Here is a 55,463-nt window from a genome sequence, read left to right as displayed (position 1 = left end):
GCCAATCGCAATTGCACGGAATTGATCACCGTTTCCGGGATGCATGAGCGCAAGCAGCGCTTCACGGATCTTTCGGACGGTTTCCTGACCATTCCCGGCGGGGTCGGCACGATGGACGAATTGTGGGAAGCCATGAGCTGGGCCCAGCTTGGCTATCATTCCGATCCGGTTGGCCTGCTCAATGCGTTCGGCTTCTTCGACCATCTGATTGCCTTCAATGAAAAGATGATCGAGGTCGGGTTCGTGCGCGCGGCGCACCAGAACATCCTGATTCATTCGGATAGCCTTGGCGATTTGCTCGACAAGATGGCATCTTATCAGCCGCACATCCCGATCTTCCGCATGAAGGCCGAGGATTTGTGAGCGAGCCCAATATGTTCGCCCCGGCAAACACGCTGCGGCATACGCCGCGCGAACCGGGCGGCGGGCGGCACCGCGCACCGCTGGTCGAAAAAAGCCGTTTGGCGATCAAGCAGGGCTCAAGGAGCTTCTCTGCCGCGTCGCGCCTGTTTGATCGCATCACGCGCGAGCGGGTGTGGATGCTCTATGCCTGGTGCCGCCGCTGCGACGACCTGACCGACGCGCAGGATATGGGCGGTGCACTGGGCGAGCAGTCCGACATCGGCGAGCGGGTCAAGCATATCCGTGTGCTGACGCAGGCCGCGCTCGATGGCCAGCCGACTGCCGATCCCGCCTTCGACGCTTTCGGCCAGGTCGCCAGCGAATGCGGGCTGACGATGGAGGATGCCGAAGCGGTGATCGCAGGGTTCCAGCTTGACGCGGATGATTGGCGCCCGCGCAGCGAAGCGGATCTGATGCGCTATTGCTGGCACGTGGCGGGCGCGGTGGGCGTGATGATGGCGCTGGTTATGGGTGTAAGGCGCGAGGATGCCGACACGCTGGATCGCGCCTGCGACCTTGGCCTGGCCTTCCAGCTCGCCAATATCGCGCGCGACCTGGTGGAGGATGACGCTGCGGATCGCTGCTACCTGCCGATCGAATGGCTGGTCGAGGAAGATATCGAGCCGGGCCAGCACACCAAGCCGCATCACCGGCAGGAACTGGCTGACATGGCCGCGCGGCTGGTGCGGCGGATGGAAGTGCACGCCGCATCCTCGCGCATTGGCGCAGCGCGCCTGCCGTTTCGCAGCCGCTGGGCGGTGCTTTCCGCCGCGCGCATCTACACCGCGATCGGGCGCAAGGTGCTTGCGCGGGGCACTGCGGCGTGGGATCGCCGCGTCTATACGTCAAAGGCGCAGAAGATCGGCCATGCGGCGATCGCTTTTGTCGAGGCGCTGGTGAACCGCCCGCCCAAGCTTGGTGACCAGCCGCACTGGCGGCGCAGCGATCTTGCGGATGGCTAGCACATCGTCGCCCCGGACTTGATCCGGGGTCCCGCTTCTTGCGCCAGGAAGGAAGTAAGCGGGATCCCGGCTCGGAGGCCGGGATGACGTTGAAGGAACGGTTTTCTTTTTGGCGCAGTGGTTCTAACTCGCTCCCATGATCACCAAGCTCCTCATTGCCAATCGCGGCGAGATTGCCTGCCGCATTATCCGCACCGCGCGTGCCATGGGGATCGCCACAGTGGCGGTCTATTCGGATGCCGATGCCAAGGCGCTGCATGTGCGCCAGGCGGACGAGGCCGTGCATATCGGCCCCTCGCCCGCTGCGGAGAGCTATCTGGTCGGCGCGAAGATCATCGCCGCTGCGCAGCAGACCGGGGCAGACGCGATCCATCCGGGTTACGGCTTTCTTAGCGAGAACGCCGACTTCGCGCAGGCAGTGATCGACGCAGGCCTGATCTGGGTCGGCCCCAAGCCCGCCAGCATCCGCGCCATGGGTCTGAAGGACGCGGCCAAGCAGCTGATGCGCAGCGCGGGCGTGCCGGTGACGCCGGGCTATGACGGCGCGGATCAATCGGTCGAGCGCCTGACCAAGGAAGCCGAGGCGATCGGATATCCCGTGCTGATCAAGGCGGTCGCGGGTGGCGGCGGCAAGGGGATGCGCAAGGTCGATGCGGCGGCGGATTTCGCAGCCGCGCTGGAGAGCTGCCGCCGCGAGGCCAAGGCGAGTTTCGGCAATGACGAGGTGCTGCTGGAAAAGTGGATCACCTCGCCCCGCCATATCGAAGTGCAGGTGTTCGGCGATGCCCACGGCAACGTCGTCCACCTGTTTGAGCGCGACTGCTCGCTCCAGCGCCGCCACCAGAAGGTGATCGAGGAAGCCCCCGCCCCCGGCATGGACGAGGCGACGCGCGAGGCGATCTGCGCCGCCGCCGTGCGTGCGGCGAAAGCGGTCGATTACGAGGGCGCGGGCACGGTGGAATTCATCGCCGATGCTTCAGAGGGCCTGCGCGCCGACCGCATCTTCTTCATGGAGATGAACACGCGCCTTCAGGTCGAGCACCCCGTCACCGAGGAGATCACCGGGGTCGATCTGGTCGAATGGCAATTGCGCGTAGCGAGCGGCGAGCCGCTGCCGCTCGGCCAAGAGGAGCTTTCGATCAACGGCCACGCGATTGAGGCGCGGCTCTATGCGGAAGACCCGGCAAGGGGGTTTTTGCCGAGCACGGGGCGGTTGGCTTATCTCAAATTACCTCTTGGTCTCAGTCGAACTTTTACCACGCGCGTCGACACCGGTGTGGAGGAAGGCGATTCAGTTTCTCCGTTTTACGATCCAATGATTGCCAAGCTCATCGTGCATGCAAGGGACCGCGAGTTCGCCATCGATGCCCTACGGGTTACAACAGGCGGCACAAAATGTTGGCCCGTAAAGTCGAACGCCGGATTTCTAAATCGCCTTCTCAACGACAAGGTCTTTGAGGACGGATCAATGGATACGGGGCTGATCGGCAATCGTATCGAGAAATTCATTCCGGAATCCGAAGCATCGCAAAAGGTCTTGCAGTCGGTTGCACACATGGCGGTCGATCATGCGCTGGGCGGACGAGCAAGCACCATTCGTGAAACCTATCTGGAGACCGACGCAGGGCCTTGGTCGAATGTCGGCTTTCGTCTGAATCGTGACGCTGAGCCAGTTTGGCTCCGACTAAGCGACGGCGCACAGGAGTATGACGTCGAGTTTGCTGACCAGTCGATTGACGATAGCCTATGGGTCGAAGCTACTCCTTTTGGCTATGCAGTTGGCGAAAACGGCGTCACTCGCCTGTTTACTGTTGCGCGCGAAGAGGGAGATGGAAACCACCACGCCCACGACGGCGATATCCTCGCCCCTATGCCGGGCAAGGTCATCGCGGTCGATGTCGCGGAAGGCGAGGTCGTCACCGCCGGGCAGCGGCTCATGGTGCTGGAAGCGATGAAGATGGAACACGCCCTCACCGCGCCCTTCGACGGGGTGATCGAGGGGCTTTCGGTTAGCGCCGGCTCGCAGGTGCAGGTCGAGGCGGTGTTGTGCCAGGTGGTGCCGGTGGAGGAGGGCGAAGCCTAACCCCCCTTCCCTGGAGGGAAGGGGCTGGGGGATGGGTGTGCAACGCCCGTGAATGCCGAACCCCCACCCCCGGCCCCTCCCCAACGGGAGGGGAGAAGATGCCGACACCTATTTTCGTCATTGCGAGCGTAAGCGGATACGCAGTAGGCCAGAGGCCAACCAATGCAGAGCGGTTCGCAATACGCTCTGGATTGCCGCGGCGACTACGTCGCCTCGCAATGACGAGGTGGGGGAGGATTTATGACCTGGGCAAAAGAACTCGAAGAACTGCGCCGCCGGGAAGCGCTCGCCGAGGAAATGGGCGGGCCGGAAAAGCTCGCGCGGCAGCATGGCCGGGGCAAGATGGACGCCCGCGCGCGGCTTGCGGCGCTGTGCGACGAAGGCTCCTTCCGCGAAATCGGCAAGATCGCCGGGCACGGCCACTATGACGAGAATGGCGAGCTGACCGGCGTCACCCCCGCCCCGTTCCTGTTCGGCAGAGCCATGATCAATGGCCGCCCGGTTGTCGCCACTGCGGACGATTTCACCATTCGCGGCGGCGCAGCCGATGCCGGGATCAGCCGCAAGATGGTGCAGGCGGAAAAGATGGCGCACGAGCTGCGCCTGCCGCTCATCCGCATGATCGACGGCACGGGCGGCGGCGGCTCGGTCAAGACGCTGGAGCAGATCGGCGCGACCTATATCCCCGCCGTGCCCGGCTGGGGCGATGTGGTGCAGAACCTCGACACCGTGCCGGTGGTCGCGCTGGCGCTGGGGCCGACAGCAGGGCTGGGCGCGGCCCGCACCGTTGCCAGCCACTACTCAATCATGGTGCGCGGCCTCAGCCAGATCTTCGCCGCCGGGCCCGCTGTCGTTGACGGCCTAGGCGAAAGCTACAGGGGCGCAGCCGATCACAGCCAAGCCAAGGAAGAGCTTGGCGGTAGCGACATCCACACCCGCAACGGCGTGGTCGATGACGAGGTGGCATCGGAGGCCGAGGCCTTCGCCCGCGCGCGGCATTTCCTCAGCTTCATGCCCGAGCATGTCGGCCAGCTCGCGCGCCGATCGAACTGCACCGATCCGGTCCACCGCCGCGAGGAAGCGCTGCTGAGCCTGGTGCCGCGCGATCCCAAACAGGTCTATTCGATGCGCCGCTGCCTCGACATGGTGTTCGACACCGGCACCGTGTTCGAGATCGGCAAGATGTGGGGCCGCGCCGCGATCACCGCGCTTGCGCGGCTCGACGGCTGGCCAGTGGCGGTGGTGGCGAGCGATCCCAGCTTCCTTGGCGGCAGTTGGGAGGCCAAGACATCGGAAAAGGTCGAGCGCTTCGTCAAGCTGGCCGACCAGTTCCGACTGCCGGTGGTCCACCTGGTGGACAACCCCGGCTTCATGATCGGGCGCGAGGCGGAAATGGCGGGCACGATCCGCTACGGCGTCAATGCGATGAACGCGATCTACAAGGCCAGTGTGCCGCTCGCCTCCATTGTCCTGCGCCGCGCCTATGGCATCGCGGGCAGCGCAATGAGCAATGCGGAGAAATTCCAGTATCGTTATTGCTGGCCCTCAGGCGATTGGGGCTCGCTCCCCATCGCGGGCGGGCTGGAGGTTGCCTACAAGTCCGAGATCGAAGCAAGCGAAGACCCGGCGGCCACGCTGGCGGAAATCCGCGCGCGGCTGGACAAGGTCACTTCGCCTTTCCGCAGCGCCGAGCGCTTCAATGCCGAGGATATCATCGACCCGCGCGATACCCGCCCGCTGCTGTGCGAATTCGCGCAGCTGGCTTGGCGCAAGTTAGGCAGTGATTGACACGATTTGATAGCAGGCCCGTTAACTCCCCTCCCCTTGGGGAGGGGTTGGGGTGGGGGTTCGGCATTCGCTGGCGTGGAACACCCATCCCCCGCCCCTTCCCTCAAGGGAAGGGGTGATAGAAGTGGCTCCCTACCCTAATGCCGCAGAATATCGTGCAATTCCATATAGCGCCGCGCCTGGTTGGGGCGGCGGAACAGCTTGCCCCGCTCGCTATAGAGCACCAGCACCAGAGCGATCAGCGCGCACAGCGTCATCGCCACGCCCAGCGGAAACGCCGTGCCGTCATAAGCCTGGCCGATTGCCGCGCCCAGCACGGCACCGGTTACCATCCGCAAGCTGGTTTGCGCCGAGGATGCCGCGCCTGCAATATGCTGGAACGGTTGCATCGCAATCGAGCTGAAATTGGCGCCGACAAAACCCAGCATGGTCATGTTGAGCGCCAGCAGCGGCACGAATTCCCACAGCGTCTGCCCGCCGCGCCCGGCGGAAATCATTTGCAGAATGCTGGCCACCAGGAAGCCGATCAGCGCGGCGTGGCTCACCCGCCTTGCTCCGAATCTCTCGACAATGCGCGAATTGGTGAAACTGGCGATTACCATGCCGATGATGGAGGCGCCGAAGATCAGCGCGAAATAATCGCCTGCGCCAAAGCTTTCCGCGATCAGCTGCTGGCTGGAATTGAGGAAGCCGAACAGCGATCCGAACACCAGCGCGCTGCCAACCACATATCCCACCGAGATGCGGTTCGACAGTGCCTGGCCCATGTTCTTCAGGATCGTAACCGGATCGATCTGCTGCACATTATCTTCAGACAGCGATTCGGGCAGGCGCAACCATACCCAGATGCCCACGATCGTGCCCATCACCGCCATGGCATCGAAGATCGCGCGCCAATCGAAGAACATCAGGATCAACTGACCAATCGCCGGGGCAAAAACCGGCACCGCCAGAAAGATCATGATGATCAGGCTCATCATGCTCGCCATGCGATCACCCCCCACCCGGTCGCGCACGATCGCGGTGGGCACTACGCTAAGGCCTGCGCAGGCGATCCCCTGCACCAGCCGCAGTGCCAGCAGGGTCTCGAAGTCCTGCACGATCGAACAGGCGAGCGACAAGCCGACATAGGCGATGATGCCGACGAACAGCACCGGTCGCCGCCCGAAACGATCGGCAAAGGCGCCGGGGAAGAAGGCGCCGATCCCTGCCCCCAGGAAATAGGCGCTGATGACATATTGCCGGTCATTCCCGTTTGCACCCAGATCGTCCGCCATCAGGCCCAGCGCCGGCAGCATCGAATCGATGCCGAAAGCCTGCAGGCTCATCAAAGAAGCCATCAGCACGATAAGTTCGCGCTCACCGAAGGGGCGAGAGGATTGGGACGCCGGAGAGGACATGTCCCCGTTCTTGCGCGCTGACCGCCAATAAGGAAAGCCGCTTTTTGATCCTGCGCGGGTTTCGGCGCGGGCGTGCTTTCGCTGCATCGCGGCTGCGCGTAAGATGCTGCGATGGCGGATCACGGCAGCGAAGATGGCGATGGCGATGGCGCGGAAGGCCCCAATGATTCCATGGGCCTGCGGAAGATCATCCATGTCGACATGGATGCCTTCTTCGCCAGCGTGGAGCAGCGCGACAATCCTGAACTGCGCGGCAAGCCGGTGGCCGTGGGCGGCGCGGGCGGGCGCGGCGTGGTCGCCGCCGCCAGCTATGAAGCGCGCGAATTCGGCGTACGCAGCGCCATGCCTTCAGTCACTGCGAAACGCCTGTGCCCCGATCTCATCTTCGTGCGCCACCGCTTCGATGCCTATAAGGAAGCGAGCCGCACAATCCGCCGCATCTTCGAGCATTACACGCCGCATGTGGAGCCGCTGAGCCTGGACGAGGCCTATCTCGACGTCACCGACGATCTTCTCGGCATTGGCTCTGCCACCCGCATTGCGCAGCTGATCCGGCAAGAGATCAAGGCCAGGACAAGGCTCACCGCCAGCGCGGGCGTGAGCTACAACAAGTTCCTCGCCAAGCTCGCCAGCGATCAGAACAAGCCCGACGGAATGTGCGTGATCCGGCCCGGCGAAGGGGCGGATTTCGTCGCCGGATTGCCGGTGCGGCGCTTCCACGGGGTTGGGCCCAAGGGCGCAGAAAAAATGGCGAAGCTGGGCATCGTGACCGGCGCGGACCTGGCGGCGAGAGACATCGCCTTCCTGCGCCAGCATTTCGGCAGCCAGGCGGATTATCTTTATCGTGCCGCGCGCGGGATCGACCTTCGCCCGGTGCGTGCCCACCGCATCCGCAAGTCTGTGGGCGGTGAGCGTACTTTCAGCGAGGATATCTCGTCCGGCCCCGCGCTGCGCGAAACGCTCGACAATATCATCGAGATTGTGTGGGACAGCATCGAAAAGACTGAGGCCAAGGGCCGCACCGTCACGCTGAAAATGAAATACACCGACTTCCAGAACGTGACGCGGGCCAAGACGGTCGACCATCCAGTTGCGGACAAGGCCGAATTCGCGCGGATTTCGCGGGCTCTGCTCGATGAGCTGCTGCCGCTGCCGATGCCGATCCGGCTGATGGGGCTGACACTGTCGAAGCTTGAGGGCGACGAGGCCGGGCAGGATCGCCCGCGCGACGAAGCCCAGCTTTCGCTGCTCTAGCTGCTCTAGCTGCTTTGGCTGCCACGCTCGGCGCGCCAATGCTCGAGCGCGCGGCGAGTCCCTGCACCAAGCGGCATCGGCAGCGAATGGCCCGGGAAGAAGCGCGCTTCCACCACTTCGCGCAAATCCGGCTTCGGATGGCGGTCAATCGTCGCGGCAAACAGATGCATCCTATGCGGCGAAGCGGAAATCTCGCCTTCGATCGAACCCAGCGACCGAGCACGCGCCAGATCCAACCCCAGTTCCTCGCGCAGTTCGCGCTGCGCGGCAGCAAGTGGATCCTCGCCGCGGCCCACGCCCCCGCCGGGAAGGCACCAATGATCGGGCCCATAGCTGTGCCTGAGCAGGAGGATCGAGCCTTGCAGGTCGGTCACGATCACATTGCAGCCCACGATCGGCGCCTTGCGCCAGCGCCGCCAGCGGTGCCGCAGCCGGTAGGCAACCGGCAGGATCGCCCGGTGCACCGGCGCGGGTATCAGGCGGATGATCAGGTGAAGCATGTGACATCCTGGCTTGCCGCGCCCAGAAGCCGCGCGACCGGTAGATCATGCGCACCGGCCAGCGCGGCATCGAACACCGCGCGCTTGTCAGCCGAGCCGCCAAGCGTGAACAGGATCGCATCCGCGCGCAGCAGCGCAGGGATGGTCAGCGTGATCCGGTCAAACGGCGCTTCGGGCGGTAGCGGGTCGGGCGTCAGGCGGCGCACGGCCTGCGGATCGTCCACTTTGGGATCGGTATTGGGGAACAGCGAGGCAATGTGCCCGTCGCCCCCCATGCCGAGCCAGGCGAGCGCGAAATGCGGTGACGCCGCATCTTCTGACAAACTCGCAACGCTGGCACCAACCGGCTCGAACAGCGCGCGGATCTTGCCGGTGTTCGACGCTGCATGTTCTTCCGGCACGATCCGGTCATCACCCGGCCACACCACCAGCCGCGACCAGTCAAGATCGCGTGTGACGAGCTGCTCCATGATCGGAAACGGGGTCGAACCGCCCGGCACGGTGATCGCTACCGGGCCTTCGGTCGCCGCCATTGCCGCAGCAATCCGCGCCTCAAGCCAGTCGGCAATCGCGCCCGTATCGGCACCTTCCACAATCGTCACATCAGCCATTCGGCGCTTGTAGCAAACGGGCCGCTCCCGACCAGTGCGGAAACGGCCCCGGAGCATAAAATTCGTATGCGGTGAATTACTTGATCCAATCTCAGAGCATCATTGCGATCAATAGCGCAGCCAGCAGGCAGCCGGTTCCGATTGCCCAGCGCAGCGCGCGCAGTGTCGCCGCTTCGCTGACGCGCGCGGGCACAAGCCAGCCGAGCAGCATGGCCAGCCCCGCACCGATTGCCGCGCCCCCTGCCGCCGGAGTGCCCGCCGGAGTGCCCTCCGCCAGCGCAGCCCCGCCGGCAAATGCGAGCCAGCGCGGCGCATCGAACAGCTGGCGTCCCGCCAGCACCAGCGTGATCGCACCCAGCGAGCGCGTCGGCTCTGCGGGAGCGGCAATCCGCACCGGCCAGGCGAGGTCGGCCGCCGCCAGCACCAGCGCCCCGCATACCAGCAGCAGTTGCGAGCCAGCGCTGGCCTGGCCTCCCAGCCATGCCCCCGCAGCGGCCATGGCAATTGCCGTGAGAGCAGCTGTTGCCAGGCCTGCCAACAACAGCCCGCCGCTGCGCCCCAGCCCGATCGCCATGTGCGCAAGGGTCAACTGCGCCCGCCCGCCAAGCGCGGCGGCGAAACTTGCCATCAGCATGATCAGTGCCAGCACCATGGCCTTCGCCTAGCAGTGCTGTGCGCCTGCCGCCATTGCCCTTGCCATTCACCAATTGGGCAGGCGATATGGTTCGCATGGCGGCTTAGTATGCCGCCTGGCACGGAAATCGGCAGGAGCAGGCAATGAAACTCGAAGCAGGTATGGCAGCGGTGGTGACAGGCGGGGCGTCGGGCCTGGGCCGGGCGAGCGCGCAGGCGCTGGCGGATGCCGGATTGAAAGTCGCGATCTTCGATATCAATGACGCGGAAGGCGAAGCCCACGCCAGGGCCATTGGCGGCAGCTTCCACCATGTCGACATCATGGACGAGCAATCGGCCGAGGATGGCTTTGCCGCCGCGCGCGCGGCCAACGGGCAGGAACGTGTGACGGTGCACTGCGCCATGGCCAGCCGCCGCGGCAAGACGCTGGCCTGGGACAAGGAAAAGGGCGGCTACAAGCGCCTGCCGACCGAGGATTACGAATTCGGCGCGCAGGGCATTCTGGTCGCCAGTTACCGTATCGCCAGCATCTCAGCGCTGGGCATGGCCAATGCCGAGCCGCTGAACGAGGATGGCGAGCGCGGCTGCATCACGCTGACCGCCAGTGTCGCCGCGCAGGACGGGCAGATCGGCCAGGTGATCTACGGCTCCTGCAAATCGGGCGTGAACGGGCTGGTGCTGCCGATGGCGCGCGATTTGATGGATATCGGCATCCGCGTGAATTCTGTCATGCCCGGCATCTTCGCGACGCCGCTGATGCTGGGGATGAAGGACCGCAATCCGGCGATGTGGGCGCAGCTCAATGCCAGCGTACCCTTCCCCAAGCGGCTCGGCCATCCAGAGGAATTCGCTTCGCTGATCCTGGAGATTGCGCGCAACAGCTATATCAACGGGCACCAGTTCCGGCTCGACGGGGCGATCCGCATGCCGCCGAAGTAACGACCACCCCACGCGCCATCATTGCGAGGAGCCGCAGGCGACGCGGCGATCCTTGGCGCAGCGCACCGCCGCCGTAATTAATTATAACGTCCGCGGAATTTCCTGAGGACCACACGGAGCCTTCAAAGGAAAACACCCTATGAAGCGCTTCGCGAATGGTTATAGCCGTATGCGGTGAATGTCTCGCCAGTCACTCGACGTTACATTGCCAGCTGGTCGCAATCAGCATTGGTCAAGAGAATGGGCGCCTTTGGCGAATGGAGGATTATTGCATGAAAAATAAAGTGAAATTCCGCACCTGGTTGGCCGGAACAACGGCAGCCGTTGCTTTGGGTGCCATTCCAAATGGCCTTTCGGCCCAGGAGGCGCCGGTCGATGCCGACCAAGGCGCATCAGGCAATTTCGACACAATTATCGTGACCGCGAAACGTATCGAGCAGAACGTCTATGAGGCGCCTGTTGCGGTAACGGTTTTTGGTCCGGAAGCCCTCGAACAGCGCAACGCCGACAATATCATCGATATTGGCAAATATGTTCCCAATCTGACGGTCACAAATTTCGGGGCCGGTAATCCCAGTTCGCAATTTCCCAGCATCCGCGGGATCGGTTTCCAGGATCACCTGATCGTGATCGACCCGACAGTGGGCGTGTATGTGGACGGCGTATATCTCGGCCGTCAGATCGGCCAGAACCTGAGCCTGTCGAACATCGAGCGTTTGGAAGTCTTGCGCGGTCCGCAAGGCACTCTGTTTGGCCGCAACTCGATTGGCGGTGCAATCAACATAATCACACAGCAGCCCGGGGATGAGGAACTTGCGACGATCAACTTGCAAGCCGGCACACGTGGCCGACTGGCTGGTGACGTCTATGCCAACACAAGACTGACCGATACGCTGGCAGTTTCCGTCAGTTTCGGGATCGACAAGCGCAATGGAGTTGGTGATTTCCTCAACATTCCAAATCCCGAAGCGCGGGTTGGCGAACTTCAGGATATTTCAGGCCGCGTGGCGCTGAAATGGACCCCCAGTGACCGGCTGTCGATCAGGCTTACTGCAGACGGAAATGACGGAAAGAACGGCCAAAGCCCGTTCACCACTACGATCAAAGTGCCGCCCGGTGGTTGCACGGCGGAAGATATAGCTGATCTTTTCGGCCCGTTTGCTCTCGCTTGTGCAGGCGGGTTGGACCCGGTTACCAGCCAAGCCGAAGACCCGTACGACTCAAACTCGGGGCAGGCCGATTTGGCGCAGGCCACAAATTCCGCCTACGGGTTCAGCGGCATTATCGAATATGCGCTGGCCGATAATCTCGATCTGAAGCTGATCGGCAGCTATCGCCATTCCGAGTATGAGGGCGGCCTCGATGATGACGGCGCCGAACTGGATTTTCTCTCGTTTCCCGAAGTCGGCGAGGCTGAGCAATATTCGTTCGAGCTCCAGCTAAGCGGGCAATCCGGCATTTTCGACTATGTCGGTGGTTTATACTATTTCGACGAGGAAGGGTTCAATTTCCAGCAGCCCACAACGTTCAACAGCTTTGGTGGCGGACTTTTCGAACAGACCCAGGAAACGCGGAGCTATGCTGTCTTTGGCAATATCGGGGTCCAAGTGACCGATGCTTTGCGTGTTTCCGGCGGCATTCGCTATACCGATGACAGCAAGGAGGCGACCGCAGACCTGGGCTTTGCGCCGGAATTCGGGGGCTCGGCGGACTTCAACGAGGTGACCTGGGAGGCTTCTGCCACCTACGCACTGGCAGACGATCTCAATGTCTACGGAACGATTGCGCGCGGCTATCAGTCCGGGCAATTCCCGGCGCGACCGTTCGGCGGCGCCGCTACATTCTTTGCCACCGATCCGGTAACAGCAACCAACTATGAAGCTGGCATCAAGGGTGAACCATTCTCCTGGCTGCAAATGTCGCTTTCAGGTTTCTATACCGAGTACAGCTCTTTTCCTGCTCAGGTCAGCACGATTGGGCCCGACGGCTTTATCACGGTGACTGACGATGCAGGTGATCTGCGGTCAGTGGGCGTAGAGTGGGAAGGGAACATCAGGTATGGGAATTTCTCTCTCAATACATCGGTTGGCTACATCGATTCAGAGTTTGAAAACGTCGAACCCGGAAGCAGCATTGCAAATGGCAATCGCGCTGCGCTGACGCCAAAATGGACCATTGCCATCGGCCCGCAGGTTGGATTTGACCTGCCGGGTGGCACGGTCACCACGCGGGTCGATTACTCATATCGCAGCAGCATGGAGGGCCAGCCCAACAATGCAGCCACGGCATTCATCGAAAGCCGCGATCTGCTGGGCTTCAATATCACCTATGAACCAACAGATGCGGATTGGTCGATCTCTGCCTATGGCAAGAACATCACCGATGAACGTTATACTCAGGCGGCCTTGGATGTGGGGCCATATGTCCTCAATATCCTGAGCAACGATGCGAGCGAATTCGGGATCAAGTTCTCGCGGACATTTCGTTGATCATGACGGACGCTTCACCTATTTGGCTAATGGTGTTCCCCGTCAGCACCTATGACACCAGATCGAGGTTGTGATTGAAGGAGGAGTTGGCTCTCGCCCTAGTGACGAAGGAACGAAGATGAGCGCCAACTCCTCTAAACCCAAAGCCAGTGCTGAGCGGGTGGTCAAAGACGTCCGCCGTGCAACCCGGCGGCACTTCTCCGCCGAAGACAAGATCCGGGGAATTCCCCGTATTTAATGGCGCATAGCCGCGTCAAGGAGCTCCGCCAGCAATTCGGCGGTCTGCTCAACCGGACGGCGGCTGCGTTCCACCCGCGCCTGGACCAGGCTGCCCTGAATGGCGTTGGTGCATAGCATCGCCAGCCGCTCTGCATCTTCGGCGGAAAATCCATCGGCGCGCAGCTTTGCAGTGAGCACTTCCCGGCGTGCGGCGAAGGCGCGGCGTCCGGCTTCCGCAACCTCGGCATTGTCCGGCGCCAGTTCGAGCAATACCGTTGTCATCGGGCAGCCATCCCTGAAGCCGGATTTCTCCATCCAGCCGGCCAGCAAACCGGCGTGGCCACGCACAAGCTCGCCGGTCGAAGCGGATTTCTCCGCCAGCGCTGCAAGCGTTTCGACCACGCGCCGCCCCGCCTCTTCCACTGCAGCCACGGCGATTGACGGCTTCCCCTCAGGAAAATAGTGATACATCGAGCCTTTCGGCGATCCGCTCTGCTCGACCAACTCGTTAAGCCCGGTCGCGGCATAACCTTGCTGCCGGAACAGGCGAACCGCCGCATCAATGATCGGCTGCCGGTGTTTTGCCTTGCCTGCCATGCGCTCTCCTGCCCCGATTGAACCATGCCCTGCGCGAGAGCGGCTACGCGGTCAAGCCAGCGCCATCCACAAACCCGCTCTGTAAAAATATATTGACTGGTCTATATCATTTCGGCAGATCGGCGGCAAGCGGCCAGGGAAAATCGGCAATGACAGACACAGTGACATATGATTACCGGAACGGGCGGGCGACCATCACGATAGATGATGGCAAGGTCAACGTGATGACTGCCGACCTGCTTGATCAATTCTGCGCGGCGGCTGGCCAGGCACAGGCCGACAAGGCCATGATCGTGCTACGCTCCGGACGGGAAAAGGTCTTTTCCGCCGGTTTCGACGTCAAACCGCTGGCCAGCCGGGATGTCGAAGCCAGCCGCAAGCTGCTGGAAGCGGGGGTCAGGGCAATCCTCGCCCTGCTTCAGCATCCCTTCCCCGTTGTGGCCTTGTGCCAGGGCCATGCCTACCCAATGGGGGCATTCCTGCTGCTTGCTTCCGACGTCCGAATCGGAACACAGGGAGACTACCGGATCGGCATGAACGAAGTGGCGATCGGAATTGCCGTGCCCGATTTTGCACTCGAGCTGGCGCGGCATCGCCTGCTGCCTTCCTTGCTGCACCGCACGGCTGCGCTGGGGCAGATGCTGTTGCCCGCAGAAGCGCTGGAAGCCGGCTTCCTCGATGTCCTGGTCGATCCGGCCATGCTCGATAATGCGGCCGAGCAAGTCATCGGGCAATTGCAGCAGATCGACATGGCAGCCCATGCCTCGACCAAGCAGCGCCTGCGCGCCGGAGTGGTCGCCGCAATTGACACAGCCGCACGTGAACGATTGATGGCAAGTGCCTGAACTGGTCCGGAGCTGCCACTTGAAGGCCGCCGCCATGCCCATCGGGTCGCAGGCAGCTCCGGATTCTTTCGAGGATTGAGCAATGGATCAGCTTTCAGCGGCAGCCGGGCTTCAGGCGCAAGCGGAAGAATTCTTCCACGCAATGTCCAACCAACCGCCGATCGTCCTGCCCCAGCGCGAGGCCGATGCGGCGACCCTGGCCCGGGCCGAGGGCTTTCGCTTCGGGCCGCACGAATCGCTCGCAGCATGGCGCTTTGGCGCCGGCGAGGGGCCGGTGGTGGTGCTGGTGCACGGCTGGGGCGGCCAGGGAACCCAGTTCCTGCGCATGGCCAACGCCCTGGTCGACTTCGGCTTCGAGGCCATCGTCATCGATGCGGGCAACCACGGTTCCTCGGCCCCCGGGCCGATGGGATTCGATCGGTTCATGCTTGATGCGCGCGCGCTGGCAGATCACCTTGGCACCATGCCTTTCGCCTGGATCGCGCATTCCGCTGCGGCTCTGGCGATCATGTCGGCGCGCCGAACCCACGGGATCTCGGCGCAGGCATACGTCGCCCTGGCGGCGCCTTTCGTGCCTTATGTACCGCTCAACCGCTTTCGCCAGATGGGCGCAAGCGAACAGGCGGTGGACCTCGTCAAACCCATGCTTGCCCGGCAGTTCGATGCCGAGTGGGAGGCGCTGGAAGCCGGGCTGGCGTGGCGGGGCGAACCCGGTTCCCGCCTGCTTGCGATCTATGATCTCGAAGACACGATGGTCGACGCCGGAGACGCCGAGCGGATTCGCCGGGTCTGGCCGGGCTGCCGCACTCTGCAAACTCGGGGATTCGGCCACAACCGGTTGCTTGGCTCGAGCGAAGCCATCGACCTGACGGCCCGGTTTCTCATTGACGTGGCCAAGTCCGAAACCCGCACAGCGCGCTGAAGCACGCCATACCATAACCGAAGGGGTGTGAAGCGGGCGCCCAAGCCACGCCGCCTGTTTGCGTGGAGCGGGTGAAGGGAATCGAACCCTCGTCGTCAGCTTGGGAAGCTGCTGCTCTACCATTGAGCTACACCCGCGAGCTGCGCTGCGGCAGGGCGAGGCCATTGGCACAATCGGCAGTGGCGGGTCAATCGCATTCGCCTATGACGGCGCCTGAGACAGGGCAAGAAAGGGCAAGACTGCCTGATACCCTTGCCATGGGCGTCCCCGCGCGCCATGTGGGCAGCGCGAAGGAGAGTCAGGAATATCATGCGTCAGATCGACCATTTCATAGTTGGCGACAGCCCCGCCCCAACCCGCAAGCACCAGGTGTGGAACCCCTCGACCGGTGAGATCCAGGCCGAAGTGGCGCTGGGCGATGCGGCCCTGCTTGAAAAGGCGATGGCCACCGCCAGGAAGGTGCAGCCCGAATGGGCCGCCACCAATCCGCAGCGCCGCGCGCGGGTGATGTTCGAGTTCAAGCGGTTGGTCGAAGCCAACAAACAGGCGCTGGCCGAACTGCTGTCGAGCGAGCACGGCAAGGTGATCGAGGATGCGCATGGCGATATCCAGCGCGGGCTCGAAGTGATCGAGTTCGCTTGCGGCATCCCGCACGCGCTGAAGGGCGAATATACGCAGGGCGCCGGCCCCGGCATCGATGTCTATTCGATGCGCCAGCCGCTTGGTATCGGCGCAGGTATCACCCCGTTCAACTTCCCCGCGATGATCCCGATGTGGATGTTCGGCATGGCGATTGCGGCGGGCAATGCCTTCATCCTCAAGCCCAGTGAGCGTGACCCCAGCGTGCCGGTGCGGCTGGCCGAACTGTTCGTGGAGGCGGGCGCGCCCGAGGGGCTGTTGCAAGTGGTTCATGGCGACAAGGAAATGGTCGATGCCATCCTCGACCATCCCGATATTGCCGCGATCAGCTTCGTCGGTTCCTCTGACATCGCGCAGTATATCTATGCCCGAGGCACCGCCAACGCCAAGCGGGTGCAGGCCTTCGGCGGGGCGAAGAACCACGGCATCGTGATGCCTGACGCCGATCTCGACCAGGTGGTGAACGATCTGGCGGGCGCGGCCTTCGGTTCGGCGGGCGAGCGCTGCATGGCGCTGCCGGTGGTGGTGCCGGTGGGCGAGGACACCGCCAACAGGCTGCGCGAAAAGCTGATCCCGGCGATCAATGCGCTGCGCATCGGCGTGTCGAACGATCCCGATGCGCATTACGGCCCGGTCGTCACGCCCGAGCACAAGGCGCGGGTCGAGCAATGGATCACCACTGCGGAGGAGGAAGGCGGCGAGATCGTGATCGACGGGCGCGGCTTCACCTTGCAGGGCCATGAAAACGGCTTCTTCATCGGCCCAACCCTAATTGACCGCGTCACTCCACAGATGAGGAGTTACCAGGAAGAGATCTTCGGCCCGGTGCTCCAGATCGTGCGGGCGAGGGATTTCGAGGATGCGCTGCGCCTGCCGAGCGAGCACCAATATGGCAATGGCGTGGCGATCTTCACCCGCAACGGCCATGCCGCGCGCGAGTTCGCATCCCGCGTCAATGTGGGGATGGTCGGCATCAATGTGCCGATTCCGGTGCCGGTCGCCTATCACAGCTTCGGCGGGTGGAAGCGCAGCGGCTTTGGCGACATCGACCAGTACGGCATGGAAGGCCTCCGCTTCTGGACCAAGACCAAGAAGGTCACCCAGCGCTGGCCAGACGGGGGTGGTGACGGCAGCAACGCCTTCGTCATCCCGACGATGGGTTGATGATGATGCGCACAGCCCTGCTCCCGGCATTCGCCCTGACCGTCACCGCCTGCGCGGCGCCGCAGGCCGCCGAACCTGCACCGCCCATGCACAAGCCGGTTGAGGCGACTTGCGACGCTTCCGCGCTGCAAGAGCATATCGGCCACAAGGCTTCGGAAAGGTCTGGCGCGATCCTGCTGGAACTTTCCGGTGCCCGCACCTTGCGCTGGGTCCCGCCGCGCACAGCGGTTACGATGGACTATCGCCCCGATCGATTGACCGTGTCCTATGACGACAACTATGTGATCGAGCGGATCAGCTGCGGCTGAAGTGGGCGAAGGGATAGCACATGTCAGGACAATTCCAGCTTAGCGATGACCAGCTCGCGATCCAGGAGATGGCGCAGCGTTTCACTGCTGACAATATCACCCCATTCGCCGCCGAATGGGATGAAAAGCACCACTTCCCCAAGGATGTGATCAAGCAAACCGCCGAACTCGGCTTTGGCGCGATTTATGTGTCCGAGGAATCGGGCGGGATCGGCCTGGGCCGGCTCGAAGCCGCGCTGATCATGGAGGCGATGGCCTATGGCTGCCCGGCGACCAGCGCCTTCATCTCGATCCACAATATGTCGGCCTGGATGATCGACCGTTTCGGCGGCGATGAGGTGAAGGCCAGATTCCTGCCGAGACTGGTGACCATGGAGCATATCGCCAGCTATGCCCTGACCGAACCGGGATCGGGATCGGATGCGGCGGCGCTCAAGACCACCGCCCGGCTGGATGGCGATCACTACGTTCTCAATGGCACCAAGCAGTTCATTTCGGGCAGCGGCTATAATGACATTTATGTCGTGATGGTGCGCACCAGCGAACACAAATCAAAGGGCATTTCCTGCCTTGTAGTCGAAAAGGATACTCCGGGCGTTTCCTTCGGCGCGCCGGAGAAGAAGCTGGGCTGGAACGCTTCGCCGACCGCGCAGCTGATCTTCGAGGATGCGCGCGTGCCTGCCGCGAACCGGGTCGGCGGTGAAGGTGAAGGCTTCGGTTTTGCCATGGCCGGGCTCGATGGAGGCAGGCTCAATATCGGGGCCTGTTCGCTGGGCGGGGCGCAGCGCTGTCTCGACGAGGCGATCAAATACACCAAGGAGCGCCAGCAGTTCGGCCAGCCGATCGCAGATTTCCAGAACACCCAGTTCATGCTGGCGGACATGGCGACCGAGCTGGAGGCGGCGCGCGCGCTGCTCTATCTCGCAGCCTGCAAGGTCACCGCCAATGCCCCGGACAAGAGCCGCTTTTCCGCCATGGCCAAACGACTCGCAACCGATAGCGGTTCGAATGTCGTCAACAACGCGCTCCAGCTGTTCGGCGGCTACGGTTATCTCAAGGATTACCCGATCGAACGCTTCTGGCGTGATCTGCGCGTGCATTCGATCCTCGAAGGCACCAATCAGGTGATGCGGATGATCGTGGGAAGGGATTTGCTGAGGCAATGAGCGGCGAAGTTCTGATTTCGACCGAGGGAGCGGCAGGCAGGCTGTCGCTCAACCGGCCCAAGGCGCTGCATGCGCTGACGCTGGAGATGTGCCATGCGATGAGCGCGGCGCTCACGCAATGGACGTCGGACGATGCGGTGAAGGTCGTAATCATCGATCACGCCGACGGGCGCGGCTTCTGCGCGGGCGGTGACATCGCCTTTCTGCGCAATTCGGCGCTGAATGACAGCGGCGTGTCGGGCCGCAAGTTCTTCCACGACGAATACCAGCTCAACCACCAGCTGTTTACCTATGCCAAGCCGGTGGCGGCCTTCATGGACGGCGTAACCATGGGCGGCGGCGTGGGCATTTCGCAGCCCGCGAAATATCGCGTCGCAACCGAGAACACGCGCCTTGCCATGCCCGAAACGGGGATCGGTCTGTTCCCCGATGTGGGGGGCGGTTGGTATCTCTCGCGCCTGCAAGGGCGGCTCGGGCAATTCCTCGCACTCACCGGCGCGCGGCTCGACGGTGCCGAATGCCTGTGGGCGGGGCTTGCCACGCATTATTTGCCATCGGAACGGCTTGAGGAAGCCAAGGCGCGCATCGCCGCAGGCCATGAGCCGGGAGGCGTGCTTGCAGCGCTTTCGGCATCGCCGCCCGAAGCGCGGATAGAGAACAATTACAGCGCGATCCGCAAGCATTTCACCTCTGACCGCTATGAAGACATCCTCGCCAGCCTCGAGGCCGATAGCAGCGAATGGGCCGCGAAAGAGCTGGCGACGCTATCCACCAAAAGCCCCCAGACCTGCAAGGTGGCGCTGCGGCAGCTTGCCACCAGCGCGAAGCTCACCGATTTCGCTGACAATATGCGGATGGAATACCGCATCGCCAGCCGCGTGCTGGTACGCCCCGATTTTGCCGAGGGCGTGCGCGCGGTGATCACCGACAAGACCAATGATCCCAAATGGGATCCGGCAACCCCCGAAGGCGTGACCGAAGATCTGCTCGACAGCATCTTTGCCCCGCTGCCCGAGGGCGAGGAGTGGGTGCCATTATCAAGTTAGGCACTCGTCATTGCGAGCGTAGCGACGCAATCCAGCTTCTGCGCTATCTGGATCGCCGCGCCGCAAGCGGCTCCTCGCGATGACGAATTAGGAGAGAACCTTGACTTACGAAACCATCACCGTCGAGACCGATGCCCAGAGCAACCGGGGCGTGACGCTGATCACGCTGAACCGCCCGCAGGCGCTGAACGCGCTCAATTCGCAGGTTCTGGCCGAGCTGATCGCGGCCTTTGCCGCCTATCAGGCCGATGGCAGCCAGCTGTGCGCGGTGCTGACCGGCAGCGGCGACAAGGCCTTTGCCGCAGGTGCCGACATCAAGGAAATGGCCGACAAACCGGCCGCCGATTTCTACCTCGACGATTTCTTTTCGCCCTGGACCAGCGAGATCGTGAAGAAGACGCGCAAGCCGTGGATCGCGGCGGTAAACGGCTTTGCGCTGGGCGGCGGGTGTGAACTGGCGATGATGGCGGACTTCATCATCGCGTCCGACAAGGCGAAGTTCGGCCAGCCGGAGATCAAGCTGGGCGTGGCCCCCGGAATGGGTGGATCGCAGCGGCTGACCCGCGCGGTGGGCAAGTCGAAAGCGATGGAAATGTGCCTGACGGGCCGGATGATGGGCGCGGAAGAGGCTGAACGCAGCAATCTTGTGGCGCGGGTGGTGCCGCATGAGGAATTGATCGCCGAGGCGCTCAAAACCGCCGCGCAGATTGCCGCGATGCCGCCGATGGCCGCGATCGCCAACAAGGAGATGGTCAATTCGGCCTTCGAGATGACGCTCGACCAGGGGATCATCATCGAGCGCCGCATCTTCCAGATCCTCACCGCGAGTGAGGACAAGGCGGAAGGCATGGCGGCCTTCATCGAAAAGCGCGAAGGCCAATGGAAGGGGCGTTAGCATGAAGCCGTTTTACCTTCTTCTCATGGTGCTTTGGGGCGCGTTGGCCTTTTATACTGGTTACGTCGCTGCCGATCAGGGGCTGAACCTGTTCCCCCATTTTTTCGGCGCCATTTCCGAATGGACCTGGCAGGGACAATTCAACTTGGATTTCATGTTGATGCTGTTCCTGTCCGCCAGTTGGACGGCGTGGCGCAACGGTTTCTCCCCCGCAGGGATGATTCTGGCAGCCGTGGCTTTCCTGGGCGGCGCCGGCTTCTTGCTGCCTTACCTCACCTTTCTTGCCTGGAAGCATAGCGGTGATACCGCTGCCGTGATGCTCGGCACCAATCTCAAGGATTAAGCGCAATGAAGATCGCATTCATCGGCCTCGGCAATATGGGCGGCGGGATGGCCGCGAACCTCGTCAAGGCCGGGCACGAGGTGCGCGCCTTCGATCTTTCCGAAGCGGCGCTGGCTGCCGCGCGCGAGCATGGCTGCTCGACTTTCACCAGTGCTGCCGAGGCGTGCGAGGGCGCGGAGGCCGTGGTTTCGATGCTGCCCAATGGTGCAATCGTGAAATCGGTCTATACCAGCGACGTGATCGGCAAGGCGCCCAAGGGTGCCGTTCTGCTCGACTGTTCGACCATCGACGTCGCCACCGCGCGCGAGGTCATTTCACAAGCTGAATCAGCGGGTTATGACATGGTTGACGCCCCGGTTTCGGGCGGGATTGCAGCGGCCAATGCCGGCACGCTAACCTTCATGGTTGGCGGCACAGAAAGCGCCTTCAAACGGGCAGAACCGATCCTTAGCGCGATGGGCAAGGCCGTGATCCACGCGGGCGATGCGGGCAATGGCCAGGCCGCCAAGATCTGCAACAACATGCTGCTGGCGATCCACATGATCGGCACTTGCGAAGCGTTCGAGATGGCGCAGAAGCTGGGGCTCGATCCGCAGACCTTCTTTGACATTTCCAGCGTCTCCAGTGGCCAGTGCTGGTCGATGACCAGCTATTGCCCGGTTCCCGGCGTCGGGCCGCAAAGCCCCAGCGATAATGATTACCAGGGCGGATTCGCCACGGCGCTGATGCTCAAGGATCTGAAGCTGGCGATGGAAGCGGCGCAGGCTTCCGGCGCCTCCACCCCGCTGGGCAAGCATGCGCAAGAACTTTACGAGGCGTTTGCGGAGCAAAACGGCGGGCTGGATTTCTCGGCGATCATCAAGACGCTCTGATCTCGTCCAGAATCCCTGCCAGCCAATCGCGCGGTGGCTGCCGCCGCCCGATATCGGCGACGAATTCCTGCCCGCGGGCAACGCTGCGCAGCCTGCCGCCGCGCAACCATCGGTCCGCTCGATCGTGATAGGTCAATTCCCCGCGCCTCAGCCAGTCCGGGCGCCGCCAAAGCGTGACAGGACCGCCCGGCACGCTCAGCCGCAGAGTCTCACTCGCACGCGCCGCCACCTGCCCCGGCCCGCGATAGATGCAATCGTTGCGGTGATGCATCGCCAGTGCGTGCGGATGGCCAAGCTCGACCAGTCCCTGCGGGGCGCCATCTGCCAGCGGCACAATATCGTCCACTTCGAGATAGCCGAAAATGCGGTGATGCGGTTCGCCGCCCGCTTGGTCGCGGAACAGGCCGAAGAACAGGAACACGTCCCCCGCCTCTACCCCCTGCCGCTCAAGGTGGGTTTGCGCTGCGCCGCATTGGCCAAAGGCGCAGGTGCCATCTGCCAGAAACATCGGATCGTGGTGACATAGATCCCCCTCTCCCAGTCTGCCCTTGCTCGCCCGCGCAGCATGCTCGCCCAGCCCAAGCGCGCCATAGGTGGTGCGCGAGGCCGCACCTGCCGGGATCGGCAGGCTGACGGGCCTGCCCGCGATGACCGGCGAAGGCCCGCCACCCGCCGCGCTGTCAAACCCCTTGCGACTGAAGATAATCCGCATGCTCCTCTCCTGCCGCCAGCCCTGATGGATGACAAGGCTTTGCCTAGCGCCAATTCGCGCCTAAGGGGCGTTGCAATGAACGGCATGAACCCCGCACGCACCGTGGCAGGCGCGCCTTGCTACCTCTTTGCCGCAGGAGAATTGGCGGCAGGTTGAGCCTGCGCGCTGTAACTGCAATGCGACGTCTCTTCGGAAACATAGGCTGGCTTCTGACAGGGCGCGGAGTGAACGCGGTTCTGAGCCTGGTCTATCTGGCGCTGGCCACGCGCACGCTGGGACTTGAGGGCTTCGGCCATTTCGCGATCATCGTGGCGCTGGGCCAGGCGGTGATGGGGCTGGCCAATTTCCAGACCTGGCAATTCGTGGTACGCTGGGGTGCCGGGCCTGATGGGCCGGGCGAGGCGACCGGCTTCGCCATCGCGCTCGATCTGCTCAGCCTGGCGCTGGGCACGGTGCTGGCCGCAGTCCTGGTGGGAACGGCGCCTTACTGGTTGCCGCTTCCACCTGACCTGCTGCCAATCGCCTTCGGCTATTGCATGGTTTCCTTGCTCGCGATCCGGACCACGCCCACCGGCCTGCTGCGGCTGCGCTTCAGATATGGCGTGGCGACCACCGTCGAAGCGGTACAGCCGATCGTTCGCGCGACCGGCGCCGGGCTGGCTGTGATCTTCATGCCATCCGTATTTGGCTTCATTCTGGCATGGGCGGCCGCCGAAATTGCTGTGGCTGCCGCGCTGTGGATCGCAGCCGCACGGATCGAGCGGATCGACCTGTCGCAGATCAGCCTGCGCAATATCCCGCGCGACCATCCCGATGCGTGGCGCTTTGTCTGGTCGACCAATTTCAGCGGCAGCCTCAATATCGGCGGGAAGCAGATGATGATCCTGCTGGTCGGCTCGATTGGCGGAGAGGTGCTGGCGGGCGGCTTCCGCGTCGCCTCGCAATTGGGGCAAGCGTTGGTGCAGCTGGCGCAGACCGTTTCCAAGGCGATCTATCCCGAACTTGTCCATGCGCGCGACACCGCGCATGACATCGCCCGGCGGATGGCCAATATTGCGCTGATCGGCGGCATTCTGGCGGTGCTGTTCGCCTTGTTCTTCGGGCGTTGGGGCATCGAAGCGATCGCCGGTGCAGAATTCAGCAAGGTCTATTGGGCAATGGTGATCCTGTCGATTGCCGGGGCGATCGAGATGGTCGGGGCAAGCTTTGAATCGCTGCTGGTTTCAGCCGGGCGCGCGGGCACCGCTTTCATTGCCCGCGCTGTGCCCACCGTGCTTGCCTTTGCGCTGCTCAACACCGCTATCGAATGGAACGGGCTCAAGGGCGCAGCCTTTGCAGTGCTGGGATCGAGCCTGCTGTCGGTGGTCGGCTTCTGGATCGCGATCCTTTCACTCCAGCAGATCCGCATCCTGATCGAACCCGACACGAAGCCTGACGGGGAAAGCAAAGCCTCGCGATAACCACTGCCAACTCCGGGAAATCAGCCGTCCGGCGCTTCCCAGGTGAGCTTGGGCCTTCGCGCGGCCAGCGTTTCGTCAAGCCGCCGGCGCGGCGCGTAATAGGGCGCCTGCTTCATGCTTTCGTCGCCCTCCCGCGCCCGCTCTGCCAGCGATCGGAAGGCGGTGATAAACTGGTCAAGCGCGGCCTTGCTCTCGGTTTCGGTCGGCTCCACCAGCATCGCGCCATGCACCACCAGCGGGAAATACATCGTCATCGGGTGATAGCCTTCGTCGATCAGCGCCTTGGCCAGATCTAGTGTCGACAGATCGCCGCCAAAGCCCTTGTCGCCGAACAGCGCCTCATGCATGCACGGCCCGCTGGCGGCAAAGGGCGCGTCGAGCAAATCTTCCATGCTGCGCAGGATATAATTGGCACTCAGCACCGCGTCTTCGGCCACCTGCTTGAGCCCGTCTGCCCCGTGGCTGAGGATATAGGTCAGCGCGCGCGTGAACATGCCCATCTGGCCGTGGAAGGCAGCCATCCGTCCAAAGGCCTGTGAATGGCCGTATTCCTCGGCACCCTCTTCCTCCACCAGATGCACCACGCCATCGGCGGTGCGCGCTGTAAATGGCAGCGGCCCAAAGGGCGAAAGCGCTTCAGACAGCACCACCGGGCCAGACCCCGGCCCGCCGCCGCCATGCGGAGTAGAAAAGGTCTTGTGCAGATTGATGTGCATCGCATCAACGCCAAGGTCGCCCGGGCGCACCTTGCCGACGATGGCGTTGAAGTTCGCCCCGTCACAATAGACGAAGCCGCCCGCTGCGTGCGCCGCATCGGAAATCGCCTTCATGTCGCGCTCGAACAGCCCGCAGGTATTGGGGTTGGTGATCATCACCGCTGCCACGTCCGGCCCCAGCCGCGCCTTGAGCGCCGCCAGATCAACCCGCCCGTCTGCATTCGCGGGGATATTCTCGACGCGGTAACCGGCAAACGCCGCCGTCGCCGGATTGGTGCCATGCGCGCTTTCGGGCACCAGCACCACTTCGCGCGCATCGCCGCGCGCCTCCAGTGCCGCGCGAATGCACAAAATGCCGCACAGCTCGCCATGCGCCCCCGCCTTGGGGGTCATCGCCACGCCATGCATGCCGGTGAGCTCGATCAGCCAGAACGCAAGCTCATTGATCACTTCAAGCGCACCGCGCACGGTTTCCTGCGGCTGCAGCGGGTGGACATCGGCGAAGCCGGGCATGCGCGCCACCTTCTCATTGAGGCGCGGATTGTGCTTCATGGTGCAGCTGCCAAGCGGGAAAAAGCCCAGGTCGATGCCATAGTTCTGGCGGCTGAGCCGGGTGTAATGCCGCACGGTTTCCGGCTCGGTCAGGCCGGGTAGCCCGATCGGTTCGGCGCGGTCCAGCCCGCCCAGGCGGTTGGGCGCATCGGCACTTGGTTCGGGCAGGTCGACCCCGGTCACATCGGCGCGGCCGATCTCGAACAGCAGCGGCTCTTCCAGCATCAGCGCACGGTTGCCGGTGGTTGTGGCTGGCCCGGAGCCTTCGCTGCGGGTCATTTCGGGCTTCCACCCGGATGCGTTGGGGGAGTTCATGCCGAAACCTCCGAGCCAAGGACTTTTTCCAGTGCGCAGGCAAGGGCTTCGATATCCTCCTCGGTGGTGGTTTCGGTGACTGCGACCAGCAGCCCTTGGGACAGGCGCTCAACGCCGGGATAAAGCCGCCCCAGCGACACCCCGCCAAGCACGCCCATGTCCGCCAGCTTGTGCACCACAGCGCGGGCATCCTGCCCGATCATCAAGGTGAATTCGTTGAAGAAGGTGCCGTTGAGCACGCTCACGCCCGTCACCTTGCCCAGCCGTTCGGCGGCATGGCAGGCGAGCCGGTGGTTTTCCGCTGCCAGCGCGCGCAGGCCCTTTTCGCCCAGCAATGTCATGTGGATGTTGAACGCCAGCGCGCACAACCCGCTATTGGTGCAGATGTTGCTGGTCGCCTTTTCGCGCCGGATATGCTGCTCACGGGTCGAAAGCGTCAGCACGAAGCCGCGCTTCCCCTCCGCATCCACAGTCTCGCCGCACAGGCGCCCCGGCATCTGGCGCACGTGCTTTGGATCGCGCACCGCGAACAGGCCCAGATAGGGCCCACCGAATTGCAGCCCGACGCCCAGCGACTGCCCCTCGCCCACGACGATATCGGCGCCCATTTCGCCGGGCGATTTGATCGCGCCCAGCGCCACCGGCTCGGTATTGACCACTACCAACAGCGCGCCTTTCGCATGCGCAGCTTCGGCGATCGGTGCAAGATCGGCGATCCGGCCCAGAATGTCGGGATATTGCACCACCACGCAGCTGGTTTGCTCGTCAATCCGCGCGATCAGCCCGTCATTGTCGGGCGCAGCCTGCATGCTCGGCATGGCATCGGCAATCTCGTCACCGGTGAACTTCGCCATGGTGCGCACCACTTCGGCATAGTGCGGATGGAGTGCGCCCGAAAGCACGGCGCGTTTGCGCCGCGTAACCCGGCCCGCCATCGCCACCGCTTCCCAGCACGCGGTCGACCCGTCGTAGAGCGAGGCGTTGGCCACCGCGCAGCCATAAAGGCGGGCGACCTGCGTCTGGAATTCGAACAGCATTTGCAACGTGCCCTGCGCGATCTCGGGCTGATAGGGCGTGTAGGAAGTAAGGAACTCGCCGCGCTGGATGATATGGTCGACGCTGGCGGGGATATGGTGGCGATAGGCCCCTGCCCCCAGGAAAAACGGCGCATCCGCCGCCGCAAGGTTCTTCGTCGAAAGCGCGCGCATGTGCCGCTCGACCGCCATCTCCCCGGCGTGCAGCGGCAGGCCCGCAATCGGGCCGGACAGCCGCGCCGCTTCGGGCACGTCGACGAACAGATCGTCAATGGAGGCCGCGCCGATCCGGCCCAGCATTTCGCCGCGGTCGGTGTCGGTCAGTGGTAGGTAGCGCATTCTAACTCCTAATCGCCCCCCGCCATTGGGAAGGGCTGGTATCAAAGCTCGTCGACAAACGCCTTGTATGCCGCCTCGTCCATCAGCCCGTCGAGCTCATCCTTGTCCGCAATCGTCATGCGGAAGAACCAGCCATCGCCTTCAGGGTCGGTATTGACCAGCGCGGGGTCTTCTTCGAGGTTCTCGTTCGTTTCAAGAACCTTGCCGCTGATCGGCGCGTAAACATCGCTTGCTGCTTTCACGCTTTCGACCACTGCGGCATCGCCGCCCTGCTCAACCAGCGCGCCAACCGCAGGAAGCTCGACGAATACAATGTCGCCGAGCTGCTCTTGCGCATAATCCGAGATGCCGACGGTGGCGGTTTCGCCTTCGACATCGATCCATTCATGTTCATCGGTGAAGTAACGCGGCATCAGATCAGCTCCCTCGATAATAGCGGTGCGGAACAAAAGGCATGGGTGTAACTGTAGCGGGCAGGCGCTTGCCGCGAACCTCGATTTCCAGCGCGGTGCCATCTGCGGCCTGCGCACTATCGACATAGGCCATCGCGATCGGGCGCCCGAGCGTGGGCGAAAAGCCGCCGCTGGTAACGATCCCGACCTTGGAATTGCCTGCAAAAACCTCGGCCCCTTCGCGCGCGGGCATGCGGCCATCGAGCATCAGGCCAACCCGCTTTGTCGCCGGGCCTTGCGTCAGCACGCGGCTGATCGCTTCGTGGCCCATCCAGCCGCCCGTCTCGCGGCGGCTCTTTGTAAGCGCGAAAACCAGATCGGCACTGACCGGATCGGTATCGGTCGAAAGATCGTGCCCATAGAGCGGCAGACCGGCTTCCAGCCTCAGCGAATCCCGCGCACCAAGCCCGGCGGGCCTGACCCGCTCGTCAGCAACCAATGCATCGGCCAGCCTGGCACAATGCTCAGCGGGCACAGAGATTTCGAAGCCGTCCTCACCGGTATAGCCCGCACGGCTGACCCATAGCGGCACCCCGCCCCAGTCAAACATGGCGGCCGTCATGAAAGTGAGCGCACCGCTGCCCGGCAGCAGCGCTTCGAGCACTTCGCCCGCCTTGGGCCCCTGCAATGCCAGCAGCGCCTGCTCGTCATGATGGGTGAGCGTGATCTCGTCAGGCAAATGCTCGCGCAGATGGGCGATATCGTCCCACTTGCACGCGCCATTCACCACCAGCGCGATATGCGGGCCGACATTGGTCACCATCAAATCGTCGATGATGCCGCCTTCATCATTGAGCAGCAGCGAATAGCGCATCCGCCCTTGCTTAAGCGAGACAATCGCGCCGGGGAGCAGTTTTTTCAGCTCACCTGCCGCATCATCGCCGCTCAGCGTGAGCTGGCCCATATGCGAAACGTCAAACAGGCTGGCGCTCTCGCGGGTCCAGTTGTGTTCGGCCACGATGCCGCCATGCTCACCGGCATACTGGATCGGCATTTCATAGCCTGCGAAGGGAACCATGCGCGCGCCAGCTGCGCGATGCCAGGCATCAAGCGGCAGCTTTTCCAGCGGAATTTCTTCGATGGGTTCGTCTTCGCTCAATTCACTTGTCCCCGCACAGCAGGCGCAAAGCTTCACCTTGAAGCCTTGATCCATACCCCCTCTGTCGGGTGACCTGAGAGCTTGGCCGGGCATGCGCCGGGCGTTCCCCTTCGGTGGCGTTTTCCAGCCGAAAACGCGCTTTCCAGAGTGCTGACACGCGCTGCGGTCCATTTGCCTGAGAGTTTCCGGGGTGGTTGCTCCTTCGGCGTCGATTGGCCCGGGGGCCGCTCGAACTCTCCCGCTGACGCGCCTGCAGAATCGCTTCCACAGCAGCCAAATCGCTCTGCGCGATTCGCGCGTCCCGGTCAATTGCGCAGGCTACTCCAAGTCCGGATGAACCACAGGATTCGCTTGATCCGCGGCAGGGTCAGGGCACCATGGCCCTCCTCCGGCAACCGCTGCGCAGGCGATGCCCGCATCAACAAGATCAGGACAAGCCGGATTTCCCGATTGCCAGATTTGGCGAGCCGCGCCATTTGTTGACCGGGTCGAAAGGGAAAACGTGAACCTCACCGAAATCTACCTGATTGCGCTCGTGATCATCTTCACCGTGCCGTGGCTGGTGTGGCGCCTGCTGCGCACCGATTACTGGGCTCCGCTGGTGGTGGTGCAGATCGTTGGCGGGATCCTGCTCGGCCCGGGCGTCCTCGGCGCGGCCTATCCGGATTATTACACCTTCGTGTTCAGGCCCGACGTGATCGTGGCACTGAACGGGGTCGCGTGGTGGGCGGTGATGCTGTTCGTGTGGATCGCCGGGATCGAGCTAGATCTGTCGCAGGCGTGGAAACACCGGCGTGAAACGGGAATTACCGCGGGCCTGGCGCTGGGCGTGCCGCTGGCGCTGGGGGCACTTGCGGCCGCGCTGCTGCTGCAATGGCCCGGCTGGCGCGGACCAAACGGTTCGCAATGGCAGGCGGTGCTGGGAATCGGCATGGCCTGCGCGGTCACCGCGCTGCCGATCCTGGTGCTGTTCATGGAGAAGCTGGAGATCCTACGGACACCACTGGGCCAGCGCATCCTGCGCTATGCCAGCCTGGACGATATCGCGATCTGGGGCGTGCTGGCGCTGATCCTGCTCGATTGGGATCGGCTGGCGCGGCAGGGCGCGTTCATTCTGGGCTTCGCGATAGCGGCGTTTCTTATCCGGCGCCTGATGGCCCGGCTGAGCGAGGCGGACCGATGGCCCGTGGGGCTGATGTGGCTGGCGCTATGCGGGCTGGCCGGGGACTGGTCAGGCCTGCATTACATGGTCGGCGCATTCCTGGCGGGCGTGGTGCTGGACGCGCGCTGGTTCGGGCACGATGCGATGGACCGGTTCCGCGGCGTTGTGCTGCTTACGGTGATGCCGGTGTTCTTCCTCTCGACCGGCCTCAGGACCGAGTGGGAGGGCGGCGGGCTGCCGGTATTTGGCGCGGCCGCGCTGCTGCTGGTGGCGGCGGTGGGCGGCAAGCTTGCGGGCCTGCACCTTGCCGGCCGGATTCTTGGCTGGGCCAAGGGCGAGGCCAGCCTGATCGGCTGGCTGCTGCAGACCAAGGCGCTGATCATGATCATCTTCGTCAACATCCTGCTCGACAAGCAGGTGATCACCGGCACCGCATTCACCGCCCTGCTGCTGATGGCGGTGGCGAGCACCATGCTGACCGTGCCGATGGCGACGCCGCTACTCAGGAAGCTGGGGGCGGTGCGGGGGCGGGAAGCCTAATCCAAATTCGGGCGGAGCCACCGTTCGGCTGTAGCTATATCGACGCCGCGGCGCTCAGCATAATCTTCCACCTGATCGCGCCCGATCCGCGCAACGCCGAAATACTGGCTTTCAGGGTGGCCGAAATAGAACCCGCTTACTGCCGCAGTCGGCCACATGGCAAAGTTCTCGGTCAACGTTAGGCCGGTGTTCCGCTCTGCTTCGAGCAGGTCGAACAGGATCGGCTTGAGGCTGTGATCCGGGCAGGCGGGATAGCCCGGCGCCGGGCGAATGCCGCGATATTGCTCCTTGATCAGCGCTTCATTGGTGAGCTGCTCGCCCTCCGCATAGCCCCACAGATCGGTGCGAACATGCCGGTGCAAGGCTTCGGCAAAGGCTTCGGCAAAGCGGTCTGCCAGCGCCTTGAGCAGGATATCCGAATAATCGTCCTTGTCAGCCTGGAAGCGCTTCGAATGCTCCTCTATCCCGTGGATGCCGACAGCAAACCCCCCGATCCAGTCACCCGCCGGGTCGATGAAGTCTGCCAGGCACATATTTGCCCGGTCGCGGCTCTTCTTCACCTGCTGGCGCAGGAACGGCAGCACGACATGTTCCTCGCGGCTGACGTGGTGGATGGTCACATCATCGCCGTCGCGCGCGCAGGGCCACAGCCCTGCCACCCCGCGTGCGGTCAGCCATTTTTCGGAGACGATCCGGTCAAGCATGGCATCGGCATCGGCCTTGAGCTGGCGCGCGGTTTCGCCCACCACTTCGTCATCCAGGATGCCTGGATAGGTGCCATGCAGCTCCCACGCGCGGAAAAACGGGGTCCAGTCGATATATTCGCGCAAATCCGCGAGATCCCAATCCTCGAACACGTGCAAGCCGGGCTTTGTCGGCGGTGCAGGCTTGTCGCTGAGATAGGCATCGTAATAGTTTGCGCGTGCTTCCTCCAGCGAGAGGAGGACGCTGGGTGACTTGCCCGCACGCGCATCGCGCACCTTCGCATATTCGCTGGCCGTATCGCTGACGAAGCCATCACGCTGGGTATCTGACAGCAGCCGACTGGCCACCCCCACCGCGCGGCTGGCGTCAAGCACATGGATCACCGGGCCTTCATAGGCGGGATCGATCTTGAGCGCGGTATGCACCTTGCTGGTGGTGGCCCCGCCGATCAGCAGCGGCATGGTCATCCCCGAACGCTGCATTTCCTCGGCCACGGTCACCATTTCGTCAAGCGAAGGGGTGATAAGGCCCGAAAGGCCAATCATGTCAGCCCGATTATCCTCGGCAGATTTGAGGATGTCCTGCCACGGCACCATCACGCCCAGGTCGATCACGTCATAGCCATTGCACTGTAGCACCACGCCGACGATGTTCTTGCCGATATCGTGCACATCGCCCTTCACGGTCGCCATCACGATCTTGCCCTTGGCCTTGCGTTCAGCCTCGGGCAGCAAATCCTTTTCGGCCTCGATGAAGGGGATGAGATGCGCCACCGCCTTCTTCATCACGCGAGCTGACTTGACCACTTGGGGCAGGAACATCTTGCCGCTGCCGAACAGGTCACCGACAACATTCATGCCGTCCATCAGCGGGCCTTCGATCACTTCGATCGGGCGCCCGCCGTTTGCCGCGCGCGCCGCGCGCGCTTCCTCGGTGTCTGCTACCACATGGGCGTCGATGCCCTTGACCAGCGCATGCTCAAGCCGCTTCTCGACCGGCCAGCTGCGCCATTCCTCGGCCTCCTTCTCGGCCTTGACGTCCCTGCCCTTGTAGCTCTCGGCAAGGTCGATCAGCCGCTCGGTGGCATCGGCACGGCGCATCAGGATCACATCCTCGCAAGCCTCGCGCAGCGTAGGCTCGATATCGTCGTAGATGTCGAGCTGGCCCGCATTGACGATTGCCATGTCGAGCCCCGCCGGAATGGCGTGATAGAGGAACACCGAATGCATCGCGCGGCGCACAGTCTCGTTACCGCGGAAGCTGAAGCTGAGGTTGGAGAGCCCACCCGATATCTTGGCAAAGGGGCAAGCGGCCTTGATCTCGCGAACCGCCTCGATGAAGTCCAGGCCATAGCGGTCATGCTCTTCGATGCCGGTCGCGATGGCGAAGATATTGGGATCGAAGATGATATCTTCGGGCGGAAAGCCGATCCCGGTCAGCAGCTTGTAGGCACGGGTGCAGATCTCGACCTTGCGCTGTTTACTGTCGGCCTGGCCGGTCTCGTCGAAGGCCATCACCACGGCTGCCGCGCCATAAAGCATGCACTTGCGCGCTTGTGCCAGGAAGGCTTCCTCGCCTTCCTTCATAGAGATCGAATTGACGATCGGCTTGCCCGATACGCATTTGAGGCCGGCCTCGATCACCTCCCACTTGGAACTGTCGATCATCAGCGGCACGCGCGCGATATCGGGCTCGGCCGCGATCAGCTTGAGGAATGTGGTCATGGCTTCGACCGCGTCAAGCAGGCCTTCGTCCATATTGACGTCGACCACCTGCGCGCCGTTTTCGACCTGCTGGCGTGCGACTTCGACGGCGGCAGCATAATCGCCCGCCATGATCAGTTTCTTGAAGGCCGCCGATCCGGTGACATTGGTGCGTTCGCCAATATTGACGAAACGGGCAGTAGAAATCTCGGTCATCAGGCAGCAATCGTGAAAGGTTCGAGTCCGGCAAGGCGCATTTCGGGGGCAAGCGAGGGTACTTCGCGTGGCGCAATACCCGCAACAGCCTCGGCAACGGCTGCGATATGCTCTGGCGTAGAGCCACAGCAACCGCCGAGGATATTCACCCTTCCACCTTCGGCCCATTGCCGCACCAACCGCGCGGTGGTTTCAGGCAGCTCGTCATATTCGCCCAGTTCATTGGGCAGGCCGGCATTGGGATAGGCCATAAGCAGCGTATCGGCGATCTGGCTTAGCAGCTGCACATGCGGGCGCAGCTGATCGGCGCCAAAGCTGCAATTGAGCCCGATCGTGGCGGGCCGTGCGTGGCGCACCGCATACCAGAAGGCCTCTACCGTGTGGCCCGAAAGGTTACGGCCCGAAAGATCGGTGAGCGTGAGCGAGATCATCAGCGGGATATCCTGCCCCCGCTCTGCCTCCAGCTCCTTCACCGCCATGATCGCGGCCTTACAATTGAGCGTATCGAATACCGTTTCGATCAGGATGAATTCCGCCCCGCCCTCTAGCAGCGCGGCGGCCTGTTCGCGGTAAACGTCCTTTACCTCGTCGAAGGTAACTTCACGAAAGCCGGGGTCTTCGACATCGGGCGAAAGCGACAGCGTCTTGTTGGTCGGCCCCATCGCGCCGCACACGAAGCGCGGCACGCCATCCTTCGCCGTCGCCTCATCGCAGGCCTGGCGGATGATCCTGGCTGCAGCGACATTGATTTCGTGCACCAGTCCTTCGGCGCCATAATCGGCCTGGCTGATGCGGTTGGCGTTGAAAGTATTGGTGGCCAGCACGGTGGCGCCAGCGGCGATATAGCGGTCGCAAATCGCCCGGATCACCTGCGGCTGGGTGAGGTTGACCAGATCATTATTGCCCTTCTGATCCTGCGCCAACCCGGTGTTCCCGGCGTATTCCTCTGGCGAAAGCTTCGCGTTCTGGATCGCGGTGCCATAGGGACCGTCCTTGATCAGGATGCGTTCTGCCGCAGCGGCGTTCAGTCTTTCGCGCGCGTTCACGATGCGCCTCCCGTCGGCCTGCGGCCCAGCAAATGGCAGACCGCATAGCTCAGTTCTGGCCGGTTGAGCGTGTAGAAGTGGAAATCGCGCACCCCGCCCGCATAGAGCCGTCGGCACAGTTCGGCCGCGATGGTCGCGGCGACCAGCTGGCGCGCGGCGGGGCGCTCGTCCAGCCCTTCGAACAGGCCATCCATCCATGCGGGGATCGCCGCGCCGCAGGCCCCGGCAAATTTGCGTGCCTGCGCCACATCGGTCACCGGCAGGATTCCCGGCACCACCGGGGCATCGATCCCCTGTCTGGCCAGCTCGTCGCGGAAGCGGAAAAAGGTATCGGCAGAGAAGAAGAACTGCGTGATGGCGCGACTGGCCCCGGCATCGAGCTTGCGCTTGAGATTGTCGATATCGGATTGCGGGCAATCGGCATCAGGGTGCGTCTCGGGATAGGCGGCAACCGAAATCTCGAAATCGGCGATCTGCTTGAGCCCTGCGACCAGCTCGGCCGCGTTGCGATAGCCCTCTGGATGCGGCACGAAGGGTGCACCGGGCTCACCAGCATCACCGCGCAGCGCAACGATATGGCGCACGCCCGCTTCCCAATATTGCTCGGCCACCTCGCGGATTTCGGCCTTGCTGGCATCGACACAGGTAAGGTGCGCGGCTGCGGGAAGGCCCGCCTCCGATATGATCCGCGCCACGGTGGCGTGGGTGCGTTCGCGGGTCGAGCCGCCCGCTCCATAGGTCACTGAAACGAAGTTGGGTTCGAGCACCTTGAGCTGCTCGACCGTATCCCACAACTTGGCTTCCATCTTCTCCGTCTTGGGCGGGAAGAATTCGAAGCTGATCGACAGATCACCCGGCAGCGCCGCGAACAGGGGGCTGTCATGGGCGGTGAATTCCTCGTGGCGCGGATCGAGTATCTCGCTCATGCCGCAGTCTCCTTCAGCGACCTTTCGCTTGCCGTATCGCGCCGCTGGCCAAGCCAGATCTTGACCACCAACTCACCCCCGTCAAGCGCGACGGGGGCGCTGGCAGAATAGCCCGCGTCGCGCAGCAACTGGCGGATCTGGCGGTCGGCGAAGCCAAGCCGGGCATGCGCGTGGCGTTCGCGCAATTCCTCGCGCCCATGCGCGGCAAAATCGACGATCGCAATGCGTCCACCGGGCCGCGTGACCCGCGCGGCTTCTTGCAGCGCGATCTCGGGATGCTGGGCGAAATGCAGCACCTGATGCAGCAGCACAGTGTCAAACTGCGCTTCGGCAAAGGGAAGGTCGGTAAAGTCACCCTGAACCAGTTCAAGCTTGTCGGCAGGCAGGTCCTGCAATCTCGCCCGCGCCAGCCTGAGCATCTCCAGGCTCTTGTCGAGTGCGGCAATCCGATCGGCGCGCCCCGCGAAGAGCTCAGCCATGCGGCCGGTGCCTGTGCCAATGTCGAGCAATTGGCCCAGCGGTGCATCACCCAGCGCCGTGACCAGCGCCTCTTCCACTTGCCGGTCAGGGCTGTGCATGCGGCGCAGTTCGTCCCACTCTCCGGCATGACGCTCGAAATAGGATTGCGCAGCCTGTTCACGCGCTGCCCGGATCGCGGCAAGCTTGCGCCGGTCTTCAAGGCACTGGCGGGCGAAACCTTGATCCTCGTGTTCCGCCGTCGACAACAGGCTGGCGACAGCTGCGGGAAGCGGGGCGAGCCCGTCCGCCGTGGCCGGCGTGTGCAGGAATACCCAGCTGCCTTCGCGGCGGCGCTCGGCAAGGCCGGCATCGCACAGGATCCCGACATGGCGCGAAACGCGCGGCTGGCTTTGCCCCAACACCTGGGCGAGTTCACCTACGGCGAGCTCCATCGCCGCCAGCAGGCGCATGATGCGCAGCCGGGTCGGGTCGGCCAGGGCCTTGAGGATGGTTTCCAGATGCATTGCAGAACGAGGATATAAAGATATTTTTATATCTGTAAATCACTCGATTGTCTGGCCAACGAATTTTCGCCCCGCCGGCAAGATGTCTGGTGCGCAGGTTTTCACCCGAAAAGCAAGGGGCACCGTGGTGCAAGGGGCGTGTCCGCCCGCCATGATTGCGGCCACCGAGTTGCCTGCGCAAATCGCTGTGTCTAAGGTTTGTCGGGATGCCAGGTGCGCAACACTTCGCTGGCAGCCTACACCAACACCCACCGTCATCGGGGAGCTTTCATGACCAGTCCTTTTGCTTGCGCCGATCCCGCCGCGCTCGGCTTTGACCCAGATCGGCTCGATCGGATCGGCCCGTTCCTGCAGCAAAACTATCTCGATAGTGACCGCCTGCCGATGACCCAGCTGGTGGTCGCCCGTGATGGCCAGCCGGTCTACTACGATGCCCGCGGCCGCATGGGGGAAGGCCGCGAAAACTTGCGGGATAACGCGATCTTCCGCATCGCATCGATGACCAAGCCGGTCACCTCGATCGCATTCATGCAGCTGGTCGAGCAGTGCAAGGTGGCACTGGAAGAACCAGTAACCAAGGTCCTGCCCGAATTCGGCAAACTCAAGGTCTATGGCGGCGGCGGGGGCGGCATTCCCTTCGCGCCCGGACAACCGGCCCCGGCCATGCGCTTCGTTGACCTGATGACCCACATGTCAGGCCTTACATACGGATTGCAGAACCGCACCAATATCGATGCGGTCTATCGCGAACATAATCTCGATTTCGCCCGCAGCCGCCACAGCTCCGACGAATTCATCCGCATTCTTGCCGATCTGCCGCTCGAATTCGCGCCGGGGCAAGGCTGGAACTATTCGGTCGCTACCGATGTGCTGGGCATCTGTGTCGAACGGATCAGCGGCATGCGGCTGGGAGATTATTTCCGCGAGCATATCTTTGGCCCACTTGGCATGACCGACACGGCTTTTGGCGTCGGCCCCGGGCAGCAGCAACGGCTGGTCGATGCCTATCAATACCGGCCAGGCGAGCCGCCCGCGATGATCGATGCCGGCCCGGCCAGCAAACTCACCGGGCCCGGGCGGTTCGACAGCGGCGGCGGCGGGCTGTGCGGCACCATTGCCGACTATCACCGCTTCACCAGCATGCTGCTAGGGAACGGCGAACTGGACGGTGCGCGCATCATCAGCCCCAAGACCCTGCGGTTGATGCGGACGAACCATTTGCCCGGCGGGGCAGACCTTACCGAAATGTCACGCAGCCTGTTTTCCGAAAGCAACAATGCCGGAACCGGATTCGGCCTCGGTTTCGCCATGGTGATCGACCCTGCCAAGACGCTGATCCCGTCAAGCCCCGGTGAATTCTATTGGGGCGGCGCCTATTCCACCGCCTTCTTCGTCGATCCGCTGGAAGGCATCACATGCGTTTTCATGACGCAGGTCTATCCCTCCAGCACCTATCCCATAAGGCGCCAGCTCAAGACCCTGATCTATTCGGCGCTCTCGGACAGTCGGCTTTGATCTGCACGGAAGCGGGCGGCGCGGACCGCCTGCTGCTTCCGGCGATGTCAGGGGTGAGTGGTGCCGCTTAGGTGACTCGAACACCTGGCCCCATCATTACGAATGATGTGCTCTACCAACTGAGCTAAAGCGGCACTCTCCCATCCGGCCCATAATCGCCTCGCAGCCTTGCCGCAACGCCATCATGCGCCAAATGAAGTGGAGGCCCGAGCCGGAATCGAACCGGCGTGCAAGGATTTGCAGTCCTCTGCGTAACCACTCCGCCATCGGGCCTCGCCCCGCCCTCTCGGGCCGGGAAGCGGCGCACTAGCGATTCATCGCACGAATGGCAATCGCATTGATGCCTTCCGTAACGTCAGTCTGGACGCGCTCGCGGAAAATCGACAGGACGATCAGCATGAGCGTTGCAAGACTTCTTGAACCGATTACCGGCCGCACCGACACCGTGACCCTGGCCGATGCCGAGGACTGGCTGCAGGGGCGCACGCTTTATGGCGGCGCGTCTGCCCTGATCGCCTATACTCAGGCGATTCGTGCCTTCCCCGATCTGCCTCCACTGCGCGCGGCGCAGATCAGCTTTGTCGCGCCGGTCGGCGAGCAGGTGGAACTGCACGCCGAGATCGTGCGCCAAGGCCGCAATGTCGCGCAAGTGCGCAGCGAGATTCGCTGCGATGGCCAGATTGCGCTGACCGCATTCTTGCTGTTCGGCGTAGCACGCCAAGCCAACGCAATTTTCCCGGCAGCCCCTCCGGAGGATTTCCCCCCACCGCCCGAACAAAGCGACAGTGCCATGTCGGACAAGGGCCCAGGCTTCATCCGCAAGAATTTCGAGCTGCGCCGCGCGCAGGATTTCAGCGGCCCCGGCGCGCCCGTGGTGAGGCGCTGGGCGCGGTTGACCAGCGCCGAAGGCCTAGATCCGATCAGCAGCCTGGTGTTGATGGGTGATGTCCTACCGCCCGGGGCAATGCGCGCGATGCAGCGGCAAGGCCCGATCAGTTCGATCAACTGGAGCTTCAACCTGCTCGACACCGCGCCTGCAACCCGGGGCGGATGGTGGTTGTCGGAAAACGCCAGCCAGCATGCCGACGAGGGCTATTCATCCGAGCGGCTGCGCTTGTGGAACACCGAAGGCAAGCAGGTACTGGACGGGCTACAATCAGTAGCGATTTTCGGCTGACCTGCGCGGCGCCATTTGCGGAGCGCTAGACGTCCTCGAAATTGGGCTTGCGCTTTTCCATTCCCGCCATCACCGCTTCAACCTGGTTCTTCGAACGCATGATCGCATGCTGTTCTATGCTTTCTTCCAGTAGGATCGCATCGGTGCCGCGTTCAACCATGCCGGCATGCAGCCGCTTGGCAGCGCGGATCGCATGCGGGTTGCGATTGGCGATCTCGCTGGCGATCGCCGTAGCCTTGGCCAGCGGATCTTCACTCACATGCGTGGCAAGGCCAAGGCCCTGCGCCTCGGCTCCGGTAAATTCGCGATTGGTATAGACCAGTTCGCGCAGCACATCGTCACGCACCAGGCCGCGCCATAGCGCATATCCGCCCATGTCCGGCACAAGGCCCCATTTAAGCTCCATGATCGCCATACGCGTATCAGGATGGACCACGCGGATGTCCGCCCCGCTGGCGATTTGCAAGCCGCCCCCGAAGCACACCCCGTGAACCGCGGCGATCACCGGCACCGGCAGCTTGCGCCACAACATCGCCGCCTGCTGGGCGCGGTTGGAATTGCCGTGGGTACGCTCGGTCAGTCCGGGCTCATCGGGGCTTGGCGTTCGGGCGAAATTGGACAGATCGAGCCCGGCGCAAAACGCGCGTCCTTCCCCTGACAGGACAACCGCGCGCAGGCCCTTCATCTTGTGAAGCGCGCGACCTGCATCAATGATGGCGTTAAACATTGCCTGATCAAGCGCGTTCATCTTGTCAGCGCGAGTGAAGCGCACTTGGGCCACGCCGTCAGCGCCCAGCTCGATTGAAACCCGGTCATTGTCCTGCATTGTCATATCGCCTCGTGGCATTTGCTGTTGCAGCTCAAACTGGACGATGACGATCAGGCTGTCCAGCTACCGATTCAGGCGATCTTGTCATTTGGCTTTGCCGCGCGAAAGCGAAACACGCTCGGGCCTGGTGGTGCATCAAGGTAATATCCGCCTTCGGGATGGGTCACCAGCATCCAGTCCAGGCCGAACTGGCCAAGCTTTCCGCGGACCCGCGCCACATGAACTGCCACACTGTTGGTCCCCGGTTCCTGCTTGATCCGCCAAACTTCCGCCAACAGCTGCTTGCGCGTCAAGGGCTGCCCGGGGGACAGTGCCAGCCGCCACAGCAGTTCGAACTCGCGCGGGTGCAGGTGCAACCAGCGATCATCCACCCGGCCATCGCGATGGAACAGGTCGAGCGTCACGTCGCCAACCTCGATAAATCGCGGGATCAGCTCTTCATTGCCCGGCCGCAGGCGGCGGGCACTGGATGAACTCATAATCTTCCCCCTGCCCGCATCGAGTAGAGTTTCTCGCGGGTAAGAATCAGGTGATCGAGCAATTCTATGCCGAGCGCGCGGCCGATCTGTGCCACGCGCCTGGTGGCAAGGATGTCGCTTTCGCTCGGGCAACAGTTCCCCGACGGATGGTTGTGCGCAACGATGAGAAAGCGCGCACCCAGCGCCAGTGCCCGGGCGAAGAGTTCGCGCAACTCGATCGTCAGGTGTGCCGATTGCCCACTGCCCAATACGCAATCGTCGAGGTAGCCGCGCCCGCCGTCGAGGAAGATCGCGTGGAAGCGCTCTTCATCCAGGTTCGCGGTGGCAAATATTTCCTGCAGATAGCGGATGAGCGCTGCCAGCTGTTCGAACCGGGCCGACGGCGCAGCATCGGGATCGCAGACGAGATCGGCTGTGATCATGCGCGAAACTCGAAGCGTGAAAGGAACAGTTGCCAGCCCGCCGCGCGGTTACCCAGCCGCCAGTCGCGATAGGCGCCATGCAGGCGTTTGCGCCGGGCGTGAAGGATCAGCCCGCCAGCCATCAGGCCCAGTTGGAAATAACCGGGCGCGAAGGCCAGGATCGTATAGGCTATGGCGCTAACCTGATCGACGAGCTCCCTCACCACATGCGCAAGCATTGCCAGGACCTGAAAGGCGGCGATCCACAAGGCATAAAGCCGGTTGGCGTTGAGTGCGATCACGACAAAGGCCACCAGTGCCATGAAATCGTTGATCGCACTCAATATTTCCAGATTGTTATGACTGAACTGCGCGCCCCAGATCGCCCGATATACGGTGTCGAGCCCTTTGAAGAGTACGAGCCAGGTCAAGGCGATTGCCTTTTCCGGTCCGCCACCCCACACGAGTGCCGCAAGGCAGATCATCCAGGCGGCGATCGATTGCGCCTCGGCGCGATATTCCAGAACCAGGCTCAGCATATCGGTCTTTGTACAGTCACACCGTAACGGGCGTGCGCTCTTCAATTGCCGAAGGTTCAATCACGGTGGGCGCGCCTGTGTCTTCGGCGGCGTAGACATGGGCGACCTTGCTCAGTTCGTCATGCACCCGCAAAAGGCTGGTCGACATCGCCATGGCTTGCTGCTCAGCTTGAGTCAGCCGCATCAGTGCCTTCTGCCCGGCATCGACCCCGACCGCGGGATTCTGTCGCGCGGCAAGCATTGCCTGCTTGAGTTTGGCGAATGCCAGCATGGATTCGTCGGCCAGCGCTTCCGCCTCGCGAACCAGCTTCTTGAGATTTCGGGTGTCATTGAAAATACGGTCAGACATGAGCGGTCTCCGGGTCTGCCACGCTCGTCAAGCAGCCTGATAATAATCCTCGGGGACGGCCGCCTTGCCATCCATCGCTTCGGTCAGGCTCAGGGCCGCAGTCACCATAAGAACGACCGCTGCCAGTATTGCAAAAGCGATCCCCGCGATTGCCGCCAGACGAAGCAGGACGGCATTGTCGCCATCGAGCACCCCGGGGACGATCCTTGGCTCATCCATTATCTTCCATGGAACCAGACCGCCAAGCGGCATTACATCGCTCAGCACAATCTCGCCCGGATCGACCCGGGGCTGATCTTCATGCGAGTTGGCACCCCCAGCGAGCTGATTTTTCCTGTATGCAGATTCGCTCAAGCCCCCTTCATATGGGGTTGCGCCCAGTCGAAGCTCCTCATTTTCCTCGGTAAATTCTTCACCAAATTCTTCGCGGTAACATTCGACCAGCTCATTGAGGCTATCGACCCGATAGAAATCCTTAAGCGCCCGGATATGCTGGTTTATCCTGGTTTCAGATACATTGAGCTCTTGCGCGATGACCTTGATCGGAACCCGACGGTCGATTCGCTCAAGCACAGCCAGCTGGCGCTTTGTCAGTGTTCGCCGTTGGGCGGCCCCCATCAATCACTCCAATTCGCAGCGGACGACCAAACGGCAGCGACCCTACCATGTTCTTGCCGCAATGGCTCCGAATTTTCGCGACTGACAGTCGCCTTCAGCCGATCCGATGCTCAAGCCGCCGAGCTGTTGACGCCCAGGCTGGTGAGGTAGCGGCGGATGTTGCGCGCTGCCTGGCGCAGGCGCTGCTCATTCTCGACCATCGCAATCCGCACGAACCCTTCGCCTTTCTCGCCATAGCCTACACCTGGCGCAACCGCGACCTTCGCCTCGGTCAGAAGCTGCTTGGAAAATTCCAGACTGCCCATATCGGCCAGCGCCGGCGGCAGCGGAGCCCAAGCGAACATCGAGGCCGGCGGCGCGGGAATTTCCCACCCGGCGCGGCCGAATGCCTCAACCATCACATCGCGCCGCTTGTGATAAAGCTCACGGTTCTTGTCGACGATATCCTGCGGGCCGTTGAGCGCAGCGCAAGCGGCCGCCTGGATCGGGGTGAAGGCACCGTAATCGAGATAGCTTTTCACCCGCGTCATCGCCGCTATCAGCTGCTGGTTGCCAACAGCAAAACCCATCCGCCAGCCAGCCATTGAATAGGTTTTCGACATACTGGTGAATTCGACCGCGACATCTTTCGCGCCCTTGACCTGCATGATCGAGGGGGTCGGCTTGCCGTCAAAATAAAGCTCGGAATAGGCCAGGTCGGACAGGATCCAGACCTTGTTGTCGCGCGCCCAGTCAACCAGCCGTTCGTAAAATGCCAGATCGACCACTTCCGCAGTTGGGTTCGACGGATAATTCACCACCAGCACGCTGGGGCGCGGCACGGTGAAGGCCATCGCCTTCTCAAGGCTGGTGAAATATTCCTCGTCTGGCGTCGTGGGCACGGAACGGATTGTCGCCCCGGCTATGATGAAGCCGAATGTGTGAATCGGGTAAGAAGGGTTGGGAGCAAGCACCACATCGCCAGGCGCAGTGATTGCCGTGGCAAGGCTGGCCAGCCCTTCCTTCGATCCCATGGTCACCACCACCTCGCGCTCGGGATCGAGATCGACGCCGAAACGGCGGGCATAGTAATTGGCCTGCGCCCGGCGCAGCCCCGGAATGCCCTTGGACTGGGAATAACCATGCGCATCGGGCTTGCGCGCCACCTCGCACAGCTTGTCGATCACATGCTGGGGCGGCGGAAGATCCGGATTGCCCATGCCCAGATCGATAATATCTTCACCGGCCGCTCGGGCCGCTGCACGCATCGCATTTACTTCGGCGATGACATAGGGCGGCAAGCGCTTCATGCGGTAAAAATCGGTATCCATCCGGGTCCTTCCTAGGGGCCAATGCACGATTGCTGTGCCCATTGCATACGAATCTACGCTAATAGTAGTCGAACTGAAACGCCAATATTGCTATACTGCATTGCAGCATGAAAAAACAGGATCGAACAGCCGATGGGCGATGACGCCAATGACAAGTGGGGCAGCCAGGGCGAACCCTTCCGCGCATTCTTCGATATGCAGGGCGAGGCCATGCGCGAGCTGATGGGCAATTTCATGCCCGCCGGGCGCGATATGGCACTTCCCGGGCTTGGCGATGACGCGGCACTGGGGGCGGATGCGCGCGAATTTGCCCAGGCTGCGCGCGAGATCCAGTCAATGTGGTTCGAATTCATGGCAGAGCGCACGCAAGGCCAGCCAGAAGGGGCCAACCCGTTCGATCCTACGCAATGGCTCACTCTGGCGCAGGGCATGGCCAGGCAAATGCCGCGGGAGCCTATGGAAACAGCTCAGAAATTTGCCACCGACACGATGGCAGTCTGGCAAGGTGTGTTGGGCAGTTTCCTGGGCGGCGAAGGCGCAGGCGGGAAAGGCTCCGCTGATGCATTGCCGCGCAAGGACCGGCGCTTTGCCGCCGAGGAATGGCGCGCCCATCCCGCCTTTGCGTTGTTGCACCAGACCTATCTGATGATGGCAGAATATTTCGTGGGCGCGGCGAAGCAGGCTGAAGGGATCGCGCCTGAAAAACGCAAGCAACTGGAGTTAGCCACCACCGCGCTGGTCGAAGCGATGAGCCCGGACAATTTTATCTTCACCAATCCCGTGGTGCTGAAACGCACGGTCGAAACCAGGGGCCATAACCTCGTCAAGGGTATGCGCCATCTGATCAATGATCTGAAGCGTGGCCAGCTGACCCACACCGATGCCCAAGCTTTCGAACTGGGCGTGAACCTGGCGGCCACCCCGGGCAAAGTCGTGCACGAAACCGCGCTCTACCAGCTGGTGCAATACAGCCCCTCCACCGCGGATGTGCTGGAAGTGCCGCTGGTGATATTCCCGCCGTGGATCAACCGCTTTTACATCCTCGACCTGACGCCCCAGAAAAGTTTCATCAAATGGGCGGTGGACCAAGGGATCACAGTGTTCGTGGCAAGCTGGAAATCGGCCGACGCGAGCATGAAGGACGTGGTGTGGGACGATTACATCCGCGCCCAGATCGATGCGATCGACACCGTGCGCGAACGGCTCAAGGTGCCTTCCGTCCACACCATCGGCTATTGTGTTGCGGGCACCACACTGGCCGCCACGCTGGCGGTGCTGGCGAAGCGCGGCGAAGCAGACAAGGTGAAGAGCGCAACGTTTTTCACAGCGCAGGTCGATTTCGAGAAGGCGGGCGAGCTGAAATCTTTCATCGATGACAGCCAGCTCGAGATGATCAAGGGCCTGTCGAGCGACGGCTATCTTGACGGGCGGTATCTCGCCGCAGCCTTCAATTCACTGCGCGGCAAGGACCTGATCTGGAACTATGTCGTGAACAACTACCTGCTGGGCGAAGATTATCCCGCCTTCGACCTGCTGCACTGGAACGGCGATGTCACCAATCTGCCCGGCAAATGGCACATCGATTACCTGCGCGACCTGTATCGCGACAACAAGCTGGTGGTACCCGGCGCACTGAGTGCGGACGGTACGCCGATCGACCTGACCGAAGTCACAACGCCCAGCTATGTCCAGGCCGGGCGCGAGGATCATATCGCTCCCGCGCAAAGCGTGTGGCGTATCACCGAACACTTCAAGGGGCCGCTTACCTTCGTGCTGGCGGGTTCGGGCCATATCGCGGGCGTGGTCAACCCACCGTCCGCCGGCAAATACCAGTACTGGACCGGTGACAGCGAAGCCTGTTCGCTCAAGGAATTTGTCGCGGGCGCGACCGAGCACCCGGGCAGCTGGTGGCCCCATTGGCTCGAATGGCTTGAAAGCCAGGATGACAAGCGCGTGCCCGCAACCGGCAAGCGCAAGCCTGGCGGAAAAGGCGATCATGTGATCGAAGACGCCCCCGGCAGATATGTGAAAACGCGCTAAGGCATTATTCCAAAGCCCGTTTCCAATTTATTGTGCGGTGCACAAAAAATCCTTGACTTCGCAGCTGCAATGCCTATTTTGTGCAGTGCAACATAAAGCGAGGTTCCCATGGCAGAAGAAGCCAAATCAAAGATCGATGCCGCTGCAGAAAAAGCTTACTCTGAAGCAGCTGCAAAGAAGGGTGTGAGCGAAACAACCGTCGAGAAGGCGGTTGAGGCTGACGCGCCCAAGGCGCCGGTGAAGCCCGCCGCCGTGAAAAAAGCGGTAAAGGCTCCGGCCAAGAAAAAGACCGCGAAGAAAGCCGTCACCAAAAAGGTGGCTCCGAAGAAGGTTGCCGCCAAGAAGGCTGCGCCCAAGAAAACCGTCAAGGCTGCCGCGAAAACCGCAGCGCCTGCCAACACGCTCATTCAGATCAAGGACAAAATCATGGCCACTGCCAAGAAAACCGATTTCACCACCACCGCCAAGGAAGCTTTGGCTGACGTCCAGACCCGTGCGAAAACCGCTTTCGCCAAGTCGGGCGAGCTCGCTTCGGAAGTAACCGAATTCAGCAAGGGCAATCTTGATGCTGTTGTCGAATCGGGCAAGATCTTCTTTGCCGGCGTCCAGAGCATGGGCCGCGAGCAGGTGGAAGCGACCAAGGGCGCGGTTGAAACCGTTACCGAAGATTTCAAGAAAATGGCTGCCGTCAAGTCGCCGACCGAGCTGCTTCAGCTTCAGGGTGAACTGGCACGTCGCAACTTCGATGCCGCCGTTTCGTTCGGTTCGAAGAACACTGAAGCGCTGGTGAAGCTCTACAACGACGCATTTGCGCCGCTTTCGAGCCGCATGAGCCTCGCAGCCGAGAAGTTCAAGAAGGCTGCCTAAGCCTTTTATCAAATCCAGAGTTCTGACCGGGTCTCTCTCCTCTCCCATTCCCGGCAGAAACCCGAAGGGCCGGTTGGACTATTGTCCGGCCGGCCCTTTTCCTTGCGCGCCGAACTTCGTATCCGCACGCAGTGCCGCGTGAATTGGCAAAGCCTTAACCTTCAGGCGCCAAGGCGTTGGCGCTCTGTTCTTGCGCTACAGCCAAGGCTTACGATATTGCATCAGCATATGCAGACTGAATTACCCCGCCCTTGCGCCGAACCGGCGCGCTACAGCCTCCGCTTTGCCATGGCGAACGGGGCTGACGGCGATTCCGGCAGCGAGAATGAAACCGGCATCGCCACCAAGACCAAGGCGCGCCCAAAAAAGCCGAGCCAGTACAAGGTTCTGATGCTCAATGACGACTACACTCCGATGGAATTCGTGGTGATGGTGCTAAAGCGCTTTTTCGGGATGGACCTGGAACAGGCGACCCGCGTGATGCTGCATGTCCACCAGAAGGGTGTCGGCGTGTGCGGCATCTTCCCCTATGAAGTGGCCGAAACCAAGGTCAATCAGGTGATGGATTTCGCGCGGCAGAACCAGCACCCGCTGCAATGCACGCTGGAAAAGGCCTGATCGCCGAACATTCGCGCTTGAGGGCATGACCGCGGTCAATTTTCGCGCTAGGGGTTAGCCCCATAATAACCAGTTAGCGAAACATCCGGCGAAACAGTGCTCAAATTCCTACCCAGCATTGACCGTTATATCCTGCGCCTCGTGGTGGTGCCGATGCTGGGCGTGTTTGCGCTGGCAGCATCGCTGCTGCTGCTGGACAAGATGCTGCGGCTGTTCGATTTCGTCGCGGTCGAAGGCGGGCCGATCTCGGTCGTGTTCAAGATGCTGGGGGCGCTGATCCCCGAATATGCCAGTCTGGCGATTCCGCTGGGGCTGCTGCTGGGCGTGCTGCTTGCATTCCGCAAGCTCGCCGTTTCGAGCGAGCTCGACGTGCTGCGCGCGGTCGGGCTGGGATATGGCCGCTTGCTACGCATACCCTATGTCATCACGCTGCTGCTGGTAGGGCTGAATGTCGCGCTGGTGTTCTATATCCAGCCGATCAGTCGCTATTATTACGAGCAGATGGAGTATGAGCTGCGATCGGGCGCACTAGGCGCCTCGATCAAGGTCGGCGAATTCACCACGTTGAAAGACCGGATGGCGCTGCGGATTGAGGAAAGCGAAGATGATGGGCGCCGACTCAAGGGCATTTTTGCGCGCGTGGCCAATGACAAGGGCCAGGTGCTGTCTATTTCCGCCCGCGAAGGCGCCTTCCTGGCCACCAGCGACAGCCCCGACACCATCATCCTGCGCTTGACCGACGGAACCATTGTACAGGAAGCGGGCGGCCGCAATCCGCGCGTGCTCAGCTTTACCCGGCACGATCTGCCGATCGATCTTCCACGCATAGAAGAGTTCCGCGAGCGCGGCGATGCCGAACGCGAATACATCCTGCCCGAATTGCTGCGCATCGGGTGGAATGACGAACAACCCAGTGCCAAGCGCGCCGCCAGCCAGGCGAGCTTCAATTTCCGCATGGTCGAAGTGGTGATGATGCTGCTGATGCCGCTGCTGGCCGTGGCGCTGGCGATTCCGCCCAAGCGATCGACCAGCGCGCTGGGTGTATTCGTGTCGATCGTCATGGTGGTTTCGTACCACAAGGTAAACCAGTACGGGGAAGACATCGCCGCGCTGGGCAGGTTCGATCCAATCCTGGCGCTGTGGGTGCCCTTCGCGCTGTTCGCCCTGCTGATCATGTGGATGTACTACCGCGTGGCGCATGTGCCCGGCGGCCAAGCAATCGGCGCGCTCGAGACTGCTTCGTCCAAGCTGGCCAAGCGGCTGCGCAAGCTGTTCAAACGGCGCCAGTCGCGCCAGGTAACCGCATTCGAAACCTCTCTGGCGGAATAAGGCATCCAGGCCATGCACTTCGAATTCTTTCCGTCGCGCACACTCACGCTTTACCTGGCCCGCATGTTCGTGGTGCGTATCCTGGCCGTGCTCGTAATGCTGGTTCTGGTTCTGATGATGCTCGATCTGCTGTCGACCAGCGGTGACATTCTGGCGACCGAAGGCAATGGCCAAGGCGAACTGGTAACCTATGCCGCCTTGCGCATTCCCCAGCTGATGGCGCGTTTCCTGCCTTATTCGGTGCTGCTGGCAACAATCATCACGCTGGTCACACTCAACCAGAACAGCGAAGTGATCGCGATGAAGGCGGCCGGGCTATCCGCGCACCAGGTGCTGGCGCCGCTGCTGCTGACCGCAGCGATCGTGTCTGTGGTGAGCTTTGGCTTCAACGAACGGGTGGTAACCCGCGCCACCGCGACGCTCAAGGCGTGGGAGGCAGCCGATTACGGGCCGGTTCCGCAGGATTCGGGTGTGCGCGCGAATGTGTATCTCACCGATGGCGCCAGCGTTCTCGCTGCCGCCACCATGACCGGCACTGGCAACGATATCCGGATGGCCGATGTCACCTGGTACGAACGCAGCGATAGCGGCATGATCCTCAAGCAGGTGCGCGCCGAATCCGCCACTTACGCCGCCCCGGGATGGCGGCTCGAAGATACAGTCAGCTTCGATGTCGGTACCGCTGAGACACGGCAACAGCCGGTGATGGTGATTGGCAAGCAACTGACCCCGGACAAGATCGAGCTCGACACCGTCGATCCCGATGCCGAACCCTTTTGGCGCCTGTCGCAATCGATCGATGCCTATGAGGCCGTGGGCCGCCGCACTGCAGAATTGCGCGCCAAATGGTGGCACAAGCTGTCTGGCCCGCTCTCCGCCTTTCTGATGCCCTTGTTGGGAGCAGTCGCCGCTTTCGGGCTCGCCAGGTCGGGCCAATTGTTCCTGCGCGCGATTATCGGCATGGCGCTGGGTTTTGCCTATTTCGTGATCGACAATGCCGCGCTGGCGATGGGCAGTTTCGGCGGCTATCCGCCGCTACTCGCCGCCTGGGCCCCGTTCTTCCTGTTCCTGCTGGTGGGAGAGACGGTGCTGGTCAGAACTGAGGAATAAGGCTTCGCCATAAGGCCCTGCAACATCACAGTGGCCGCGCGAGCGCGCCCCTCAGAAAGGAATATCGTCGTCTAGATCGTCATAGTTCGATCCACCGCCCGAACCCTGGCCGCCCGAACCCTGGTCGCCACTCTGGCCGCCGCCATAGCCACCGCCCGAACGGCTGCCACCGCCGTAATTGCCGCCGCCACCGCCACCGCCGCCGCTCGCACCGTCAAGCATGGTCAGCCCGCCGTTCATGCCGCGGATCACCACTTCGGTGGTATAGCGGTCCTGCCCGTTCTGGTCCTGCCACTTGCGGGTCTGCAACTGGCCTTCGACATAGACCTTGCTGCCTTTCTTCAGATAGCGCTCGACCACGCCCACCAGCCCCTCGGAAAAGATCGCCACATTGTGCCATTCGGTGCGTTCCTGCCGCTCGCCGGTATTGCGATCCTTCCACGTCTCACTGGTCGCGATACGCAAATTGGCAACCTTGCCCCCGTTCTGGAAGCTGCGGATCTCCGGGTCTGCGCCCAGGTTCCCGATGAGCATTACCTTGTTGAGTGACCCGGCCATTGCATTCTTCCTTCGCTTAAGTCCCGACGCGCCAACAAACCCGGTGCGGGCGCGCTCCGATATGTGATTCCCGCAAGGATGTAGGCCCCAGCCGGTCTGACAGGCAAACACGAATTCGACGTTTTGCCCGGAATGAGATCAAAGCCCCAGCGAAGTGGCCGTCCAGAATGTCAGGCCGGCAAAAACGTAAGCGAGGGCGAACAGATACCCAACCATGAAGGCGGGCCATTTCCACCCGTTTGTTTCGCGCCGGGCAACCGCGATGGTGGAAATGCACTGCGGCGCGAACACGAACCAGGCAAGGAAGGCCAGCGCGGTGGGCAGGCCCCACAATTGGGCGATCCGGCCGCGCAGCGCCTCAAGCGTCTGGTCCTCGTCCTCCGCATCGACCGCATAGGTCGTTGCCAGCGAGGAAACCGCCACCTCGCGCGCAGCCATCGCCGGCACCAGCGCCAGGGTCATTTCGCGATTGAAGCCGATCGGCTCGAAGGCTGGATGCATCGCCGTGGCAATCTGGCCCGCAAAGCTCGTATCAAGCTGGCTTTCGCCAGGGTCCGCCTTGGGAAAGGTCAGCAGCAGCCACAGGACAATGGTGGCGGCAAAGATGATCGTACCCGCGCGGCGCAGAAACACGAAGGCACGCTGCCACAGGCCGATCAGAAGGTCTTTCAGGATCGGCCACTGATAACGCGGCAGTTCCATGATAAAGCCGCTTGCGCGCCCCTTCGTAACCGTGCGGCGCAGCAATAGGGCCGCCGCCATCGCCCCCACGATCCCCGCCACATAGAGCCCGAACAGCACCAGCCCCTGCAACCCGATGAACGGACCCACCGGGCGATCGGGTATTACTGCTCCGATAATCACCAGATAGACCGGCAGCCGCGCCGAACAGGTCATTAGCGGGGCAATCAGGATTGTGGTGAGCCGGTCTTTCGGATCGGCGATGCTGCGCGTTGCCATGATCCCGGGAATGGCGCAGGCAAAGCTGGAAAGCAGCGGAATGAAACTGCGGCCTGACAGGCCCACGCCCGCCATCATACGGTCCATCAGGAAGGCGGCGCGCGCCATATAGCCCGATGCTTCCATTACCAGGATGAAGAAGAACAGGATCACGATCTGCGGCAGGAAAACCACCACTGAGCCTACCCCCGCGATCACCCCTTCGGTCACCAGATCGCGCAGGATGCTTTCGGGAAAGGCAGCGCGAACCGCATCGCCCAGCGCTCCGGCTCCCGCGTCGAGCGCATCGGCAAAGGGTGTTGCCCAGGCAAACACCGCCTGGAAAATCACAAACAGCAGGCCGAGCAGGATGACCGGCCCGATCCAGGGGTTGAGCAAGACCCGATCGAGGCTGTTGTGAAGCCGATGTGTAGTGCTTTCGGAAATGATCGCGGCGGCAGTAATATTACGGGCAGCAAACCGGCGTTCAGGCAGGGTGAGGCGCCCGATCCGGCGCTCATCCTCATGTCCCGGCGAGATGGACTGTGCCTGGTCGATTGCGGTAAGAAGTTCCGCCAGTCCGCGCCGCCGCACTGCAACGGTGGGCACCACCGGCACGCCCAGCGCATGGCCCAGGGCATCGGGATCGAGCACCAGCCCGTCGCGCTCGGCCAGATCAACCATGTTGAGCGCCACTACGGTCGGGCGCCCCAACGCAATCACTTCCTGCGCGAACACCAGATGCTGTTCGAGATTGGCCGCATCCAGTACTATAACGATAGTATCGGGCCGGGCTTCGCTTTCGAATTCACCCAACACAACCTTGCGGGTAACTTCCTCGTCCGGGCTGGCCGTTTCAGCCAGGCCGTAACTGCCCGGCAGATCGATCAGTTCCGCCTGTTTACCAGAAGGCAGTATCAGCCGCCCGGCCTTCCGTTCGACGGTAACGCCCGGATAGTTGGCGATTTTCTGCCGTGCACCTGTGAGCGCGTTGAACAGCGCACTCTTGCCTGCATTGGGATTGCCGACCAGCGCGATCTTGCGGTTAGGTTCCATTGCGACCGCCTTAGCCCTCAGTGCTGATCTGCATGGCGGCGGCATGCGCACGGCGCAGCGCCACTGTCATCCGGCCAAGCGTGATCGCCAGTGGATCGTTCCCGCCAAACACGCCGCAATGCGCCATGGTGATTTGAGCGCCCTGATCTATCCCGAGCGCACGCAGTCGCAACCCCTCTTCGGGGGCGAGGTCGCCCCAGGCAATGGATGTTATGGTGGCGCTGAAGCCGCGCGGAAGTTGATCGAGCGTCATTGCGCCGCGCTGCCAGACCTCGCAAACAATTGCAACTGATTCGCAATAAGGGTTAGCGTGAAGGGTAGCGCATGCGCCCAAGAAAGCGCGTGATGCTGAAGTGATCGCGCTCACCGCCCAGCAGCCGGGCCTTGGCCTTTTCGAACCGCATCACCCCTTCGATCCGCCGGTCAAGGAAGGCGCGCGTGTCAGCCTTGCCCTCGCTTTCATCGTCAACAAACACTGCCAGCGTGGCGGCATAGATCGAGGCCAGGATAGTGCGCTTGGTATAGTGGTTATAGTCGGTCGCAGTATCGCCTGCGAGCCGCCACATGATGTCGGCGCTGTGCCAGCCGGCCTTGAGCGCGCGCGCCGCATTTCGCGGTTGTGCCATCACGGCAAGCGAGCGGCGCAGCGCCTCTTCCATGCCGTCAACTGCATCAAGCCGGAATTGCACCAGCACCCTGATCCGTTCGCGGACCTTCATGGTGGCGAGCTTTTCAGGCGGCAGCGCTTGCGTCATCGCCATATCGATCGTGTCGATCCAGGCTTCGATCATTTCCATCGCGCGCGAGCTGCCCTTGGCGGGATAGGCGAGCCTGGCGACATCCGGATCAACACCCGCCGCATCTGCCGCATAAAGCAGCGCGCTTTCGCTCCAGCCGTCGAAAACCGCCGCGGCAGCGATTTCAGGCGCTAGCGCCAGACGCAGTTCATCCAGCGTCAGTTCAGCCATTCCATTTATGGTCCCAGCCTCACCCACGCTCAGTAACTGGGCCCGTAATTGCCCGCCTCGCCTTGCTTCTTCACCCGCTCGGCATCGGCGCGCTCGAATTCTGCCATGATCGAAATGTTGCCGGACATCAGGCCGGCATAGTCGCGCGCGCTGCGTCCGGAATTGTCGGCCCGGTCAGGATTGGCGCCGTTCGCCAGCAGCAGACGAATCAGCGGAATATCACGCCGATGAATCGCTGCGATCAGCGGGGTTTCACCTGAATTATCTGTGACTTCAACCTCGGCTCCGGCCTTGATCAATGCCTCGACACCCTCCGCAAATCCCATCGTCACGGCAAGCTGGATCGGATACATGCCCTTCTTGTCGCGAATATTGGGATTGGCACCGCGCGAGGTCAGAAAGCGGATCCAAAGCGCATCGCGCCGCTGGGTGACGATATGCAGCGCGGTTTCACCCGAAGTGATATCGCGCGAGTTGATGATCGTGGTGCCGGGCTCGCTCAACGCTTCGGTTACAGCTTCTCCATCGCGGTCTTTCACAGCCTTGAGAAACTCGAATCCGTCGGAGAACATCTGTGCTGCAACCGGAGTTGCCGCAATTGCACCCAACAAGGCGCCAATGATTGCTATCCTGCGCATAACGGCACGCGGCACGCTGTTATCCTTTCAAAAACCCTGTCACACCCTACATTGAAGGCATTCCACTATCGCCGGTTAGCAGACCATGAACCGAGACGCCATGCTTGAGAAATTCCGCTTCGCCCGCTGGGTTCCACTTGCCGCTGCCGCATTGGCGCTCAGCGGCTGCGACAATCCCTCCCCGGCAAGCGACGCTCCGCTGGCCGGCGCAAGCATTGGCGGGCCGTTCGAACTGGTCAATTCAGCAGGCGAAACCGTACGCTGGGACGATTTCAAGGGCAAATACCGGATCGTCTATTTCGGCTTCACCTATTGCCCCGACATTTGCCCCACCGACGTGCAGCGCATAATGCAAGCCTATAACATGCTGGGCAAGGAGGCACCCGAACTCACCGCCAGGATCGTGCCGATCTTCATTTCGGTTGATCCTGAACGCGACACGCCTGAAATTGTCGGCGAATTCACCGCCGCCTTCTCGGACGAGCTGATCGGCCTCACCGGAACTCCCGAACAGGTCAAGCAGGCGGCTGACAATTTCCGCGTATTCTATTCGCGCGGCGAGGAAACACCGGGCGGCGGCTATCTCGTCAATCATTCGGCCATTACCTACCTGTTCGGCCCCGAAGGTGAGCCGATCGCCACCCTGCCGACCGACCAGGGGGCAGAGGCAGTTGCGGCAGAACTGGTGAAATGGGTGAAGTAAGAGACCAGTTCTGGACCTTGCCGCTAGGCGAGTTGACCCGGGCGGAATGGGAGGCACTGTGCGACGGTTGCGGACGCTGCTGCCTGCACAAGATCGAGGACGAAGATACCGGCGAAATCAGCGACACCAATGTCGCCTGCAGGCTGCTCGATACTGAAAACGCGCGCTGTACCGATTATCGCAACCGCAAGGCCTTCGTGCCAGATTGCCTGCGTTTGACGCTCAAGATCGTGGAAGAAGTCGCCTGGTTGCCCGCTACTTGTGCATATCGCCTGCGTGCGGATGGCGATCCTCTGCCCGATTGGCATTACCTGCTGTCGGGTGATCCGGATGCGGTGAAGCGCGCGGGTGTGTCAGTTGCAGGCCGCGTCATCAGCGAGACGAAGGCCGGGCCGCTTGAACACCATATCGTGGAATGGGGCGCAGAATGATCGATTGGCTGCGCAAGGAAATGCTGGAGCCCGAGATCGAACTGGGCGAGCGGAAGCTGCCGATCGTGCTCAAACGCCACGCGCGTGCGCGGCGGCTGACCCTGCGGCTGACTGCAGACGGCAGCGCAGTGCAGATCACCCTGCCCGGTTGGGCACGCAGCCGCGAGGCAATTGCCTTTGCCCATGCCCGGCGTGACTGGCTTGGAGCGCAACTCGCCAAACTGCCCGAACGCCGCGCACCCAGTCCCGGCGGCGTAATCATATATCGCGGCGCGCCAGTGCAGGTCGATTGGCGCGCGGATGCCCCCCGCCACCCGCAACTGGACGATACGCGAGTGCTGATCGGCGGCCCGCCCGAAGCAATGGAACGGCGGCTGGCGCGCTGGCTTGAACGCGAGGCGCTGGCGCTGTTCGAACAGGATACCCGGCACTATTGCGCGGCTGCCCTGCTCGATCCTGTTCCGGTGGCGCTTTCACGTGCGCAGCGCCGCTGGGGCAGCTGCTCGGATCGGCAGCGCATCAGGCTCAACTGGCGGCTGGTGCAAGCTCCAGATTTTGTGCGCCGGTCGGTTGTAGCGCATGAAGTGACGCACCTGGTCCATTTCGACCATAGCCCGGCCTTCCACGCGCTGCTGGGTGAAATCTTTGAAGGCGACATCCGCCAGGCCGACCGCTGGCTGAAGCAGCATGGCCGCACGCTCTACACCAGCTTCGGCTGACCTGCGCAAACCCGTCGCAGCGTACTGCCTCTAGCATCAGGGGCCGCTGCGTCCTATGTTACCGCCATGAGCAGGCTGCAACGATACAATCCCGGCCCTGGGATGGCGGATATGTGGGAATATTTCCGTCGGCCCCAGCCTTATCGCTGGCCGATACTGGCTGCCTCGGCCCTGCCAATCATCTTGATCCTGCTCTGGGCTAATTCAGAAGAACGGCTGGTTGAGCCCGACCG

General features: G+C 62.4%; 55 protein-coding genes, 3 tRNA genes and 1 riboswitch (2 of these 59 running past the window's edge). Of the genes, 29 read left to right on the top strand and 29 right to left on the bottom strand.

The genetic code is table 11. The annotated features are described in order from the left end of the window. The 4 genes from ACX3VQ_RS08895 to ACX3VQ_RS08880 form a co-directional block, all read left to right on the top strand. A protein-coding gene (locus ACX3VQ_RS08895) for an LOG family protein (protein ID WP_462570350.1) crosses the window boundary here: on the top strand, positions 1-363 show its 3' portion. It extends 219 nt beyond the left edge of the window; 363 of the gene's 582 nt are visible here — the last part of the coding sequence; its start codon lies beyond the left edge, outside the window; the stop codon is at positions 361-363. 11 nt (positions 364-374) lie between these two features. Beyond that, positions 375-1,364, top strand: a complete 990-nt coding sequence (locus ACX3VQ_RS08890) for a phytoene/squalene synthase family protein (RefSeq protein WP_462580738.1) — start codon at positions 375-377, stop codon at positions 1,362-1,364. A gap of 136 nt (positions 1,365-1,500) precedes the next feature. Further along, positions 1,501-3,447: an acetyl/propionyl/methylcrotonyl-CoA carboxylase subunit alpha gene (locus ACX3VQ_RS08885; RefSeq protein WP_462580562.1), complete on the top strand. Its 1,947-nt coding sequence runs from the start codon at positions 1,501-1,503 to the stop codon at positions 3,445-3,447. 240 nt (positions 3,448-3,687) lie between these two features. Continuing rightward, the gene (locus tag ACX3VQ_RS08880; RefSeq protein WP_462580560.1) at positions 3,688-5,235 is read left to right on the top strand and encodes an acyl-CoA carboxylase subunit beta; all 1,548 of its coding nucleotides are present in this window, start codon (positions 3,688-3,690) and stop codon (positions 5,233-5,235) included. Between the two features lie 137 nt (positions 5,236-5,372). Here the strand turns inward: ACX3VQ_RS08880 and ACX3VQ_RS08875 are convergent, their stop codons facing one another. Beyond that, positions 5,373-6,635 (bottom strand): multidrug effflux MFS transporter, encoded by a 1,263-nt coding sequence (locus ACX3VQ_RS08875; protein ID WP_462570354.1) that lies wholly within the window; start codon positions 6,633-6,635, stop codon positions 5,373-5,375. A gap of 111 nt (positions 6,636-6,746) precedes the next feature. Here ACX3VQ_RS08875 and dinB point away from each other — a divergent pair, with 111 nt between their 5' ends. Then, positions 6,747-7,889, top strand: coding sequence for a DNA polymerase IV (gene dinB / locus ACX3VQ_RS08870; RefSeq protein ID WP_462580558.1), 1,143 nt, complete (start codon positions 6,747-6,749; stop codon positions 7,887-7,889). 5 nt (positions 7,890-7,894) lie between these two features. On the opposite strand, the gene ACX3VQ_RS08865 is transcribed toward dinB, so the two are convergent. The 3 genes from ACX3VQ_RS08865 to ACX3VQ_RS08855 all read right to left on the bottom strand — a co-directional run bounded on the left by ACX3VQ_RS08865 (position 7,895) and on the right by ACX3VQ_RS08855 (position 9,652). Next, the gene (locus ACX3VQ_RS08865; RefSeq protein ID WP_462580556.1) at positions 7,895-8,389 is read right to left on the bottom strand and encodes an NUDIX hydrolase; all 495 of its coding nucleotides are present in this window, start codon (positions 8,387-8,389) and stop codon (positions 7,895-7,897) included. Further along, positions 8,377-9,000 (bottom strand): 6-phosphogluconolactonase, encoded by a 624-nt coding sequence (locus ACX3VQ_RS08860; RefSeq protein WP_462580554.1) that lies wholly within the window; start codon positions 8,998-9,000, stop codon positions 8,377-8,379. Before ACX3VQ_RS08860 ends, ACX3VQ_RS08865 begins: the two co-directional genes overlap by 13 nt. A 91-nt stretch (positions 9,001-9,091) precedes the next feature. Beyond that, on the bottom strand, positions 9,092-9,652 hold the full coding sequence (locus ACX3VQ_RS08855; RefSeq protein ID WP_462580552.1) for a TMEM165/GDT1 family protein: 561 nt from the start codon (positions 9,650-9,652) through the stop codon (positions 9,092-9,094). Positions 9,653-9,777: 125 nt separating this feature from the next. Between ACX3VQ_RS08855 and ACX3VQ_RS08850 the strand changes: the two genes are divergently transcribed. After that, positions 9,778-10,572: an SDR family oxidoreductase gene (locus tag ACX3VQ_RS08850; protein WP_462580550.1), complete on the top strand. Its 795-nt coding sequence runs from the start codon at positions 9,778-9,780 to the stop codon at positions 10,570-10,572. 272 nt (positions 10,573-10,844) lie between these two features. After that, on the top strand, positions 10,845-13,061 hold the full coding sequence (locus tag ACX3VQ_RS08845; RefSeq protein ID WP_462580549.1) for a TonB-dependent receptor: 2,217 nt from the start codon (positions 10,845-10,847) through the stop codon (positions 13,059-13,061). Between the two features lie 234 nt (positions 13,062-13,295). Here ACX3VQ_RS08845 and ACX3VQ_RS08840 read toward each other — a convergent pair whose 3' ends face one another. Next, positions 13,296-13,877: a TetR/AcrR family transcriptional regulator gene (locus tag ACX3VQ_RS08840; protein WP_462580547.1), complete on the bottom strand. Its 582-nt coding sequence runs from the start codon at positions 13,875-13,877 to the stop codon at positions 13,296-13,298. Positions 13,878-14,026: 149 nt separating this feature from the next. On the opposite strand from ACX3VQ_RS08840, the gene ACX3VQ_RS08835 reads away from it, so the two are divergent. Together ACX3VQ_RS08835 and ACX3VQ_RS08830 are read left to right on the top strand one after the other, a co-directional pair. Further along, positions 14,027-14,722, top strand: coding sequence for a crotonase/enoyl-CoA hydratase family protein (locus tag ACX3VQ_RS08835; RefSeq protein WP_462580545.1), 696 nt, complete (start codon positions 14,027-14,029; stop codon positions 14,720-14,722). Positions 14,723-14,804: 82 nt separating this feature from the next. Beyond that, positions 14,805-15,644, top strand: coding sequence for an alpha/beta fold hydrolase (locus ACX3VQ_RS08830; protein WP_462580542.1), 840 nt, complete (start codon positions 14,805-14,807; stop codon positions 15,642-15,644). A gap of 63 nt (positions 15,645-15,707) precedes the next feature. Here the strand turns inward: ACX3VQ_RS08830 and ACX3VQ_RS08825 are convergent. After that, positions 15,708-15,781, bottom strand: a tRNA-Gly gene (locus tag ACX3VQ_RS08825). Positions 15,782-15,953: 172 nt separating this feature from the next. Here ACX3VQ_RS08825 and ACX3VQ_RS08820 point away from each other — a divergent pair. From ACX3VQ_RS08820 to mmsB, 7 genes are all read left to right on the top strand, one after another. Continuing rightward, positions 15,954-17,447, top strand: coding sequence for a CoA-acylating methylmalonate-semialdehyde dehydrogenase (locus tag ACX3VQ_RS08820; protein ID WP_462580540.1), 1,494 nt, complete (start codon positions 15,954-15,956; stop codon positions 17,445-17,447). Then, positions 17,447-17,755 carry an I78 family peptidase inhibitor gene (locus tag ACX3VQ_RS08815; RefSeq protein WP_462580538.1) on the top strand — a complete coding sequence of 103 codons (309 nt, stop codon included), beginning with the start codon at positions 17,447-17,449 and terminating at the stop codon, positions 17,753-17,755. Before ACX3VQ_RS08820 ends, ACX3VQ_RS08815 begins: the two co-directional genes overlap by 1 nt. 20 nt (positions 17,756-17,775) lie before the next feature. Continuing rightward, on the top strand, positions 17,776-18,921 hold the full coding sequence (locus ACX3VQ_RS08810; protein WP_462580536.1) for an acyl-CoA dehydrogenase family protein: 1,146 nt from the start codon (positions 17,776-17,778) through the stop codon (positions 18,919-18,921). Beyond that, entirely contained in the window at positions 18,918-19,967 is a 1,050-nt protein-coding gene (locus ACX3VQ_RS08805) for an enoyl-CoA hydratase/isomerase family protein (RefSeq protein ID WP_462580533.1), read from the top strand. Before ACX3VQ_RS08810 ends, ACX3VQ_RS08805 begins: the two co-directional genes overlap by 4 nt. Before the next feature lie 100 nt (positions 19,968-20,067). Continuing rightward, positions 20,068-20,862, top strand: a complete 795-nt coding sequence (locus ACX3VQ_RS08800) for an enoyl-CoA hydratase-related protein (protein WP_462580531.1) — start codon at positions 20,068-20,070, stop codon at positions 20,860-20,862. Between the two features lies 1 nt (position 20,863). After that, on the top strand, positions 20,864-21,205 hold the full coding sequence (locus ACX3VQ_RS08795; protein WP_462580528.1) for a hypothetical protein: 342 nt from the start codon (positions 20,864-20,866) through the stop codon (positions 21,203-21,205). Positions 21,206-21,210: 5 nt separating this feature from the next. Beyond that, on the top strand, positions 21,211-22,077 hold the full coding sequence (gene mmsB / locus ACX3VQ_RS08790) for a 3-hydroxyisobutyrate dehydrogenase (RefSeq protein WP_462580526.1): 867 nt from the start codon (positions 21,211-21,213) through the stop codon (positions 22,075-22,077). Here the strand turns inward: mmsB and ACX3VQ_RS08785 are convergent. Further along, complete coding sequence (locus tag ACX3VQ_RS08785) at positions 22,064-22,789, bottom strand: Nmad3 family putative nucleotide modification protein (protein ID WP_462570375.1); 726 nt, start codon at positions 22,787-22,789, stop codon at positions 22,064-22,066. The two genes, mmsB and ACX3VQ_RS08785, sit on opposite strands and share 14 nt — an antisense overlap. Positions 22,790-22,965: 176 nt before the next feature. Here ACX3VQ_RS08785 and ACX3VQ_RS08780 point away from each other — a divergent pair, with 176 nt between their 5' ends. After that, a complete protein-coding gene (locus ACX3VQ_RS08780) occupies positions 22,966-24,249 on the top strand; it encodes a lipopolysaccharide biosynthesis protein (RefSeq protein ID WP_462580524.1) in 1,284 nt (427 codons plus the stop codon). A 20-nt stretch (positions 24,250-24,269) separates the two neighbouring features. On the opposite strand, the gene gcvPB is transcribed toward ACX3VQ_RS08780, so the two are convergent. From gcvPB to gcvT, 4 genes are read right to left on the bottom strand one after another with little or no spacing between them, the layout of a single operon-like run. Further along, positions 24,270-25,832: an aminomethyl-transferring glycine dehydrogenase subunit GcvPB gene (gene gcvPB / locus ACX3VQ_RS08775; protein WP_462580521.1), complete on the bottom strand. Its 1,563-nt coding sequence runs from the start codon at positions 25,830-25,832 to the stop codon at positions 24,270-24,272. Continuing rightward, positions 25,829-27,205 (bottom strand): aminomethyl-transferring glycine dehydrogenase subunit GcvPA, encoded by a 1,377-nt coding sequence (gene gcvPA, locus ACX3VQ_RS08770; RefSeq protein WP_462580519.1) that lies wholly within the window; start codon positions 27,203-27,205, stop codon positions 25,829-25,831. Before gcvPA ends, gcvPB begins: the two co-directional genes overlap by 4 nt. A gap of 41 nt (positions 27,206-27,246) precedes the next feature. After that, a complete protein-coding gene (gcvH, locus tag ACX3VQ_RS08765; RefSeq protein WP_462570380.1) occupies positions 27,247-27,618 on the bottom strand; it encodes a glycine cleavage system protein GcvH in 372 nt (123 codons plus the stop codon). 4 nt (positions 27,619-27,622) lie between these two features. Next, on the bottom strand, positions 27,623-28,756 hold the full coding sequence (gene gcvT, locus ACX3VQ_RS08760) for a glycine cleavage system aminomethyltransferase GcvT (protein WP_462580517.1): 1,134 nt from the start codon (positions 28,754-28,756) through the stop codon (positions 27,623-27,625). Between the two features lie 153 nt (positions 28,757-28,909). Then, a riboswitch (glycine riboswitch) is annotated at positions 28,910-29,008 on the bottom strand. Between the two features lie 250 nt (positions 29,009-29,258). On the opposite strand from gcvT, the gene ACX3VQ_RS08755 reads away from it, so the two are divergent. Next, the gene (locus tag ACX3VQ_RS08755; protein ID WP_462580515.1) at positions 29,259-30,458 is read left to right on the top strand and encodes a cation:proton antiporter; all 1,200 of its coding nucleotides are present in this window, start codon (positions 29,259-29,261) and stop codon (positions 30,456-30,458) included. Here ACX3VQ_RS08755 and metH read toward each other — a convergent pair. Genes metH through ACX3VQ_RS08735 form a run of 4 tightly spaced genes read right to left on the bottom strand, consistent with a single transcriptional unit; the run spans position 30,455 to position 36,037 of the window. Beyond that, on the bottom strand, positions 30,455-33,082 hold the full coding sequence (gene metH, locus ACX3VQ_RS08750) for a methionine synthase (RefSeq protein WP_462580513.1): 2,628 nt from the start codon (positions 33,080-33,082) through the stop codon (positions 30,455-30,457). The genes ACX3VQ_RS08755 and metH overlap by 4 nt on opposite strands. Beyond that, positions 33,082-34,128, bottom strand: a complete 1,047-nt coding sequence (locus tag ACX3VQ_RS08745) for a homocysteine S-methyltransferase family protein (RefSeq protein WP_462580511.1) — start codon at positions 34,126-34,128, stop codon at positions 33,082-33,084. The genes metH and ACX3VQ_RS08745 overlap by 1 nt, the downstream gene beginning before the upstream one ends. Continuing rightward, positions 34,125-35,054, bottom strand: a complete 930-nt coding sequence (gene metF / locus ACX3VQ_RS08740) for a methylenetetrahydrofolate reductase [NAD(P)H] (RefSeq protein ID WP_462570387.1) — start codon at positions 35,052-35,054, stop codon at positions 34,125-34,127. The genes ACX3VQ_RS08745 and metF overlap by 4 nt, the downstream gene beginning before the upstream one ends. After that, positions 35,051-36,037, bottom strand: a complete 987-nt coding sequence (locus tag ACX3VQ_RS08735; RefSeq protein ID WP_462570388.1) for an ArsR/SmtB family transcription factor — start codon at positions 36,035-36,037, stop codon at positions 35,051-35,053. Before ACX3VQ_RS08735 ends, metF begins: the two co-directional genes overlap by 4 nt. 270 nt (positions 36,038-36,307) lie before the next feature. On the opposite strand from ACX3VQ_RS08735, the gene ACX3VQ_RS08730 reads away from it, so the two are divergent. After that, positions 36,308-37,552, top strand: coding sequence for a serine hydrolase domain-containing protein (locus ACX3VQ_RS08730; protein ID WP_462580509.1), 1,245 nt, complete (start codon positions 36,308-36,310; stop codon positions 37,550-37,552). A 58-nt stretch (positions 37,553-37,610) separates the two neighbouring features. Here ACX3VQ_RS08730 and ACX3VQ_RS08725 read toward each other — a convergent pair. Beyond that, a tRNA-Thr gene (locus ACX3VQ_RS08725) sits at positions 37,611-37,686 on the bottom strand. A 65-nt stretch (positions 37,687-37,751) separates the two neighbouring features. Beyond that, a tRNA-Cys gene (locus tag ACX3VQ_RS08720) sits at positions 37,752-37,825 on the bottom strand. Positions 37,826-37,949: 124 nt separating this feature from the next. Here ACX3VQ_RS08720 and ACX3VQ_RS08715 point away from each other — a divergent pair. Further along, a complete protein-coding gene (locus tag ACX3VQ_RS08715) occupies positions 37,950-38,729 on the top strand; it encodes a thioesterase family protein (protein WP_462580507.1) in 780 nt (259 codons plus the stop codon). A 25-nt stretch (positions 38,730-38,754) separates the two neighbouring features. On the opposite strand, the gene ACX3VQ_RS08710 is transcribed toward ACX3VQ_RS08715, so the two are convergent. The 7 genes from ACX3VQ_RS08710 to ACX3VQ_RS08680 form a co-directional block, all read right to left on the bottom strand. After that, entirely contained in the window at positions 38,755-39,576 is an 822-nt protein-coding gene (locus ACX3VQ_RS08710) for a crotonase/enoyl-CoA hydratase family protein (protein WP_462580505.1), read from the bottom strand. A 53-nt stretch (positions 39,577-39,629) separates the two neighbouring features. Then, positions 39,630-40,037, bottom strand: coding sequence for a winged helix-turn-helix domain-containing protein (locus tag ACX3VQ_RS08705; RefSeq protein ID WP_462580503.1), 408 nt, complete (start codon positions 40,035-40,037; stop codon positions 39,630-39,632). Next, positions 40,034-40,459: a JAB domain-containing protein gene (locus ACX3VQ_RS08700; RefSeq protein WP_462580501.1), complete on the bottom strand. Its 426-nt coding sequence runs from the start codon at positions 40,457-40,459 to the stop codon at positions 40,034-40,036. Before ACX3VQ_RS08700 ends, ACX3VQ_RS08705 begins: the two co-directional genes overlap by 4 nt. Further along, the gene (locus ACX3VQ_RS08695) at positions 40,456-40,977 is read right to left on the bottom strand and encodes a hypothetical protein (protein WP_462580498.1); all 522 of its coding nucleotides are present in this window, start codon (positions 40,975-40,977) and stop codon (positions 40,456-40,458) included. Before ACX3VQ_RS08695 ends, ACX3VQ_RS08700 begins: the two co-directional genes overlap by 4 nt. Before the next feature lie 16 nt (positions 40,978-40,993). Continuing rightward, entirely contained in the window at positions 40,994-41,326 is a 333-nt protein-coding gene (locus ACX3VQ_RS08690) for a hypothetical protein (RefSeq protein WP_462580496.1), read from the bottom strand. Between the two features lie 27 nt (positions 41,327-41,353). Then, positions 41,354-41,944 carry a helix-turn-helix domain-containing protein gene (locus ACX3VQ_RS08685; RefSeq protein ID WP_462580494.1) on the bottom strand — a complete coding sequence of 197 codons (591 nt, stop codon included), beginning with the start codon at positions 41,942-41,944 and terminating at the stop codon, positions 41,354-41,356. A gap of 110 nt (positions 41,945-42,054) precedes the next feature. Beyond that, on the bottom strand, positions 42,055-43,254 hold the full coding sequence (locus tag ACX3VQ_RS08680) for an LL-diaminopimelate aminotransferase (protein ID WP_462570399.1): 1,200 nt from the start codon (positions 43,252-43,254) through the stop codon (positions 42,055-42,057). A 132-nt stretch (positions 43,255-43,386) separates the two neighbouring features. On the opposite strand from ACX3VQ_RS08680, the gene ACX3VQ_RS08675 reads away from it, so the two are divergent. From ACX3VQ_RS08675 to lptG, 5 genes are all read left to right on the top strand, one after another. Next, positions 43,387-45,294 carry a PHA/PHB synthase family protein gene (locus tag ACX3VQ_RS08675; RefSeq protein ID WP_462580492.1) on the top strand — a complete coding sequence of 636 codons (1,908 nt, stop codon included), beginning with the start codon at positions 43,387-43,389 and terminating at the stop codon, positions 45,292-45,294. A 108-nt stretch (positions 45,295-45,402) separates the two neighbouring features. Continuing rightward, positions 45,403-46,161: a phasin family protein gene (locus ACX3VQ_RS08670; RefSeq protein ID WP_462580490.1), complete on the top strand. Its 759-nt coding sequence runs from the start codon at positions 45,403-45,405 to the stop codon at positions 46,159-46,161. Between the two features lie 288 nt (positions 46,162-46,449). Next, on the top strand, positions 46,450-46,779 hold the full coding sequence (gene clpS, locus ACX3VQ_RS08665; protein ID WP_462572515.1) for an ATP-dependent Clp protease adapter ClpS: 330 nt from the start codon (positions 46,450-46,452) through the stop codon (positions 46,777-46,779). Positions 46,780-46,875: 96 nt separating this feature from the next. Then, positions 46,876-48,108 (top strand): LPS export ABC transporter permease LptF, encoded by a 1,233-nt coding sequence (lptF, locus tag ACX3VQ_RS08660; RefSeq protein WP_462580487.1) that lies wholly within the window; start codon positions 46,876-46,878, stop codon positions 48,106-48,108. Between the two features lie 12 nt (positions 48,109-48,120). Continuing rightward, entirely contained in the window at positions 48,121-49,218 is a 1,098-nt protein-coding gene (lptG, locus tag ACX3VQ_RS08655) for an LPS export ABC transporter permease LptG (RefSeq protein ID WP_462570404.1), read from the top strand. 51 nt (positions 49,219-49,269) lie between these two features. Here the strand turns inward: lptG and ssb are convergent, their stop codons facing one another. The 5 genes from ssb to ACX3VQ_RS08630 form a co-directional block, all read right to left on the bottom strand. Further along, positions 49,270-49,776, bottom strand: coding sequence for a single-stranded DNA-binding protein (gene ssb / locus ACX3VQ_RS08650; RefSeq protein WP_462580484.1), 507 nt, complete (start codon positions 49,774-49,776; stop codon positions 49,270-49,272). Positions 49,777-49,914: 138 nt separating this feature from the next. Then, positions 49,915-51,771 carry a ferrous iron transporter B gene (gene feoB, locus ACX3VQ_RS08645; protein WP_462580482.1) on the bottom strand — a complete coding sequence of 619 codons (1,857 nt, stop codon included), beginning with the start codon at positions 51,769-51,771 and terminating at the stop codon, positions 49,915-49,917. Between the two features lie 10 nt (positions 51,772-51,781). Next, a complete protein-coding gene (locus ACX3VQ_RS08640; protein ID WP_462580480.1) occupies positions 51,782-52,024 on the bottom strand; it encodes a FeoA family protein in 243 nt (80 codons plus the stop codon). A gap of 52 nt (positions 52,025-52,076) precedes the next feature. Continuing rightward, on the bottom strand, positions 52,077-52,739 hold the full coding sequence (locus ACX3VQ_RS08635; protein ID WP_462580478.1) for a COQ9 family protein: 663 nt from the start codon (positions 52,737-52,739) through the stop codon (positions 52,077-52,079). 29 nt (positions 52,740-52,768) lie between these two features. Further along, positions 52,769-53,392: an ankyrin repeat domain-containing protein gene (locus tag ACX3VQ_RS08630; protein WP_462580476.1), complete on the bottom strand. Its 624-nt coding sequence runs from the start codon at positions 53,390-53,392 to the stop codon at positions 52,769-52,771. A 70-nt stretch (positions 53,393-53,462) separates the two neighbouring features. Between ACX3VQ_RS08630 and ACX3VQ_RS08625 the strand changes: the two genes are divergently transcribed. The 4 genes from ACX3VQ_RS08625 to ACX3VQ_RS08610 form a co-directional block, all read left to right on the top strand. After that, positions 53,463-54,080 carry an SCO family protein gene (locus tag ACX3VQ_RS08625; RefSeq protein ID WP_462580474.1) on the top strand — a complete coding sequence of 206 codons (618 nt, stop codon included), beginning with the start codon at positions 53,463-53,465 and terminating at the stop codon, positions 54,078-54,080. Beyond that, entirely contained in the window at positions 54,068-54,511 is a 444-nt protein-coding gene (locus tag ACX3VQ_RS08620) for a YcgN family cysteine cluster protein (RefSeq protein ID WP_462570412.1), read from the top strand. The genes ACX3VQ_RS08625 and ACX3VQ_RS08620 overlap by 13 nt, the downstream gene beginning before the upstream one ends. Continuing rightward, on the top strand, positions 54,508-55,230 hold the full coding sequence (locus ACX3VQ_RS08615) for a M48 family metallopeptidase (RefSeq protein WP_462570413.1): 723 nt from the start codon (positions 54,508-54,510) through the stop codon (positions 55,228-55,230). The genes ACX3VQ_RS08620 and ACX3VQ_RS08615 overlap by 4 nt, the downstream gene beginning before the upstream one ends. A 66-nt stretch (positions 55,231-55,296) precedes the next feature. Continuing rightward, on the top strand, positions 55,297-55,463 hold the 5' end (the start) of the coding sequence (locus ACX3VQ_RS08610; RefSeq protein ID WP_462580472.1) for a hypothetical protein. Its footprint extends 307 nt past the window's final position; the window shows 167 of its 474 coding nt (coding positions 1-167); the start codon lies at positions 55,297-55,299; its stop codon lies off the right edge, out of view.

This window comes from Altererythrobacter chaiwopuensis (assembly GCF_054957735.1).
Note: the sequence above shows the minus strand (reverse complement) of the source record. Positions and strands in the feature narration are given on the sequence as shown.

Bases quoted from the DNA above. Each gene is read 5' to 3' on its own strand.
- ACX3VQ_RS08850 (WP_462580550.1), top strand. From the start codon at position 9,778: ATGAAACTCGAAGCAGGTATGGCAGCGGTGGTGACAGGCGGGGCGTCG.
- ACX3VQ_RS08695 (WP_462580498.1), bottom strand. From the start codon at position 40,977: ATGCTGAGCCTGGTTCTGGAATATCGCGCCGAGGCGCAATCGATCGCC.
- ACX3VQ_RS08780 (WP_462580524.1), top strand. From the start codon at position 22,966: ATGCGACGTCTCTTCGGAAACATAGGCTGGCTTCTGACAGGGCGCGGA.
- ACX3VQ_RS08635 (WP_462580478.1), bottom strand. From the start codon at position 52,739: ATGGCTGAACTGACGCTGGATGAACTGCGTCTGGCGCTAGCGCCTGAA.
- ACX3VQ_RS08830 (WP_462580542.1), top strand. From the start codon at position 14,805: ATGGATCAGCTTTCAGCGGCAGCCGGGCTTCAGGCGCAAGCGGAAGAA.
- ACX3VQ_RS08810 (WP_462580536.1), top strand. From the start codon at position 17,776: ATGTCAGGACAATTCCAGCTTAGCGATGACCAGCTCGCGATCCAGGAG.
- ACX3VQ_RS08815 (WP_462580538.1), top strand. From the start codon at position 17,447: ATGATGATGCGCACAGCCCTGCTCCCGGCATTCGCCCTGACCGTCACC.
- ACX3VQ_RS08845 (WP_462580549.1), top strand. From the start codon at position 10,845: ATGAAAAATAAAGTGAAATTCCGCACCTGGTTGGCCGGAACAACGGCA.
- ACX3VQ_RS08795 (WP_462580528.1), top strand. From the start codon at position 20,864: ATGAAGCCGTTTTACCTTCTTCTCATGGTGCTTTGGGGCGCGTTGGCC.
- clpS (WP_462572515.1), top strand. From the start codon at position 46,450: ATGGCGAACGGGGCTGACGGCGATTCCGGCAGCGAGAATGAAACCGGC.
- ACX3VQ_RS08890 (WP_462580738.1), top strand. From the start codon at position 375: ATGTTCGCCCCGGCAAACACGCTGCGGCATACGCCGCGCGAACCGGGC.
- ACX3VQ_RS08680 (WP_462570399.1), bottom strand. From the start codon at position 43,254: ATGGATACCGATTTTTACCGCATGAAGCGCTTGCCGCCCTATGTCATC.
- ACX3VQ_RS08700 (WP_462580501.1), bottom strand. From the start codon at position 40,459: ATGATCACAGCCGATCTCGTCTGCGATCCCGATGCTGCGCCGTCGGCC.
- ssb (WP_462580484.1), bottom strand. From the start codon at position 49,776: ATGGCCGGGTCACTCAACAAGGTAATGCTCATCGGGAACCTGGGCGCA.
- feoB (WP_462580482.1), bottom strand. From the start codon at position 51,771: ATGGAACCTAACCGCAAGATCGCGCTGGTCGGCAATCCCAATGCAGGC.
- gcvPB (WP_462580521.1), bottom strand. From the start codon at position 25,832: ATGAACTCCCCCAACGCATCCGGGTGGAAGCCCGAAATGACCCGCAGC.
- ACX3VQ_RS08620 (WP_462570412.1), top strand. From the start codon at position 54,068: ATGGGTGAAGTAAGAGACCAGTTCTGGACCTTGCCGCTAGGCGAGTTG.
- ACX3VQ_RS08615 (WP_462570413.1), top strand. From the start codon at position 54,508: ATGATCGATTGGCTGCGCAAGGAAATGCTGGAGCCCGAGATCGAACTG.
- ACX3VQ_RS08705 (WP_462580503.1), bottom strand. From the start codon at position 40,037: ATGAGTTCATCCAGTGCCCGCCGCCTGCGGCCGGGCAATGAAGAGCTG.
- gcvH (WP_462570380.1), bottom strand. From the start codon at position 27,618: ATGCCGCGTTACTTCACCGATGAACATGAATGGATCGATGTCGAAGGC.
- ACX3VQ_RS08675 (WP_462580492.1), top strand. From the start codon at position 43,387: ATGGGCGATGACGCCAATGACAAGTGGGGCAGCCAGGGCGAACCCTTC.
- ACX3VQ_RS08860 (WP_462580554.1), bottom strand. From the start codon at position 9,000: ATGGCTGATGTGACGATTGTGGAAGGTGCCGATACGGGCGCGATTGCC.
- ACX3VQ_RS08670 (WP_462580490.1), top strand. From the start codon at position 45,403: ATGGCAGAAGAAGCCAAATCAAAGATCGATGCCGCTGCAGAAAAAGCT.
- ACX3VQ_RS08685 (WP_462580494.1), bottom strand. From the start codon at position 41,944: ATGGGGGCCGCCCAACGGCGAACACTGACAAAGCGCCAGCTGGCTGTG.
- ACX3VQ_RS08690 (WP_462580496.1), bottom strand. From the start codon at position 41,326: ATGTCTGACCGTATTTTCAATGACACCCGAAATCTCAAGAAGCTGGTT.
- mmsB (WP_462580526.1), top strand. From the start codon at position 21,211: ATGAAGATCGCATTCATCGGCCTCGGCAATATGGGCGGCGGGATGGCC.
- ACX3VQ_RS08835 (WP_462580545.1), top strand. From the start codon at position 14,027: ATGACAGACACAGTGACATATGATTACCGGAACGGGCGGGCGACCATC.
- ACX3VQ_RS08875 (WP_462570354.1), bottom strand. From the start codon at position 6,635: ATGTCCTCTCCGGCGTCCCAATCCTCTCGCCCCTTCGGTGAGCGCGAA.
- ACX3VQ_RS08640 (WP_462580480.1), bottom strand. From the start codon at position 52,024: ATGACGCTCGATCAACTTCCGCGCGGCTTCAGCGCCACCATAACATCC.
- ACX3VQ_RS08855 (WP_462580552.1), bottom strand. From the start codon at position 9,652: ATGGTGCTGGCACTGATCATGCTGATGGCAAGTTTCGCCGCCGCGCTT.
- ACX3VQ_RS08805 (WP_462580533.1), top strand. From the start codon at position 18,918: ATGAGCGGCGAAGTTCTGATTTCGACCGAGGGAGCGGCAGGCAGGCTG.
- ACX3VQ_RS08735 (WP_462570388.1), bottom strand. From the start codon at position 36,037: ATGCATCTGGAAACCATCCTCAAGGCCCTGGCCGACCCGACCCGGCTG.
- ACX3VQ_RS08880 (WP_462580560.1), top strand. From the start codon at position 3,688: ATGACCTGGGCAAAAGAACTCGAAGAACTGCGCCGCCGGGAAGCGCTC.
- dinB (WP_462580558.1), top strand. From the start codon at position 6,747: ATGGCGGATCACGGCAGCGAAGATGGCGATGGCGATGGCGCGGAAGGC.
- ACX3VQ_RS08885 (WP_462580562.1), top strand. From the start codon at position 1,501: ATGATCACCAAGCTCCTCATTGCCAATCGCGGCGAGATTGCCTGCCGC.
- metH (WP_462580513.1), bottom strand. From the start codon at position 33,082: ATGACCGAGATTTCTACTGCCCGTTTCGTCAATATTGGCGAACGCACC.
- metF (WP_462570387.1), bottom strand. From the start codon at position 35,054: ATGAGCGAGATACTCGATCCGCGCCACGAGGAATTCACCGCCCATGAC.
- ACX3VQ_RS08710 (WP_462580505.1), bottom strand. From the start codon at position 39,576: ATGCCACGAGGCGATATGACAATGCAGGACAATGACCGGGTTTCAATC.
- lptG (WP_462570404.1), top strand. From the start codon at position 48,121: ATGCACTTCGAATTCTTTCCGTCGCGCACACTCACGCTTTACCTGGCC.
- gcvPA (WP_462580519.1), bottom strand. From the start codon at position 27,205: ATGCGCTACCTACCACTGACCGACACCGACCGCGGCGAAATGCTGGGC.
- ACX3VQ_RS08840 (WP_462580547.1), bottom strand. From the start codon at position 13,877: ATGGCAGGCAAGGCAAAACACCGGCAGCCGATCATTGATGCGGCGGTT.
- ACX3VQ_RS08820 (WP_462580540.1), top strand. From the start codon at position 15,954: ATGCGTCAGATCGACCATTTCATAGTTGGCGACAGCCCCGCCCCAACC.
- ACX3VQ_RS08715 (WP_462580507.1), top strand. From the start codon at position 37,950: ATGAGCGTTGCAAGACTTCTTGAACCGATTACCGGCCGCACCGACACC.
- ACX3VQ_RS08865 (WP_462580556.1), bottom strand. From the start codon at position 8,389: ATGCTTCACCTGATCATCCGCCTGATACCCGCGCCGGTGCACCGGGCG.
- ACX3VQ_RS08785 (WP_462570375.1), bottom strand. From the start codon at position 22,789: ATGCGGATTATCTTCAGTCGCAAGGGGTTTGACAGCGCGGCGGGTGGC.
- ACX3VQ_RS08730 (WP_462580509.1), top strand. From the start codon at position 36,308: ATGACCAGTCCTTTTGCTTGCGCCGATCCCGCCGCGCTCGGCTTTGAC.
- ACX3VQ_RS08625 (WP_462580474.1), top strand. From the start codon at position 53,463: ATGAACCGAGACGCCATGCTTGAGAAATTCCGCTTCGCCCGCTGGGTT.